Source organism: Streptomyces naganishii JCM 4654, assembly GCF_014650575.1.
GTDB lineage: Bacteria > Actinomycetota > Actinomycetes > Streptomycetales > Streptomycetaceae > Streptomyces > Streptomyces naganishii.
This window is the reverse complement of record NZ_BMVF01000001.1, coordinates 1-55983: the sequence shown is the minus strand read 5'-3', so window position 1 is coordinate 55983 and position 55983 is coordinate 1. Positions and strand designations below refer to the sequence as shown.

The 55983-nt window shown below is 74.0% G+C and carries 51 protein-coding genes, 1 pseudogene and 1 riboswitch (1 of these 53 only partly in view); of the genes and pseudogenes, 30 read left to right on the top strand and 22 right to left on the bottom strand.

The window, feature by feature from the left end; translation table 11 throughout:
• The 3 genes in view from IE217_RS00260 to IE217_RS00250 are tightly spaced (at most 12 nt apart) and all read right to left on the bottom strand, a layout consistent with a single transcriptional unit that may run on beyond the window.
• A protein-coding gene (locus tag IE217_RS00260) for a bifunctional RNase H/acid phosphatase (RefSeq protein WP_190175599.1) crosses the window boundary here: on the bottom strand, positions 1 to 1307 show its 5' portion. 190 nt of this gene lie to the left of the window's left edge; the window shows 1307 of its 1497 coding nt (coding positions 1-1307); the start codon lies at positions 1305 to 1307; its stop codon lies off the left edge, out of view.
• A 12-nt stretch (positions 1308 to 1319) separates the two neighbouring features.
• Entirely contained in the window at positions 1320 to 2063 is a 744-nt protein-coding gene (locus tag IE217_RS00255) for a zinc ribbon domain-containing protein (protein ID WP_190176069.1), read from the bottom strand.
• The gene (locus tag IE217_RS00250; protein WP_190175598.1) at positions 2060 to 2917 is read right to left on the bottom strand and encodes a Nif3-like dinuclear metal center hexameric protein; all 858 of its coding nucleotides are present in this window, start codon (positions 2915 to 2917) and stop codon (positions 2060 to 2062) included. Before IE217_RS00250 ends, IE217_RS00255 begins: the two co-directional genes overlap by 4 nt.
• A gap of 291 nt (positions 2918 to 3208) precedes the next feature.
• Between IE217_RS00250 and IE217_RS00245 the strand changes: the two genes are divergently transcribed.
• Both IE217_RS00245 and IE217_RS00240 read left to right on the top strand, forming a co-directional pair.
• Positions 3209 to 4666 (top strand): hypothetical protein, encoded by a 1458-nt coding sequence (locus IE217_RS00245; protein WP_190175597.1) that lies wholly within the window; start codon positions 3209 to 3211, stop codon positions 4664 to 4666.
• A 96-nt stretch (positions 4667 to 4762) separates the two neighbouring features.
• Positions 4763 to 4927 (top strand): hypothetical protein, encoded by a 165-nt coding sequence (locus tag IE217_RS00240; RefSeq protein WP_190175596.1) that lies wholly within the window; start codon positions 4763 to 4765, stop codon positions 4925 to 4927.
• A gap of 91 nt (positions 4928 to 5018) precedes the next feature.
• Here IE217_RS00240 and IE217_RS00235 read toward each other — a convergent pair whose 3' ends face one another.
• Genes IE217_RS00235 through chsH3 form a run of 3 tightly spaced genes read right to left on the bottom strand, consistent with a single transcriptional unit; the run spans position 5019 to position 7969 of the window.
• Positions 5019 to 5969 (bottom strand): 3-oxoacyl-ACP reductase, encoded by a 951-nt coding sequence (locus tag IE217_RS00235; protein WP_190175595.1) that lies wholly within the window; start codon positions 5967 to 5969, stop codon positions 5019 to 5021.
• 34 nt (positions 5970 to 6003) lie between these two features.
• Positions 6004 to 7080, bottom strand: coding sequence for a Zn-dependent alcohol dehydrogenase (locus tag IE217_RS00230; RefSeq protein ID WP_190175594.1), 1077 nt, complete (start codon positions 7078 to 7080; stop codon positions 6004 to 6006).
• Positions 7081 to 7111: 31 nt separating this feature from the next.
• Positions 7112 to 7969 carry an enoyl-CoA hydratase ChsH3 gene (chsH3, locus tag IE217_RS00225; RefSeq protein ID WP_190175593.1) on the bottom strand — a complete coding sequence of 286 codons (858 nt, stop codon included), beginning with the start codon at positions 7967 to 7969 and terminating at the stop codon, positions 7112 to 7114.
• Positions 7970 to 8347: 378 nt separating this feature from the next.
• Between chsH3 and IE217_RS00220 the strand changes: the two genes are divergently transcribed.
• Genes IE217_RS00220 through IE217_RS00210 form a run of 3 tightly spaced genes read left to right on the top strand, consistent with a single transcriptional unit; the run spans position 8348 to position 11313 of the window.
• The gene (locus IE217_RS00220) at positions 8348 to 9361 is read left to right on the top strand and encodes an ABC transporter ATP-binding protein (protein WP_190175592.1); all 1014 of its coding nucleotides are present in this window, start codon (positions 8348 to 8350) and stop codon (positions 9359 to 9361) included.
• A gap of 8 nt (positions 9362 to 9369) precedes the next feature.
• The gene (locus tag IE217_RS00215) at positions 9370 to 10086 is read left to right on the top strand and encodes an ABC transporter permease (RefSeq protein WP_190176068.1); all 717 of its coding nucleotides are present in this window, start codon (positions 9370 to 9372) and stop codon (positions 10084 to 10086) included.
• A gap of 15 nt (positions 10087 to 10101) precedes the next feature.
• The gene (locus IE217_RS00210; protein ID WP_190175591.1) at positions 10102 to 11313 is read left to right on the top strand and encodes a sensor histidine kinase; all 1212 of its coding nucleotides are present in this window, start codon (positions 10102 to 10104) and stop codon (positions 11311 to 11313) included.
• Here IE217_RS00210 and IE217_RS00205 read toward each other — a convergent pair.
• On the bottom strand, positions 11291 to 12865 hold the full coding sequence (locus IE217_RS00205) for an alpha-L-arabinofuranosidase B (RefSeq protein WP_190175590.1): 1575 nt from the start codon (positions 12863 to 12865) through the stop codon (positions 11291 to 11293). The genes IE217_RS00210 and IE217_RS00205 overlap by 23 nt on opposite strands.
• 270 nt (positions 12866 to 13135) lie before the next feature.
• Between IE217_RS00205 and IE217_RS00200 the strand changes: the two genes are divergently transcribed.
• Positions 13136 to 13768 (top strand): response regulator transcription factor, encoded by a 633-nt coding sequence (locus tag IE217_RS00200; RefSeq protein ID WP_190176067.1) that lies wholly within the window; start codon positions 13136 to 13138, stop codon positions 13766 to 13768.
• 80 nt (positions 13769 to 13848) lie between these two features.
• Here IE217_RS00200 and IE217_RS00195 read toward each other — a convergent pair whose 3' ends face one another.
• Positions 13849 to 15285, bottom strand: coding sequence for an MFS transporter (locus tag IE217_RS00195; RefSeq protein WP_190175589.1), 1437 nt, complete (start codon positions 15283 to 15285; stop codon positions 13849 to 13851).
• A 238-nt stretch (positions 15286 to 15523) separates the two neighbouring features.
• Here IE217_RS00195 and IE217_RS00190 point away from each other — a divergent pair, with 238 nt between their 5' ends.
• From IE217_RS00190 to IE217_RS00170, 5 genes are all read left to right on the top strand, one after another.
• Positions 15524 to 17263 (top strand): MFS transporter, encoded by a 1740-nt coding sequence (locus IE217_RS00190; protein WP_190175588.1) that lies wholly within the window; start codon positions 15524 to 15526, stop codon positions 17261 to 17263.
• 116 nt (positions 17264 to 17379) lie between these two features.
• Entirely contained in the window at positions 17380 to 18042 is a 663-nt protein-coding gene (locus tag IE217_RS00185; RefSeq protein ID WP_190175587.1) for a class I SAM-dependent methyltransferase, read from the top strand.
• A gap of 10 nt (positions 18043 to 18052) precedes the next feature.
• Positions 18053 to 19048, top strand: a complete 996-nt coding sequence (locus IE217_RS00180; protein WP_190175586.1) for an N-acetylmuramoyl-L-alanine amidase — start codon at positions 18053 to 18055, stop codon at positions 19046 to 19048.
• Positions 19049 to 19203: 155 nt separating this feature from the next.
• The gene (locus IE217_RS00175; RefSeq protein WP_190175585.1) at positions 19204 to 19980 is read left to right on the top strand and encodes a DUF5336 domain-containing protein; all 777 of its coding nucleotides are present in this window, start codon (positions 19204 to 19206) and stop codon (positions 19978 to 19980) included.
• A gap of 146 nt (positions 19981 to 20126) precedes the next feature.
• A complete protein-coding gene (locus tag IE217_RS00170) occupies positions 20127 to 21137 on the top strand; it encodes an LLM class F420-dependent oxidoreductase (protein ID WP_190175584.1) in 1011 nt (336 codons plus the stop codon).
• A gap of 12 nt (positions 21138 to 21149) precedes the next feature.
• On the opposite strand, the gene IE217_RS00165 is transcribed toward IE217_RS00170, so the two are convergent.
• Complete coding sequence (locus tag IE217_RS00165; RefSeq protein WP_190175583.1) at positions 21150 to 21713, bottom strand: hypothetical protein; 564 nt, start codon at positions 21711 to 21713, stop codon at positions 21150 to 21152.
• Positions 21714 to 21879: 166 nt separating this feature from the next.
• Here IE217_RS00165 and IE217_RS00160 point away from each other — a divergent pair, with 166 nt between their 5' ends.
• Positions 21880 to 22173 (top strand): hypothetical protein, encoded by a 294-nt coding sequence (locus tag IE217_RS00160; RefSeq protein ID WP_189702859.1) that lies wholly within the window; start codon positions 21880 to 21882, stop codon positions 22171 to 22173.
• 82 nt (positions 22174 to 22255) lie between these two features.
• Here the strand turns inward: IE217_RS00160 and IE217_RS00155 are convergent, their stop codons facing one another.
• Genes IE217_RS00155 through IE217_RS00145 form a run of 3 tightly spaced genes read right to left on the bottom strand, consistent with a single transcriptional unit; the run spans position 22256 to position 25568 of the window.
• Positions 22256 to 23326, bottom strand: a complete 1071-nt coding sequence (locus IE217_RS00155) for a prenyltransferase/squalene oxidase repeat-containing protein (RefSeq protein WP_190175582.1) — start codon at positions 23324 to 23326, stop codon at positions 22256 to 22258.
• Positions 23323 to 24135 (bottom strand): class I SAM-dependent methyltransferase, encoded by an 813-nt coding sequence (locus tag IE217_RS00150; protein ID WP_229864954.1) that lies wholly within the window; start codon positions 24133 to 24135, stop codon positions 23323 to 23325. Before IE217_RS00150 ends, IE217_RS00155 begins: the two co-directional genes overlap by 4 nt.
• On the bottom strand, positions 24129 to 25568 hold the full coding sequence (locus IE217_RS00145; RefSeq protein WP_190175581.1) for a glycosyltransferase family 4 protein: 1440 nt from the start codon (positions 25566 to 25568) through the stop codon (positions 24129 to 24131). The genes IE217_RS00150 and IE217_RS00145 overlap by 7 nt, the downstream gene beginning before the upstream one ends.
• Before the next feature lie 209 nt (positions 25569 to 25777).
• Here IE217_RS00145 and IE217_RS00140 point away from each other — a divergent pair, with 209 nt between their 5' ends.
• On the top strand, positions 25778 to 26482 hold the full coding sequence (locus IE217_RS00140) for a TetR family transcriptional regulator (protein ID WP_229864952.1): 705 nt from the start codon (positions 25778 to 25780) through the stop codon (positions 26480 to 26482).
• A 179-nt stretch (positions 26483 to 26661) separates the two neighbouring features.
• On the opposite strand, the gene IE217_RS00135 is transcribed toward IE217_RS00140, so the two are convergent.
• Both IE217_RS00135 and IE217_RS00130 read right to left on the bottom strand, forming a co-directional pair.
• Positions 26662 to 26895 (bottom strand): ferredoxin, encoded by a 234-nt coding sequence (locus IE217_RS00135; protein ID WP_190176065.1) that lies wholly within the window; start codon positions 26893 to 26895, stop codon positions 26662 to 26664.
• A 5-nt stretch (positions 26896 to 26900) separates the two neighbouring features.
• Complete coding sequence (locus tag IE217_RS00130; RefSeq protein WP_190175580.1) at positions 26901 to 28358, bottom strand: aldehyde dehydrogenase; 1458 nt, start codon at positions 28356 to 28358, stop codon at positions 26901 to 26903.
• A 141-nt stretch (positions 28359 to 28499) separates the two neighbouring features.
• On the opposite strand from IE217_RS00130, the gene IE217_RS00125 reads away from it, so the two are divergent.
• The 8 genes from IE217_RS00125 (at position 28500) to IE217_RS00090 (ending at position 37033) form a co-directional block, all read left to right on the top strand.
• Complete coding sequence (locus tag IE217_RS00125) at positions 28500 to 29528, top strand: Strvi_7410 family MBL fold metallo-hydrolase (RefSeq protein ID WP_190175579.1); 1029 nt, start codon at positions 28500 to 28502, stop codon at positions 29526 to 29528.
• A 175-nt stretch (positions 29529 to 29703) separates the two neighbouring features.
• Positions 29704 to 29761, top strand: a riboswitch (cobalamin riboswitch).
• Positions 29762 to 29894: 133 nt separating this feature from the next.
• Positions 29895 to 31142 (top strand): SCO2321 family membrane protein, encoded by a 1248-nt coding sequence (locus tag IE217_RS00120; protein ID WP_190175578.1) that lies wholly within the window; start codon positions 29895 to 29897, stop codon positions 31140 to 31142.
• Positions 31139 to 31813 (top strand): SCO2322 family protein, encoded by a 675-nt coding sequence (locus IE217_RS00115; RefSeq protein WP_190175577.1) that lies wholly within the window; start codon positions 31139 to 31141, stop codon positions 31811 to 31813. Before IE217_RS00120 ends, IE217_RS00115 begins: the two co-directional genes overlap by 4 nt.
• Positions 31806 to 32888: a CbiQ family ECF transporter T component gene (locus tag IE217_RS00110; protein WP_190175576.1), complete on the top strand. Its 1083-nt coding sequence runs from the start codon at positions 31806 to 31808 to the stop codon at positions 32886 to 32888. Before IE217_RS00115 ends, IE217_RS00110 begins: the two co-directional genes overlap by 8 nt.
• Positions 32885 to 34639, top strand: a complete 1755-nt coding sequence (locus IE217_RS00105; RefSeq protein ID WP_190175575.1) for an ABC transporter ATP-binding protein — start codon at positions 32885 to 32887, stop codon at positions 34637 to 34639. Before IE217_RS00110 ends, IE217_RS00105 begins: the two co-directional genes overlap by 4 nt.
• A complete protein-coding gene (locus IE217_RS00100; protein WP_190175574.1) occupies positions 34636 to 35472 on the top strand; it encodes an ECF transporter S component in 837 nt (278 codons plus the stop codon). The genes IE217_RS00105 and IE217_RS00100 overlap by 4 nt, the downstream gene beginning before the upstream one ends.
• Before the next feature lie 310 nt (positions 35473 to 35782).
• Positions 35783 to 36199: an aggregation-promoting factor C-terminal-like domain-containing protein gene (locus IE217_RS00095; protein ID WP_190175573.1), complete on the top strand. Its 417-nt coding sequence runs from the start codon at positions 35783 to 35785 to the stop codon at positions 36197 to 36199.
• Positions 36200 to 36334: 135 nt separating this feature from the next.
• The gene (locus tag IE217_RS00090) at positions 36335 to 37033 is read left to right on the top strand and encodes a YoaK family protein (protein ID WP_190175572.1); all 699 of its coding nucleotides are present in this window, start codon (positions 36335 to 36337) and stop codon (positions 37031 to 37033) included.
• 33 nt (positions 37034 to 37066) lie between these two features.
• Here the strand turns inward: IE217_RS00090 and IE217_RS00085 are convergent, their stop codons facing one another.
• Positions 37067 to 38302 carry a cytochrome P450 gene (locus IE217_RS00085; RefSeq protein ID WP_190175571.1) on the bottom strand — a complete coding sequence of 412 codons (1236 nt, stop codon included), beginning with the start codon at positions 38300 to 38302 and terminating at the stop codon, positions 37067 to 37069.
• A 298-nt stretch (positions 38303 to 38600) separates the two neighbouring features.
• Between IE217_RS00085 and IE217_RS00080 the strand changes: the two genes are divergently transcribed.
• Entirely contained in the window at positions 38601 to 39770 is a 1170-nt protein-coding gene (locus IE217_RS00080) for a steroid 3-ketoacyl-CoA thiolase (RefSeq protein ID WP_190175570.1), read from the top strand.
• On the opposite strand, the gene IE217_RS00075 is transcribed toward IE217_RS00080, so the two are convergent.
• On the bottom strand, positions 39754 to 41814 hold the full coding sequence (locus IE217_RS00075; RefSeq protein ID WP_190175569.1) for a bifunctional glycosyltransferase 87/phosphatase PAP2 family protein: 2061 nt from the start codon (positions 41812 to 41814) through the stop codon (positions 39754 to 39756). The two genes, IE217_RS00080 and IE217_RS00075, sit on opposite strands and share 17 nt — an antisense overlap.
• A 465-nt stretch (positions 41815 to 42279) precedes the next feature.
• Here IE217_RS00075 and proP point away from each other — a divergent pair, with 465 nt between their 5' ends.
• A complete protein-coding gene (proP, locus tag IE217_RS00070; protein ID WP_190175568.1) occupies positions 42280 to 43674 on the top strand; it encodes a glycine betaine/L-proline transporter ProP in 1395 nt (464 codons plus the stop codon).
• Between the two features lie 84 nt (positions 43675 to 43758).
• A complete protein-coding gene (locus tag IE217_RS00065) occupies positions 43759 to 44433 on the top strand; it encodes an O-methyltransferase (protein ID WP_190175567.1) in 675 nt (224 codons plus the stop codon).
• Positions 44434 to 44514: 81 nt separating this feature from the next.
• On the opposite strand, the gene IE217_RS00060 is transcribed toward IE217_RS00065, so the two are convergent.
• The gene (locus IE217_RS00060; RefSeq protein ID WP_190175566.1) at positions 44515 to 44907 is read right to left on the bottom strand and encodes an FHA domain-containing protein; all 393 of its coding nucleotides are present in this window, start codon (positions 44905 to 44907) and stop codon (positions 44515 to 44517) included.
• A 103-nt stretch (positions 44908 to 45010) separates the two neighbouring features.
• Between IE217_RS00060 and IE217_RS00055 the strand changes: the two genes are divergently transcribed.
• The gene (locus tag IE217_RS00055; protein WP_190175565.1) at positions 45011 to 45460 is read left to right on the top strand and encodes a DnaJ family domain-containing protein; all 450 of its coding nucleotides are present in this window, start codon (positions 45011 to 45013) and stop codon (positions 45458 to 45460) included.
• Here the strand turns inward: IE217_RS00055 and IE217_RS00050 are convergent.
• Both IE217_RS00050 and IE217_RS00045 read right to left on the bottom strand, forming a co-directional pair.
• The gene (locus tag IE217_RS00050; RefSeq protein ID WP_229864951.1) at positions 45457 to 46254 is read right to left on the bottom strand and encodes a hypothetical protein; all 798 of its coding nucleotides are present in this window, start codon (positions 46252 to 46254) and stop codon (positions 45457 to 45459) included. The two genes, IE217_RS00055 and IE217_RS00050, sit on opposite strands and share 4 nt — an antisense overlap.
• Positions 46255 to 46258: 4 nt before the next feature.
• Entirely contained in the window at positions 46259 to 46930 is a 672-nt protein-coding gene (locus IE217_RS00045) for a hypothetical protein (protein WP_190175564.1), read from the bottom strand.
• A gap of 111 nt (positions 46931 to 47041) precedes the next feature.
• Between IE217_RS00045 and IE217_RS00040 the strand changes: the two genes are divergently transcribed.
• Entirely contained in the window at positions 47042 to 47554 is a 513-nt protein-coding gene (locus IE217_RS00040) for a GNAT family N-acetyltransferase (protein WP_190175563.1), read from the top strand.
• 12 nt (positions 47555 to 47566) lie between these two features.
• Here IE217_RS00040 and IE217_RS00035 read toward each other — a convergent pair whose 3' ends face one another.
• Positions 47567 to 49690, bottom strand: coding sequence for an MDR family MFS transporter (locus IE217_RS00035; RefSeq protein WP_190176063.1), 2124 nt, complete (start codon positions 49688 to 49690; stop codon positions 47567 to 47569).
• A gap of 218 nt (positions 49691 to 49908) precedes the next feature.
• Between IE217_RS00035 and IE217_RS00030 the strand changes: the two genes are divergently transcribed.
• A complete protein-coding gene (locus tag IE217_RS00030; protein ID WP_229864947.1) occupies positions 49909 to 51066 on the top strand; it encodes a peptidoglycan-binding domain-containing protein in 1158 nt (385 codons plus the stop codon).
• A gap of 155 nt (positions 51067 to 51221) precedes the next feature.
• On the opposite strand, the gene IE217_RS00025 is transcribed toward IE217_RS00030, so the two are convergent.
• Complete coding sequence (locus IE217_RS00025; RefSeq protein WP_190175562.1) at positions 51222 to 51884, bottom strand: HAD-IA family hydrolase; 663 nt, start codon at positions 51882 to 51884, stop codon at positions 51222 to 51224.
• A 170-nt stretch (positions 51885 to 52054) separates the two neighbouring features.
• A complete protein-coding gene (locus tag IE217_RS00020; RefSeq protein ID WP_190175561.1) occupies positions 52055 to 52636 on the bottom strand; it encodes a TMEM165/GDT1 family protein in 582 nt (193 codons plus the stop codon).
• Between the two features lie 443 nt (positions 52637 to 53079).
• Here IE217_RS00020 and IE217_RS00015 point away from each other — a divergent pair, with 443 nt between their 5' ends.
• The 3 genes and pseudogenes from IE217_RS00015 to IE217_RS00005 form a co-directional block, all read left to right on the top strand.
• A complete protein-coding gene (locus IE217_RS00015; RefSeq protein ID WP_190175560.1) occupies positions 53080 to 53724 on the top strand; it encodes an HNH endonuclease family protein in 645 nt (214 codons plus the stop codon).
• A gap of 68 nt (positions 53725 to 53792) precedes the next feature.
• Positions 53793 to 55469 (top strand): alkaline phosphatase D family protein, encoded by a 1677-nt coding sequence (locus tag IE217_RS00010; RefSeq protein ID WP_190175559.1) that lies wholly within the window; start codon positions 53793 to 53795, stop codon positions 55467 to 55469.
• A 140-nt stretch (positions 55470 to 55609) separates the two neighbouring features.
• Positions 55610 to 55933, top strand: a pseudogene (locus IE217_RS00005) (DoxX family protein); the annotation flags it as partial.
• Between the last annotated feature and the right edge of the window lie 50 nt (positions 55934 to 55983).

The window sequence follows — 55983 nt, the reverse complement described above, 5'->3', positions numbered from 1 at the left end:
TGCGCCGCGACCAGCCTGTCGCGCGTGGCGGCGATACGGGTGGCGGTGGCCGCGAAGCTCTCGCCGCCGCCGGTGGGTTCGGCGTCCGGCGAGGCCAGCCAGGCGTTGAGGTCGTCCGGGTAACGCTCGCGCACCTCGCCGAAGGTGAGGCCCTCCCAGGCCCCGAAGTCGGTCTCGCGCAGGCCGTCCTCGACCGTCACGTCGAGTCCCAGGCGGGCGGCGACGATGCCGGCGGTCTCGCGGGTGCGGGCGAGGGGCGAGGAGACGACCGCCCGGATCGTGCCGCGCCGGGCGAGCGCCGCGGCGGCCCGCTCGGCCTGCTCCCGGCCGACGTCCGACAGCGACGGGTCGCTCCCCCCGCTCCCCGAGAACCGCTTCTGCGGGGTCAACGGGGTCTCACCGTGGCGCAGCAGTACGAGGGTCGCGGGCGCCCCGAGATCGGCGGGCGCCCACCCGGGAGCGACGGTGACCCGCGTGGTGGCGGTGGGCCCGGTGGTGGCGGTGACCTCGGTGGCACCGGTCGCGCCGGTGGTGGCAGTCGCGCCCGCAGCGCCGGCCGCGGCCGTGGAGCCAGTGGCGCCCGCGGGGCCGGCCGCGCCGGTCATGCCCGAGGCGGCCGTCGCGCCGGCAGCTCCCGAGGTGGCCGTCGAGTCGGTAGCGCCGGTCGCGCCCGTGGCACCGGTGCCACCCCTGGCCACGCCCCGCGCGGCGCGCACGTCCGCCTCCACCTTCGCGAGGCGCACATCCGCCCCGGGGTTCGCACCGCGCGCATCCGCCTCCGGCGCCGCGCCGCGCGCAGCCCCCTCGGCGTTCACGCCCGGCGCGCCCGCGGCGCGCGTTGCGGGTGGCCGCCGCGCGTCCAGTTCCGCCGTCGATGCCGACGGCGTCCACTGTTCGCCGCGGCTTCCCGCGTCCATCGCCTCGTTGGCCAGGCGGTCGGCGTGTTTGTTGCGGGCGCGGGGGATCCACTCGTAGGTCACCCGGTCGGGCGGGAAGACGCGGGACGCCTCGGTCGCCAGGGGGCGCAGGTCGGGGTGTTTGATCTTCCAGCGGCCCGACATCTGCTCGACGACGAGCTTGGAGTCCATCCGGACGTGGACCGCGGCCCCGGGGTCGAGGGCGTGCGCGGCGCGCAGGCCGGCCAGCAGGCCCCGGTACTCGGCCACGTTGTTCGTGACCACGCCCAGGTACTCCGCGGCCTCGGCCAGCGGCTCGCCCGTGGCCGCGTCGAGCACGACCGCGCCGTAGCCCGCGGGCCCCGGGTTGCCCCGGGAGCCGCCGTCCGCCTCGACGATGAACTCCCGCACGCCGTAAGCCCCTTACAGGCCGGACTCGGCCGTGCGCACCAGGATGCGCCGGCAGTTCTCGCAGCGTACGACCGTGTCGGGGGCGGCCGCTCGGATCTCGTTCAGCTCGGTGATGGCGAGCTCCTGGCGGCAGCCCTGGCAGGTGCGCTGGTACAGCTTGGCCGCGCCGATGCCGCCCTGCTGCTCGCGCAGCTTGTCGTAGAGCTTGAGCAGGTCGGCCGGTACGGAACCGGCGATGACCTCGCGCTCCTTGGTCACCGAGGACGCCTCGCCGTCGAGCTCCTCCAGGGAGGCGTCACGGCGCGCGGTCGCGTCGTCGATCTTCGACTGGACCGAGGCTACGCGCCCGGTCAGCTCGGCGACCCGCTCCTGCGCGGACTCGCGGCGCTCCATGACCTCCAGGACGACGTCCTCGAGGTCGGCCTGCCGCTTGGCGAGGGAGGCGATCTCGTGCTGGAGGTTGGAGAGGTCCTTGGGCGAGGTGACCGCGCCGGAGTCCAGGCGCTGCTGGTCGCGGGCGGCGCGCTGGCGCACCTGGTCCACGTCCTGCTCGGCCTTGGTCTGCTCGCGGGCGGTGTCGCTCTCCTCGGTCTGCGCGGCCACCAGCAGGTCGCGCAGCTGCGTGAGGTCCTTGGTCAGCGACTCGATCTCGGCGTGCTCGGGCAGCGACCGCCGCTTGTGCGCGAGCTGCTGGAGGCGGACGTCGAGGGCCTGAACGTCGAGGAGTCGGATCTGGTCGGCGGGCGCGGCGTTCAGTTGGGGGCTCCCGAGGGGCTAGTGGTGGCGGTGGACGCCGCATGGGCGGTCCAGGGGTCGGTGACCGTCTTGGAGACGTGGACCCTGAGGTCCCATCCGTGCCGGTCGGAGATCTCGTCGAGCTGGGCGGCCGCCAGCTCGCACCAGGGCCACTCGGTGGCCCAGTGCGCCGCGTCGAGCAGCGCGAGAGGACTGTGGGCGCGGGCCTCGGAGGCCGGGTGGTGGCGCAGGTCCGCGGTCAGGAAGGCGTCGACGCCGGCGGCCCGTACGTCGTCGAAGAGGCTGTCGCCGCTGCCGCCGCTGACCGCGACGGTGCGTACGACCGCGTCCGGGTCGCCGGCCACCCGGATGCCCTGCGCGGTGGCGGGCAGGCACCGCGCGGCGCGCTCGGCGAGCTCGCGCACGGTCAGCGGGTGGTCCAGGGCGCAGACCCGGCCGAGGCCCCGGCGGCCCTCCGGGTCGGTGGCGTCCGGTACGAGGGGCCGTACGACCCTGAGGTCGAGGGCGCCGGCCAGGGCGTCGGAGACTCCCGGGTCGGCGGTGTCGGCGTTGGTGTGCGCCACGTGCAGCGCGATGTCGTTCTTGATCAGGGTGTGCACCACGCGGCCCTTGAAGGTGGAGGCCGCGACCGTGGTCGTACCGCGCAGGTAGAGCGGGTGGTGGGTGACCAGCAGGCCGGCGCCCAGCTTCACCGCCTCGTCGGCGATCTCCTGCACCGGGTCGACGGCGAACAGGACCCTGCCGACCTCCTGGTCGGGATCGCCCACGACGGTGCCGACCGCGTCCCAGGACTCGGCCCGTTGGGCGGGCCAGAGGTTCTCCAGCGCGGCGATGACTTCAGACAGACGGGGCACGGGTGCAAGGCTACCTGTGTGGTCGGCCCGCCTGAACCGGTGCCGTCCCGCCTCCTGGACCGGCGCCGTCCCACCGTCCGGGGCAGGTACCGTCCCGTCCTCCCGGACCGGTGCCGTCCCGCCGCCCCGGTCCGGTGCCGTCCGGCCGGTCCGCGTCCGGCCGTCCAGCACAACCGTCCCGGTTTCCTCAGGCGAATCGTTCCTGGGCCACCCGTATGTGTGAAGTCGCCGCCCGCCGGTCCGCCGTCTGTGCGTACGAAAACTACCGTCCTCACCGGAGGTGACCGAACGATGACAGTCTGTGTTGTCGAACCTTCGGCGGCCGACGAGGGCGACGGCCCGCCGCGGGCGGGCTGCGCGATCACGGCGGACGGCTCCTACGCCGCCCGGCTCGCGCGCAGGGGTGACTCCTGGTTTCCGGAGCGCTGGACGCTGGACGGGCCCGAGCCGTACGCGGTGCCGCTGCCCGGCGACCAGCCCGAGGAGCCGGGCACGGAGGTGCAGCCGATGGGCGACGGCCGGGTCCTGATCCACCGGCCGGTGGCCGGGCGGCACACCTTCTCGCTGCTGTACCCGACCGGCCCGGGCACCGGCGAGCTGCCGCTCGGCGCCATCGAGTGCCCCGAGGACACCCGGCTGCGGCTGCTGCCCCCGGCGCCCGGCGGCGAGCGGGCGTACGCGCTCGCGGTGGGCGCGCGCTCCTCGGTGGTGTGGCTGGTGGCCGGCGGCGGCCGCGGTCCCGAACACGCTCCCGAGTACGTGGCCGAGGTGCCGGGCCGCTGCTCGGGCGGGGTCTGGCTGGACCGTGCCGGGCGGCTGCTGGCGCTGGACCGGGAGACCGGCGGGCGCACCAAGACGGTCGTACTGGACCTCGGGCGCGGCGGGGAGATGTCGCCGCTGCTGCAGATCGCGGACGGCAGCGACGACCGGCTGCTGTGCGCCGACCCCGACAGCGGGCTGCTGCTGATCCGCTCGGACGCGCCCTCGCCCGGGCAGCAGCGGCTGGGCTGGGGGGTGCTGGGCAGCACGCTGCCGGTGCGTTTCCCGGAGTGCCTGCGGCTGCCGGAGTGCGTGGCGACGCCGTTCGCGATCCAGCCGGGGCAGGTGCTGACGCCGGAGCAGTGCGCGGTGGCGCTGCGCTGCGACGGGGCGTTCGGCAGCTGGGTCGGCGTGTGGCGTCCGGCCGAGCGGGTGGTGCGTCATCTGCCCGCGCCCGAGGGGTGGCTGACCGGTGCCGGGACCTGGACGGAGGAGGGTGTGCTGCGGCTGCCGTACGCCACCGCTGCGGTGCCGTGCGGGGTGGCCCGCTGGACCGCGCCGGGCCGGGAGCCGGACCCGGGGAGGCACCCGGCGCCACCGCGGGATCCGGCACCCGCGTCGCGCACCGCGCCCGCCCCGCGCAGGGCGCCCGCCCCGGGCACGGCGCCCGCCCCGGGCACGACGCCCGTCCCGGGCGTGACGCCCGTCCCGGGCGTGACGCCCGTCCCGGGCGTGACGCCGGTGCGGCGGACGGCGGTCGTGCTGGCGAGGGCGTTCACCCCGGAGACGGCCGCGGTACTGCGTACGGCGGCGGGCCTGGAGACAGCGGCCGGCGAACCGGCGACGGCGGCCCTGGACAGGGCGGCGGCATCGGCCCCGGTGACGGCCGGGGCGCCCCCGCAGCAGCCGGAACCGGACCGCGGCGAAGCCCCCGTACCGCGTCCCGTTCCGCTCCAGAAGGCGCCGCTGGGACGACTTGTAACGAAGTAGTGCCGGTTGGCGTGGCCGCCTGGATTCGACCCGAGGTGTGCCGGTTAAACTCGCCCGGCTGTACGAAAGATCATGTTGACGGGGTGAATTCTTCCGATGAGCGACGCCAGGACGACCCAGCCGCTTGAGGCGCTTGAGACCGAGGCCCAGCAGGGCACGGGCCACGGCAGGCACCGCGGTCCGGTCTCGTCCCACGAGGACGGGGCGGTCCCGAACGGCCGGCACCGCAAGCCCGCCGAGGAGGCCGAAGCAGCGGCCTGACGGCACGGCGGGAAACCGCGACGGCCCCGCCCCTTTCACGGGGGGCGGGGCCGTTCCGCGTCCAGGCCCCGACGAGGCTCAAGTCACCCCGCTACCCCCGCCGCAGCCCCAGCACCTCCGCCGCCGCGAACGTCTCCCCCTGTGGACGCCCGGCGTAGTGCGGGGTGAGCAGGGCGTCGAGTTCGTCGTACGTGAAAGTGTCCTGTTTGCTGTCGAACCTGGCCGCCACGCGCGGCCGTTCGACCACCGCGACCATGCCGCCGTGCACGACGAGCAGTTGTCCGTTGATCCGTGCGGCGGCGGGCGAGGCGAGGTAGCCGACGAGGGGTGCGACGTGTTCGGGGGCGAGCGGGTCGAGGCCGTCCTCGGGGCGGGCGAAGCCGGCGAAGACGTCCTCGGTCATCCGGGTGCGGGCGCGCGGGCAGATCACGTTGGACGTCACGCCGTACTTGGCCAGGGCCAGCGCGGTGGAGGTGGTCAGCCCGACGATTCCGCCCTTGGCCGCCGCGTAGTTGGGCTGTCCGGCGGAGCCGGCGAGGAATGCCTCCGAGGAGGTGTTCACGATGCGCCCGTAGACCGGGCCGCCCGCCGCCTTGGAGCGCTCGCGCCAGTGCGCGGCGGCGAAGCGGACGGTGTTGAAGTGGCCCTTGAGGTGGACCCGGATCACCGAGTCCCACTCCTCCTCCGACATGGAGAAGACCATACGGTCGCGCAGGATGCCCGCGTTGTTGACCAGGATGTCGAGCGCGCCGAACTCCTGGACGGCCGCCGCCACCAGGGCGCGGGCCTGCTCGAAGTCGGCGACGTCGCCGGTGTGGGCGACGGCCCGGCCGCCCGCGGCCCGGATCTCGGCGGCGACCTCCTCGGCCGGACCGGAGGAGGCCGCTCCTGAGCCGTCCCGGCCCGGCTGCCCGTAGTCGTTGACGACCACGGCGGCGCCGAGCCGGGCGAGTTCGAGCGCCTCGGCGCGGCCGAGTCCCCGGCCCGCGCCCGTGACGACGGCGGCCCGGCCCTCCAGGGGCAGTGGCGGTGGCAGTGACATCGGTGTCCTTCCCTCTCCGGGTGCCCGGGACGTGTCAGATCTCGATGCAGGTGCGCAGCGCCGTGCCCGAACGCATCTGGTCCAGCGCCTCGTTGACGCCGGCCAGCGGCACCCGGTGGGTGATCAGGCCCTCCAGGTCGATACGGCCGGCCCGCCACAGCGCGATAGTCCGCTCGTAGGAGCGCACCACGTCCCCGCCGCCGTACAGCGAGGGCAGGATGCGCTTCTCGTCGAAGAACAGCTCGAACATGTTGAGCTGGAGGAAGTCGTCCATGGCGCCCGCGCCGACCACGACGAGGGTGCCGCCGCGCCGGGTGTTGTCGTAGGCGGTGCGTGCGGTGGCGGACCTGCCGACGACCTCGAAGACGTAGTCGAAGCCCTCGCCGCCGGTCACCTCCTGCTTGGCGCCGGGCAGTTCGCCGGGTGCCACGGCCCTGGTGGCGCCGAAGCGCAGTGCGGCCTCGCGCCGTCCGGCGACCGGGTCGACGGCGACGATCTCGGCGGCGCCCTTCAGCCGCGCGCCCTGGATCGCGGAGATGCCCACTCCCCCGCAGCCGATGACGGCGACCGACGAACCGGTCGCCACGTCGGCGGTGTTGAGGGCGGCGCCGAGGCCGGTGGTGACCCCGCAGCCGATGAGGGCGGCGATGTCGAAGGGCACGTCGTCCGGGACCGGCACCGCGCACCCGGCGTCGACGACGACCTCCTCGGCGAAGGTGCCGGTGCCGGCGAAGCCGAACACGTCCCCGCCGGGCCGCCGGAAGTTGGGGGTGCCCGCGTTCATGAAGCCCGCCAGGCACAGTTCGGTCTGCCCGCGCCGGCAGGCGGGACAGGCGCCGCAGGCCGGCAGCCAGCACACCACCACCCGGTCACCGGCCCGGAGGTGGCCGACGCCCTCCCCCACCTCGACGATCTCGCCCGCGCCCTCGTGTCCCGGCACGAACGGCGCCGGCTGCGGCAGCACCCCGCTCATCGCGGACAGGTCCGAGTGGCACAGGCCGGTGGCGCGCACCCGGATCCTCACCTTGCCGGGGCCGGTGCCCACCGCCTCGACGTCGTCGAGGACCTCCAGTTTGTCCTGGCCGGTCTCGTGCAGTACGGCTGCGCGCATGGTGCGGCTCCCCTCGGGCGGGTGGATGGGCTCAGGAGTGCTGGACGACGGTGTCGGTGAGGACCGGCGCGGCGTCGCGCTCGACGGCGCTCACCTCCACGCGTACGGCGCCGTCCTGGCGCCACATGCGGATGCGCAGGGTCTCGCCGGGGTACACCACGCCGGCGAAGCGGGTGGCGTAGGACCGTACGCGGGTCACGTCGCCGCCGAGCAGGGTGTCGACGACCGCCTTGAGGGCGATGCCGTAGGTGCACAGGCCGTGCAGGATCGGCCGGTCGAAGCCGGCGGTCCTGGCGAACTCCGGGTCGGCGTGCAGCGGGTTGTAGTCGCCGCTGAGGCGGTACAGCAGCGCCTGGTCCTCACGGGTCGCGTGTTCGAGGGTGCGGTCGGGATCGCCCGCGGGCGGCTCGAGCCGGGCGGAGGGGCCGCGGTCGCCGCCCCAGCCGCCCTCCCCGCGTACGAAGATCTGCGCGTCGTTGGTCCACAGCGGGCCGTCCGCGTCGACGGCCTCGGTGCGCATGACGAGCACGGCCGCGGTCCCCTTGTCGTACACGGCGGCGATGCGGGCGGTGGTGGCCGCCGTGCCCTGGACGGGGACGGGCCGGTGCACGGTCAGCGACTGGCCGCCGTGCAGCACGCGGGCGAGGTCGACCTCGACGCCGGGCATGGACAGGCCGCCGATCACTCCGGGCGAGCCGGCGCCCGCGACGGTGGCGAAGCTCGGCAGGACGTGCAGCCGGGTCTCCAGGGTGTAGCGCAGCTCGTCGGGGTCGGTGGCGGGGACGCCCGCGCCGATGCCGAGGTGGTAGAGCATGACGTCCCTCGCGGTCCACGAGATCTCGCCGGTCCGGGGGCCGGCCGCGAGGGCCTTGGCTGCGTCGATGGGCATGGGTCTCCTGAGGTCTGCCGGCGGGCCAAGACCTCGGTGGGGCCGTCCGCACCGTCGGCCGCACCGAGGTCGCCATGGGCAGGACCGGGCCGCGAAGCCCGTCGGGGTAGAACGCGTTCCAGTCCGGCGCCCTCTGTATAGCCCAGCGCTCGCGGGTTGGGAAGCCTCCTGACGGCATGTCAGATGGAGTGGCGGTGCGCGGGCGGACGGTGACGGGGGCGCCAGGACGGGCGGTCGCCGAGGCGCCCGGGCGGGCGGTCGCCGAGGCGCCCGGGCCGACGGTGACATTTGTACTGCCCGGGTCGCGTACGGCTGTCCCGCCCAAGTCCGTACACGCGCATCTGCCGGGCGGGCCGCCCGGACCGTAGCGTCGTGTTCATGACGGAGACACAGACGCGGACGGGATGTGCCGTGTCCTTCACGGGGGCGGTCAAGGCATTCGGCGCGGTGCGCGCCGTGGACGGGGTCGACCTGCGGATCGGGCGGGGCGAGACGGTGGCCCTGCTCGGGCGCAACGGCGCGGGCAAGTCGACGGCGATCTCGCTGCTGCTCGGGCTGTACGCGCCGGACGCGGGCACGGTGGAGCTGTTCGGCGGTGAGCCGGAGCGCGCGGTGCGCGCCGGGCTGGTCGGGGCGATGCTCCAGGAGGCGCGGGCGGTGCCCCGCGTCACCGTGCGCGAGCTGGTCCGCTTCGTGGCGGGGCGCTACCCCGATCCGCTGCCGCTGCAGCGGGTGCTGGAGCTGGCCGGGATCACGGAACTCGCGGCGCGGCGCGTGGACCGGCTGTCCGGCGGCCAGCAGCAGCGGGTGCGCTTCGCGGTCGCGCTCGCCGGGAATCCCTCGCTGCTGGTGCTGGACGAGCCGACGGCCGCGCTGGACGTGGAGGCGCGGCGGGCGTTCTGGGAGTCGATGCGGGCCTATGCGCGCGCCGGCCGCACGGTGCTGTTCTCCACGCACTACCTGGAGGAGGCGGACGCGTACGCCGACCGGATCCTCGTCCTCGACCGGGGGCGGATCGTCGCCGACGGCACCGGTGAGCAGTTGCGGCAGGCGGCCGGCGGGAGCCTGGTCGCCTTCGACCTGGCCGGGCGCGGCCGCGAGGGCCTTCAACTGCTGCCCGGGGTGCGCGCGGTGGAGGTGCGCGGGGACCGGGCGCGGCTGCGCACCGACGACTCCGACGCGACCGTGGTGGCGCTGGCCGGCATGGGCGCGATACGGAACCTGGAGGTGGCCCCGGCCTCCCTGGACGACGCGTTCCTGGCCCTGACGGCGGACGGCACGGAGCGCCCGGACAGCACGGAGCGCCCGGAGGGCACGGGACGCCCGGACGGCACGGACGGGTCCGGCGGGGCCCGCGGGACGGATGAGACCGACGAGATGGAGACGGTGTGATGTCCGGCGTGTTCGACTACCTGCGCCTCGAGGTGCGCCGCACCCTGCGCGACGTGGGCTTCGTGATCGGCGGCATCGCGATGCCGGTGATGATGTACCTGCTGTTCACCAACCTCGGGGAGAACGACCCCACTTGGCGGACGGCGTCCATGGTCGGCATGGCCGCGTACGGCGCGGTCGGCTCGGCGCTGAACACCGGCGGCGGGGTCGCCGAGGACCGCACGGTGGGCTGGCTGCGGCAGCTGAGGGTGACCCCGATGACGCCGCGTCAGGTGGTCGCCGGCCGGGCGCTGACCGGTTCGGTGACGGTGCTGCCCGCGATCTGCGCGGTGCTGCTGGCGGGCGGGCTGGTCAACGGCGTACGGCTCCAGGCGTGGCAGTGGGCGGTGACCGCGCTGCTGCTGTGGCTGGGCTCGCTGCCCTTCACGCTGCTCGGGCTGGGCAACGGCTACGGGCTGACCGCGCAGACCACGGGCGTGGTGAACATGGTGTGCAACCTGGGGCTCGCGGTCCTCGGCGGCCTGTGGTTCCCGGTGTCGCTGTTCCCGCACTGGCTGCGCGCGGTGTCCGCGTACACGCCGACGCACCGCTTCGCCGACCTGGGCCTTGCGGTGACCGAGGGGCACGCGCCGGCGGCGGGCGCGGTCCTGGTGCTGACGGCCTGGCTGCTGGCGTTCGGCTCGTACGCTGTGCTGTCCTACCGCCGCAACGCGGGCGCGGTCTGAACGGGGGTGCGGAAGATGAGCGGGTGTGAGGGGACGCGGGCGGACCGCAGGGCGTGGCGGGCCGGGAAGCGGGACGAGCACGCGGGGCCGCCCCCCACCGGTTTCACGCTGCTGCCGTGGCTGCTGATGGGGCTGGGCTCGCTGTCCAACGTCCTCCAGGGCAAGACCCCGAACCCCTGGGTCGGCGTCATCGGCCTGCTCACCTTCAACTCGCTCTACATCTACGTCGTCTTCCGCGCCTTCGACAAGCAGCGGCGCGAGGCCGTGTCCACGCGGCTGGCGCTGCTGCTGATGGGCGCGGTGACCACCGGTCTCGCCCTGGGCTACGGCGGCAACTGGCTGCTGTTCTTCCCGCTGCTGGGCCTCGCGGCGGGCGCGGCGCTGCGCGGGCCGTGGCTGGGCAGGACGGGGCTGCTGCTCACCGCGCTCGCGGGTGCGGTCTCCGCGTACCGCGAGGGCTGGAACGGCATCAACATCGCCTACGGCACCTTCCTGTCCAGCATGGTGACCGCCGCGATCCTGGGCCTGAGCGAGGCCGTGCGGGAGTTGCGGGCGGCGCGGGAGGAACTGGCGCGGCGGGCGGTGGAGGAGGAACGGCTGCGCTTCTCGCGTGATCTGCACGACCTGCTGGGCCACACCCTGTCGGTGATCGTGGTGAAGTCGGAGGCGGCCCGGCGGCTGGCGCCCCGGGACCTGGACGCGGCGCTGAGCCAGGTCAACGACATCGAGTCGGTGGGCAGGCAGGCGCTGACCGAGATCCGCGAGGCGGTCACCGGCTACCGCGAGGGCAGCCTGAGCACGGAGCTGGACCGGGCCCGCTCGGCGCTGACCGCGGCCGGCATCGAGCCGGTGGTCCGCCGCTCGGGTCCCCCGCTGACGCCGCGCACCGAGGCCCTGCTGGGCTGGGTGGTCCGCGAGTCGGTCACCAACGCCGTGCGCCACAGCGGCGCGACCCGCTGCGAGATCGCCGTGCACAGCACGGCGGACCACGCCCGCCTCACCGTCTCCGACAACGGCGGGGGCCGCGACGGCGGTGCGCCGGAGGCGGGCTCCGCGGGCGCCGGCGGCACCGGTCTGAAGGGGCTGACCGAACGCCTCGCGGCGGCGGGCGGCTCGCTGCGGGCCGGCCCGTCGCCGCGCGGCGGCTTCACGGTCACCGCCGAACTACCCGCCGATCAGGCGGAGTCGGCGGAGACCGAATCGGTCACGGCGACCAGGGCGACGTGATCCGCCAGCTGACGTCGTCGGCCCAGGAGGTGGCGCTGTCGAAGGCGTTGGAGCCGCCGTCGCTCGCGATGTAGAGGCCGTAGTCGTAGTGGCGCAGGTACCGGGCCGGGTAGTTGTACGAGGCGAAGGACGTCGTCCCCGATCCGCTCCGGCCGGTCGTCGGGCAGAAGGTGGCGTCGGACCGGAACTGCGCGGTGCCGTCCATGGGGGCGCGGCGGAGCCGGTAGTCGAAGTGGCGCAGGAAGTCGCCCGGGTAGTTGCGGGACTCGAGGGAGACGCAGGAGGCGGCGGCGGCGCTCGCCAGGGCCCGGCGGACGATCCAGGTGGCGTCGCTCTTGTCCAGGGCCGAACTGCCCGAGGTGATCGCGGAGATGACGGCCGCGTCGTTCTGGTGGCGGACGTAGTCGGCGGTGCAGCAGGCGGTCGTCGCGCGCAGCGAGATCTCCGAGCCCGGGGTGAGCGTGCCGGTGCTGCCGGTGGGGCCGCCGTATCCGGCCGACACGATGTTCGCCTGTACGGCGTCGTCGGCGGCGTCGGTGGGGATGCCGGAGGTCATCACGCCCTCGAAGAAGGACCCGACGGAGCCGTTGCTGTTGTCGCCGCCGGTGCCGAGGACGATGGCGCCCTCCTGGTGCATGGGCGAGTAGCCGGACGCTGTGGGTTCACCGCCGGAATAGGTGGTGGTGAGTGCGCCGGACTGGGCATTCCCCCATTTGAGCGCGAAATGGTTCTGGCCGTTGTTCTTCAGCAGCGCGGTGACGAAGGGCAGGGGCCCGGTCCCGGTGTTGGAGGTGTTCCTGCTGTAGCCGGCGTCGGACTGGAAGAGGCCGTTCTCCAGATCGGCCTGCACCCAGGGACCCTGGCCGTGACAGGGCGAGAACCAGCACTCGGTGCCGAAGTTGATCGCGTCCATGTGGCCGTTGCCGGTGTCCGTGTTGTTGGTCTCGGCGTTGCCGTAGTCGAAGCAGCAGCGGTTGTTGACGTGGGTGCCGGAGGTGACCATGTACATCCCCTCGGCCTGGCCGTTCACGGCGACGCCGGAGGTGGAGTCGTCCCGGTAGCCCATGCCGGCGGAGATCTCCAGGCCGTACACCTGGTGGCCGCCCACGGTGACCGGCAGGGCGTCGGCGGGCGCGGCCACGTCCGCCGCGCCGGCGCCGCCCGCGCCCTCGACGGTGAGGTCGTTGTGGCGGGGCGACTGGTCGTAGATCTCGGTGATGACGCAGGTCGTGCCGGTGCAGAAGGAGTCCTGGGCGGCCGCGTTCGCATAGCCGCCGGCCGTCAGCGGGCCGACGTCCGCGGTGGCGCCGTCCGAGGCCCGCCGCACCTGGTAGAGCGGGCCGTGGTACGAGGCGTACAGCGCGCGCACCAGGCTGTGCGCGGCGACGCAGGGGGTGCCGGCGGCGCCGTAGACGTCGCAGGGCAGCGAGCCCGCGGCGGCGGCGGGCGGGGCGGCGGCGCCCACGACGAGCGCGGCGACGGTGGCGAGCGTGGCGAGGACGCCGAGGACGGCTCTTCTCAGCCGCCGGTGACACGAGCGCGGAATGGACAAGGGTGCACCTCTTCGCTTCCTGGTGGGGCAGTGCTGCGGGACACCGAATGTCCGGAATACCGGGTGTTCGGAATACCAATCGTTCGGAATACCGGCCGTTCGAGATCCCGGACGCCGTTCGATCGAAATACCGAACCTATTCGGCGACGGAATTCCGGAATTTCAGAGGCGATTGTTTTGGCGCGGCCGTGAACCGTCAACCCCTGCGGCGGCGAAGAACGAGAAGTCTTCGACCGGCCGGCGCTGCCCTACGCTTGGGCCGTGACCGAGATGCCGCGGGACCACCGGCCCGCCAAGTCGATTCGCGTCCTGCTCGCGGAGGACCAGCAGATGATGCGGGGCGCGCTCGCGCTGCTGCTCGGCATGGAGGACGACATGGAGGTCGTCGCGCAGGTGCCCACCGGCGACGCGATCGTCGGCGCGGCACTCACCCACTGCCCCGACGTGGCCCTGCTCGACATCGAACTGCCGGGCCTGAGCGGCCTGGACGCGGCCGCGCGGCTGCGCGAGGAGGCGCCCGGCTGCCGGGTGCTGATACTGACCACGTTCGGCCGCCCCGGCTATCTGCGCCGGGCCATGGAGGCGGGCGCGGCCGGCTTCCTCGTCAAGGACGGCCCGGTGGAGGAACTGGCCGCCGCGATCCGCCGGGTGCTGGCCGGTGAGACGGTGGTCGACCCGGCCCTCGCGGCCGCCGCGCTCAGCGCGGGCCCCAGTCCGCTCACCGCCCGCGAGTGCGACGTGCTGAAGGCCTCCGCGGACGGCGCGACGGTCGCCGACATCGCGGCCGCGCTGCACCTGTCGGAGTCCACCGTGCGCAACTACCTCTCCTCCGCGATCGGCAAGACCAGCACCCGCAACCGCGCCGAGGCCGTCCGCGAGGCCCGCCACCAGGGCTGGCTGTAACCCGCCGGGCCCAGGCCCCCATGCCCGCAGGCCCCCGGACGCCCCCGGCCGCCCCCGGCCGCCCCCGGCCGTACGCGCCTCTACGCGGCCTTGCGCGCGGTGCGCGGCAGCCAGGCCCACATCAGCAGCGCGCCGGCCGCCAGTGTCACGGCCGCCGTGCGGAAGGCCAGCGCGTAGCCGTCCGTCAGGGCCTCGGGAGTGGCCCGGCCCGCCGTACGGGCCGCGGCGATGGTCGACATGACGGCCAGTCCGAGCGAACCCCCCATCGTCCGCGAGGTGTTGACCAGTCCCGAGACCACTCCCGCGTCGCCGGGCGCCGCCCCGGAGGTGGCCAGGGCGGCCAGCGGGGTCGCGGCCAGGCCCGCGCCCAGCATCATCAGTACGCCGGGGAGCATGATGGCGGTCAGGTACGCGCCGTCCGCGCGCATCGTGGACTGCCAGGCGAACCCGGCGGCCGCCACCAGCGTCCCGCCCACCGCCACCCCGCGCGCCCCGGCCGCCGGCATCAGGCGCGGGGCCAGCTTGGAGCCGAGGACGACGGCCAGCGAGCTGGGGACCAGGGCGAGTCCGGCGTCCAGCGGGGAGTAGCCGAGCACGTTCTGGGCGTAGAGGGTCATGAAGAACCACATGCAGAACATGGCCGAACCGCACACGAACATGGCCGCGTTGGCCGACGCCACCGAGCGCAGGCGCAGCAGTGCGAGCGGCATCAGCGGGGCGGCCGTGCGGGCCTCGACGGCGAGGAACAGCGCGACGAGCGCGAGGCCGGCGAGCAGCGGCCCGAGGGTGGCGGCGGCCGTCCAGCCCTCGGCCCCGGTCCGCGAGATGCCGTAGGCGAGGCTCGCCAGGCCGGCGGTCACCAGCAGCGCGCCGGGCAGGTCGAGCCGGCGTCCGCCGGGCGCCCTGCTCTCGGTCAGCCACCGCAGCGAGCCGGCCAGGACGACCGCGCCGACCGGCACGTTGATCAGCAGCACCCACCGCCACGACAGCCCCTGCACCAGCAGTCCGCCGACCAGTCCGCCCGCCGCTCCGCCGCCCGCGCCGACCGCGGTCCAGGTGGCGATGGCCCGCGCCCGGGCCGGGCCCTCGGGCACGGCGGCGGTCAGCAGCGTCAGTGTGGAGGGCGCGAGCACCGCCGCGCCGAGTCCCTGCGCGGCCCGCGCCAGCAGCAACTGCCAGCCGTCCTGGGCCAGTCCGCCGCCCAGTGAGGCCAGCGTGAACATGCCGAGCCCGACGAGGAACATCCGCTTGCGCCCGTACAGGTCGCCGGCCCGGCCGCCGAGCAGCATGAACCCGGCGAAGGCGATCGCGTAGGCGTTGACGACCCACTGCAGGCCCGGTGCGCTGAGCCCGAGGTCGGACCGCATGGACGGCAGCGCCACGTTGACGACGGAGACGTCGAGGACGACCAGGAACTGCCCGGCGCAGGCGAGGGCCACCACGAGCCAGGTGGGCGGCGGCCCGGGGCGGCGGGGGCGGGATATCGGGGTGACGGCGGCTTCGAGCATGGGTGTCATGCTCTCAACCCGCTCGCGCCCCTTGCATCGGGATTTCGCACCGGCCCGCCCGGGTCCCTGGTCCTAGGACCCCGGCCCCCCTTCCCTCTCCCCGCGACCGCTTCCTCACGGAATGGTCAAGAAATCGTTAGTACGCCAAAGCATCGGAATAGTTGCCCGTGCATACAAGGTTCCCCCAGCACCCGTCCCGTACGGACGGCCGCACACTGACCACCTCAAGGCCCGGAGGCCTCACTCCATGACGCTCACACCGACCGAACGGCCCGCACGGAGCGCGAGCGGGGCCGTCGTCCCGGTACTCGCCTTCGCGGGCATCGTTGTCGCGGTGATGCAGACCCTGCTGGTCCCGGTCATCAAGGATCTGCCGCGACTGCTGGACACCTCGCCCAGCAACGCCACCTGGGTCCTGACCTCCACCCTCCTCTCGGGCGCCGTGGCCACACCCATCATGGGCCGCCTCGGCGACCTGTACGGCAAGCGCCGCATGCTGATCGCCAGCCTCGCCGTGATGGTGGCCGGGGCACTGCTCAGCGCGCTCACCAGCGCCCTGCTGCCCATGATCCTGGGCCGTACCCTCCAGGGCTTCGCGATGGGCGCGATCCCGCTGGGCATCGGCCTGATGCGCGACATGCTGCCCCGCGAGCGGCTCGGCTCGGCGATGGCCCTGATGAGTTCCTCGATCGGCGTCGGCGGCGGTCTCGCGCTGCCCGCCGCCGCCCTGGTCGCCCAGCACACCGACTGGCACACCCTGTTCTACGGGGCCGCCGGACTCGGTGTCCTGTGCATCGTCCTCACCCTGCTCACCGTGCCCGAGTCGCCGATGCGCGCCGAGGGCTCCTTCGACCTGCTGGGCGCGCTCGGCCTGTCCGCCGGGCTGGTCCTGTTCCTGCTGCCCATCACCAAGGGCAGCGACTGGGGCTGGTCGTCGGCCACCACGCTCGGCCTGTTCGCCGCCGCCGTCGCCGTCCTGCTGCTGTGGGGCCTGCTGGAGCTGCGGATCGCCGCCCCGCTGGTCGACCTGCGCACCACCGCCCGCCGCGAGGTGCTGCTCACCAACCTCGCCTCGATCATGGTCGGCGTCAGCTTCTACGTCGTCTCGCTGGTCCTGCCCCAGCTGCTCCAGCTGCCCGCCGCGACCGGCTACGGCCTCGGCCAGTCGATGGTCGTCGCGGGGCTGTGCGTGGCCCCGCTGGGCCTGACGATGATGTTCACCGCGCCGGTCTACGCGCGCCTGTCCGCCCGCTACGGCCCCAAGGTCACCCTGATCACCGGCCTGCTCGTCATCGCCGTCGGCTACGGCGGCGGCCTCGGCCTGATGAACGCGGCCTGGCAGACGGTCGTCACCTCCGTCGTCCTGGGCGCCGGCATCGGCCTCGCCTACTCCTCGCTGCCCGCGCTGATCGTCGGCGCGGTCCCCGCCTCCGAGACCGGCGCGGCCAACGGCCTCAACACCCTGATGCGGTCCATCGGCACCTCGGTCTCCAGCGCGGTCATCGGCATGGTGCTGGCCAACACCGCGCACCACGCGGGCGGCCTGGAGATCCCCACCATGCACGGCTTCCGCGTCTCCTTCCTGATCGCCACCGCCGCGGTCGCCCTCGGCCTGGTGCTCGCGCTGTGCCTGCCGAACCCGGCCCGCGCCGCCCGCCTCCAGCTGCGCGCCAGCAGCGAGGAGGACGCCAACCTGGCCCGGGCCGCCGAGGTCCTGCGCGGCTTCCGCGGCCGCGTCCTGGACGCCGAGGGCGCTCCGGTCGCCCGCGCCAAGGTCACGCTGATCGACCGCCGGGGGCGGCAGGCCGGGGCGACCCTGACCGGCGCCGACGGCAGCTACGCCCTCGCGGTGCCCGCCGAGGGCCCGTACGTCCTGGCCGCCCGCGCCGCCGGGCACGGCCCGCGCGCCTCGGCCGCCACCCACGCGGGCGACGACCGTGCGGTCGACCTGGACCTGTCCCTGCCGGGCGAGACGGTCACCGCCTGAGCCGTGAGCGCCGGAGGCTGAGACCCGTCCCACCCGCACCCCCTGTCGCCCGCCCGGCAGGGGGTGCGGCAGCATGGGGCGCCGAAGCCAAGCCCGTACGACCGGAGAGGACCCGCATGCCCGCGGCGCCCAAGCCCGACATCCTGGCCGCCTTCGAGGCCGCCAAGGGGTTCATGCCCACCGACGAGGGGCTCGCGCTGTACGGGGCGGCCGTGGAGGCGGGGCGGCTCGGGCTGCCGCTGCTGGAGGTCGGCACCTACTGCGGACGCTCGACGGTCCTGCTCGCGGACGCGGCCCGCCAGGCGGGCGTGACCGCCCTGACCGTCGACCACCACCGGGGCAGCGAGGAGCAGCAGCCCGGCTGGGACTACCACGACCCGGAGACGGTCGACCCCGAGATCGGCCTGATGGACACCCTGCCCGCCTTCCGCCGCACCCTGCACCGGGCCGGCCTGGAGGAGCACGTGGTGGCGCTCGTCGGCCGCTCGCCGCAGATCGCCGCGCTGTGGAACTCACCCCTCGGACTGGTCTTCGTCGACGGCGGCCACACCGACGAGCACGCCGGCGCCGACTACGAGGGCTGGGCGCCCCACGTCGCCGAGGGCGGGCTGCTGGTCATCCACGACGTGTTCCCCGAGCCGCTGGACGAGTTCACCGGCCAGGCGCCGTACCGCGTGTACCTCAGGGCCCTGGAGTCCGGCGACTTCACCGAAACCTCGGTAACCGGCTCCCTGCGCGTCCTGAGGCGAACCCGGGCGACCGCGGCGGGCCGCCGTTAGAGTCGCTGACGTGTCGTATCTGGGACCCGAGTTCGATCAACCGCAGTCCGGCGGCCCCCGCCGTCCGCGCCGCGGGCCGCTGACCGTCGCCCTGGCCGCCCTGGTGCCCGGCGCGCTCCTCGGCTGGCTGGTGTACGAGACGGTGGGCTCCTCGGGCGCCTCCGGCGGCGGCCCGGACCGGGCGGCCGCGCGGTCGGCGACGGCCTCCCCGCACTCCTCCGCGCCCCTGCTGCCCTCCTACCCGGGCGAGGACGACAAGCAGCCCGGCACGTCCGCCGCCCCCGGCCCGGGCGGCCGGGGCGACTCCTCCGCGCCCGCCGCCTCCGGCTCCCTCAAGGGCAAGGTCGTCGTCATCGACCCCGGCCACAACCCGGGCAACTTCCAGCACGCCTCGGAGATCAACCGCAAGGTGGACATCGGCACCAACCGCAAGGAGTGCGACACCACGGGCACCTCCACCAACGCCGGTTACACCGAGGCCCGTTTCACCCTGGACGTGGCGCACCGGCTGCGCACGCTGCTCGAACAGCAGGGCGCCACGGTGAAGTTGACCCACGACGACGGCTCGCCGTCCTGGGGCCCGTGCGTGGACGAGCGGGCCCGGATCGGCAACGCGGCGCACGCGGACGCCGCCGTCTCCATCCACGCGGACGGCGCGGCGCCCGGCGACCGCGGATTCCACGTCATCCTGCCGGGGTCCGTGCACGCGGGCGCCGCCGACACCCGCCCGATCGTCTCGGCGTCCAAGGACCTCGGCGAGCGCATCGCGGGCAACTTCGTGCGCGTCACGGGCGAGCCGCCCTCCAACTACCTGGGCGACGGCACCGGGCTCGTCACACGTGAGGACCTGGGCGGTCTCAATCTGTCAACGGTTCCCAAGGTGTTCATCGAGTGCGGCAACATGCGCGATAGCAAGGACGCGGCATCGCTGACCAGCGGAACCTGGCGGCAGGAGGCGGCCGAGGGGATCTCTGCGGGAATCGTGAGTTTCCTGCGCGGGTCCTGACCGGCGGCCGAAGCCCGGCGGACAGCCCGCTCGTACGGACGATAAGGTCACCGTACGATGAGGGGCCACCCCCCGCGCTTCGCACCAACGCCTGCCGGCGACACGGTGACAGCGACGCCTCTACCTACGACGAGACGACCTGCGAAGGACCTGAAGTGAATATCCGCTCCCTCACTCGGGGCGACGGCGTGGTGATCGGAGCAGCGGTGTTGCTCTTCATCGCGTCGTTCCTCAAGTTCTACTCCGTCAACGGGTTCAACCTGGACCAGAACGCGTGGGACGACCTCGGCACCGGCCTCGGCCTCTACATGGGCGGGGTCATCGGCGCCGCCCTCGTCGTCGTCAACCGCTGCCTGCCGCAGCCCCGCAAGGTCGCAGGTCTCGACCTCGGGACGGTCGGCGCGGCGTTCACGGTGCTCGTCGCGTGGAGCCTGTTCTGGACCCTGGTGGACGTCCCCACCGGCGGGTCCGCCGCCGCCGGCCTGATCCTCGGCTTCATCGCGGCCCTCGTCCTCGCGGGCGCCGCGATCGCCACCCCTCTGGTGCCCGCGCTCCAGGGCGCGCTGCTGCCTGCCCCGGGCCCGGCCGCGCCGCAGCCCTACGGCGCGCAGCCGCAGGGCGGTTACGGCTACCCGGGCGCCCCGCAGCCGCAGTTCGGCGGGCAGGCGCAGCAGACGCAGCCCTTCCCGGGCGGCGCGCAGCCGCAAGCGGCCCCGCAGCAGGCCGGGCCCGGGGCCTTCTCGCCGTTCTGGTTCGCCGTGCCGGCGCCGCGTCCGCTGTTCGCGGAGGACGGTTCCGCCACGCCGATCGCCGAACTCGCCCCCGGCGTCTGGTACCTGGCGGTGGAGCAGCGCGGCCAGGGCCTGCTGGCGGAGATGCAGGACGGCCGCCGCGGTGTCCTCCAGGACGCGTCCAACATCCAGCGCGGCTGACCCCGCACGGCTGTCCCGCACGGTCGGCCCCGCACGGCCCGAGTGCCTCACGGCCCCTCGCCCTTCCGGGCGGGGGGCCGTTGCCGTACAGTCGCAGCACTTCGGCTGACGTACCGTCAGAAGGTGGCGGGCAGAGGGGCGGTGGCATGCGGCTCGGTCTGGCACTCGGCTACTGGGGGCGCGGGCCCGCCGCGGACCACCTGTCCCTGGCCCAGGAGGCGGAGCGGCTCGGCTACCACTCCGTGTGGACGGCCGAGTCCTGGGGTTCGGACGCGTTCACCCCGCTGACCTGGATCGCGGCGGGCACGTCGACGATCCGGCTGGGCACCGCGGTCGCGCAGATGGCCGCCCGGCCGCCCACCACCACCGCGATGCACGCGCTCACCCTGGACCACCTCTCCGGCGGGCGGATGATGCTCGGCCTCGGGCTGTCCGGACCGCAGGTCGTCGAGGGCTGGTACGGGCGCCCGTTCCCTCACTCGCCGCTGACCGCGACCAGGGAGTACGTCGACGTCGTACGGCAGGTGCTGCGCCGCGAGGCGCCGGTGGAACTGGACGGCCGCTACCACGCGCACCCCTACCGGGGTCCGGACGCCACCGGCCTGGGCCGGCCGCTCCGGCCGATCACGCACCCCCTGCGCCCGGACCTGCCGGTGCTGCTCGGCGCCGAGGGGCCGAAGAACGTGGCCCAGACGGTCCGCATCGCCGACGGCTGGCTGCCGCTGTACTGGGCGCCCACCCGGCCCGAGGTCTACGGCCCCGCGCTCGCCGCCCTGCCCGGGGACTTCCTCGTCGCCCCCATGGCGCAGGTGCGGGTGTGCGAGGACGTGGCCGAGGGGCTGCTGCCCGTCAAGGCGATGCTGGGCTTCTACATCGGCGGCATGGGCCACGCGGCCCGCAACTTCCACGCCGATCTCATGGCCCGCATGGGCTACGAGGCCGAGGCCCGCCGGATCCAGGAGCTGTTCCTCGCCGGCCGCCGCGAGGAGGCCGTACGGGCCGTGCCGGACGCCTTCGCCGACGAGATCTCCCTGGTGGGCCCGCGCGAGCGCGTCGCCGAGCGGCTGGCGGCATGGCGCGAGGGCCCGGTGACGGACCTGCTGGCCCTGGCCCCGGACCCCCGCACCCTGCGGGTGCTGGCCGAGCTGAACGGCTGAACCCGCCTTCTCCTAGGAGCCGCTGTTGAGCTGCGACGTGGACGGCACCTTGTCCTTGACGTTCGCGCCCGCGCTCTTGCCGGCTTCCTTCACCTTGTTGATGGTGTCGTTGAAGCTGTTCGCCGCCGAGCCGTCGCCCTTGCGCAGCTTGGCCGGCAGGTCCTTCAGATTGGCGATCGCCGCCTGGAGCGGGGCGAGGGCCTTGGACAGCGCCGGGTCGCCCTTGGCGTTGCGCACGGCCGCCTTGAGCCGGTTGTACGTGAAGGCGCCCGCGAGACCCGCCTTGACGAGGGTGGCCTTGCGCCCGTGGGCGCCCTTCTTGAACTTGCCCTCCTTGTACGGCTTCCAGATCCACTCGTAGGTGGCCCCGGCCGCCAGGGCCGCGTTCGCGACGAAGCGCGTCTTGGCGAACTTCTGCTTCTCCGCCGAGGTGCTGGGGCTCGGAGTGGCCGCCGCGACGGCGACGGTGGGACTGCGCGGCGCGGTCTCCTGACCCGCGGCCCAGGCGGTGGACCCGGCGAGCAGGGCGCAGCAGACGGTGAGTGCCACCGCGAGGCGGCGTATGGGTACGGGCACGGTGTCCTCCCGTGTAGAGGTGTCGCTCGTGTGCTCCGCAGGTCCGTGTGATCCCGCCGGTGACCTGTGAAACGGGGGTGGCCGGAGTGCTTCGCCGGGTGCTCCGGCCGTCACTCCCCGTACGCGTTACAGGTTTCAATCAGGATTCCGGGGCCAGACGCAAAGCATGTCCCCTCGATATCGCACGGGTTCCAACTCCGCCGGTACGGTCATCGCGGTGGTCGCGGACATCATGGCCGTCATCCTCGGACTGTGGATCCTCATGTATCTGCTGGACGCCAACCGGGCCAACCAGTTGGTCCAGTTCGTCCATGACGCGGCCAACTGGCTCGCCGGCTGGTCGCGTGACCTGTTCACCTTCGACAAGGCATGGGCGCGCGTGGTGGCCGGCTACGGCCTGGCGGCCGTGGTCTACCTGTTCGTCGGCCACGCCATCGCCAACCGCATGCACCGCCACTGACGGCGCCGGGCCGCCGACGGCCGTGTGCCGTCGGCGCCCGCGGTGCGGTCGGCGGCGGTACGGTCGGCGGCGGCGCGTGCCGTCAGTCGCAGCAGTCCGTCTCCAGGCCCCTGGGCAGCCGGTCCCCCGCGAAGACCGTGCAGGTGGCCTCGTGGCCGCCGAGCGCGGCCACGGCGAGCAGCAGGGAGCCGGCCGTCCACGTGGTCAGCTCCTTCGGCCATATGGCCTCGTCCTCGAAGACGTAGCCGGTCCAGTACAGGCCGGTCTCCGCATCGCGCAGGTGCTGGATGGACTGCAGGACGTTCAGCGCGCGGTCGGACTCGCCCACCGCCCACAGGGTCAGGGCGAGTTCGGCCGACTCACCGCCCGTCACCCACGGGTTGGGCACCACGCAGCGCACGCCGAGACCGGGCACGACGAAGCGGTCCCAGTCCGCGTCGATACGGGCCTTGGCCTCCGCGCCGGTCAGCGCGCCACCGAGCACCGGGTAGTACCAGTCCATGGAGTAGCGGTCCTTGTCCAGGAACCGCTCCGGGTGCCGCCGGATCGCGTGCCGTAGCGCGCCGACCGCCAACTCCCAGTCGGGCTGCGGCTCCTCGCGCTGCTCGGCGACGGCGAGCGCGCAGCACAGCGCGTGGTGGATGGAGGAGCAGCCGGTCAGCAGCGCGTCCGCGGTGGCCGTGCCGTCGTCCTCGCGCTTCCAGCCGATCTGGCCGCCCGGCTGCTGGAGTCCCAGCACGAACTCGATCGCCGCGTACACCACGGGCCACATGCGGTCCAGGAAGGTGTCGTCGCCGGTCGACAGGTAGTGGTGCCACACCCCTACGGCTATGTAGGCGACGAAGTTGGTCTCCCGGCCCCGGTCGGTGACGTCGTCGTGCGCCCCGTCGGCGTAGGCCGCGTACCAGGAGCCGTCCTCGCGCTGGTGCCGGGCCAGCCACTCGTAGGCCCGCTCGGCCGCCTCGTGCTCACCCGCCGCGTCCAGCGCCATCGCTGCCTCGACGTGGTCCCACGGGTCGAGGTGGTGGCCGCGGAACCAGGGGATCGCCCCGTCCTCCCGCTGCACGGCGAGGATGCCGCGCACGGTCGCGGCGGCCTGCCCGGCGGTGAGGACCCCGGGCAGGACGAGGTGTTCTGTCCGGGGAGTGGTCACTTGGCGGCCGCCCCGGTCTTCGCGTCGCCGCTCTTCGCGTCGCCGGTCTTCTCGTCACCGGTCCGCTCGTCACCGGTCCGCTCGTCGAGGCCCGGCAGGTGTGGCTTGGTCGCGTACGCCACGAAGCTCTTGCCGATCAGCGGGTTCAGCGCCTGCTCGGCGACCCGGGTGGCCAGCGGCTTCTTCATGATGTCCCACACCAGCAGCTTGTGGTACGCCCGCACCGGCAGCGCCTTGTCGTTGTCCACGCCGAAGGCGCACTTGAGCCACCAGTACGGCGAGTGCAGCGCGTGCGCGTGGTGCGTGCCGTACGGCTTGAGGCCCGCCTCGCGGATCTTGCCGAGCAGTTCGTCGGCGCGGTAGATGCGGATGTGGCCGCCCTCGACCTCGTGGTAGGCGTCGGACAGCGCCCAGCACACCTTCTCGGGGCCGTAGCGCGGCACGGTGATCGCGATGCGGCCGCCCGGCTTGAGCACGCGCACCATCTCGGCGAGGACGCCCTTGTCGTCGGGGATGTGCTCCATCACCTCGGAGATGATGACGACGTCGAAGGACTCGTCGGGGAAGGGCAGCGCGAGGGCGTCGCCCTCCATGGCGGTGGCGGTGGCCCCGGCGGGCGCCTCGCCGGCCTCCTTCATCGCCGCGAACCACTTGGCGACCTCGCGGATCTCCTCGCCGTTCTGGTCCAGCGCCACGACCTGCGCGCCGCGCCGGTAGCACTCGAACGCGTGCCGGCCGGCACCGCAGCCGAGGTCCAGGACGCGGTCGCCCGGGGCGAGCGGGAACCGGGAGAAGTCGACGGTCAGCACGTGGCCCTGCTTTCGGAGTAGACAGCCTCTGAGGCCGCGGTGCGGCCGGGATCCTGGACCGCGGTGGGGGTCCCCCCGCTCGGGGAGCGGGGAGGGCGAGTGCCCGTGACCGCGGAGCGGGCGATGGCCTCCCGGTAGTGGGCCACCGTGCCCTCGGCGGCGCGGGCCCAGGTGAACCGCGACAGCACCCGCTCCCGCCCGGCCGCCCCCAGCCGCGTACGCAGCTCCGCGTCCCCCAGCAGCCGGTTCAGCCCGGCGGCCAGCGCGCCCGCGTCGCCCGGCGGCACCGCGAGACAGGTCTCGCCGTCCCGCCCGGCGACCTCGGGGATGGCCCCGCCGGTGGTGGCGACCAGGGGCGTGCCCGTGGCCATCGCCTCGGCCGCGGGCAGCGAGAAGCCCTCGTACAGCGACGGCACGCACGCGACCTCGGCCGAGCGCACCAGGGCGACCAGTTCGGCGTCCGAGACGCCCTTGACGAACTCGACGGCGTCCTTGAGGCCGTACCGCTCGATGGCCTGCGCGACCGGTCCGTCCTCGGCCCGCTTGCCGACGACGACGAGGTGCGCCCCGGGGTGCTCGGCGCGCACCTTCGCCAGCGCCTCGACGAGGAAGACCAGCCCCTTGAGCGGCACGTCGGCGCTGGAGGTGGTCACGATCCGCCCGGGCACCTGCGGCACGGACGGGTCGGGCGAGAACAGGTCGGTGTCGGCGCCGATGTGCACGACGTGGACACGGTCCTCGCGGACCCCGAGGTGGTCGACGATCTCCTGGCGGGAGGTGCCGGAGACGGTGAGCACGGACGGCAGCCGGCGCGCGACGCGCTTCTGCATCCGGGTGAAGGCGTACCAGCGGCGCACCGACAGCCGCCGCAGCCGGCCCTCGGCGGCGTCCAGCTCCAGCCGCCGGTCCACGGTGATGGGGTGGTGGATGGTGGTCACCAGGGGGGCGCCGACGTCGCCGAGCAGTCCGTAGCCGAGGGTCTGGTTGTCGTGCACGACGTCGAACGCGCCGCGGCGGGCGCGCAGATGGCGGCGGGCGCGCAGCGAGAAGGTCAGCGGCTCGGGGAAGCCGCCGGTCCACATGGTGGCGACTTCGAGGGCGTCGACCCAGTCGCGGTACTCCCCGCGCCCCGGCGTGCGGAAGGGGTCCGGCTGGCGGTAGAGGTCGAGGCTCGGCAGTTCGGTCAGGCTCAGGCTGCCCCGGTGGCCCTCGCCCTCGTGTCCGACCTCGTCGAGCACGGGGTAGGGCTGGGCGCCGATCACCTCGACCCGGTGACCGAGGCGGGCCAGCTCGCGCGAGAGGTGGCGTACGTAGACGCCCTGGCCGCCGCAGAACGGGTTTCCCTTGTAGGTGAGGAGCGCGATGTCGAGCGGTCGCCCGCCGTCCGCGGCGAGGTCCGTCGGGGACCCCGTCCGACTGGCCTCAGCGGTCACTCTGGGCCCCCTTCTGACTGCACTGTCCCGCGAGATTACGCCGGGACGCTAATCTAGAACAAGTTTCAGACTTGATCGTTCAGGAGGCTCCGAATCTACCGGCAGGTAGCCGCGGTGTGAGCAGTGGATCAGGTGATTCGCGCCACGGCCGGGGCGCCGCACCGCCGTCCGGATCGAGCGGCCTGACCTACTGCCACGGAGCGGGACCCATGCCTGCGGAAGCCACACCGGGAGCCAGAGCCGCGCGCCCGTCCCCGGCGCCCGCGCCCTCGCGCGCGCAGGGCGGGCAGGGCGGAACGCCCGCCTCGCCATCCGCCTCGCCGCTGACCGAGCGGCAGGAGGCGCGCCGCCGCCGCATCCTGCACGCGAGCGCCCAGCTGGCCGGCCGGGGCGGCTTCGACGCGGTGCAGATGCGGGAGGTCGCGGAGTCCTCGCAGGTCGCGCTCGGCACGCTGTACCGGTACTTCCCGTCCAAGGTCCATCTGCTGGTCGCCACGATGCAGGACCAGCTGGAGCGCATGCACGGCACCCTGCGCAAGAAGCCGCCGGCCGGGGACAGTGCGGCCGAACGGGTGACGGAGACCCTGATGCGGGCCTTCCGCGCGCTTCAGCGCGAGCCGCACCTGGCCGACGCGATGGTCCGGGCGCTGACCTTCGCCGACCGCAGCGTGAGCCCGGAGGTGGACCAGGTCTCCCGGCAGACCACCGCGATCATCCTGGACGCCATGGGCCTGGACGGCGACCCCACCCCGGAGCAGCTGTCCGCGGTGCGCGTCATCGAGCACACCTGGCACTCGGCGCTGATCACCTGGCTGTCGGGACGCGCCTCGATCGCGCAGGTGCGGATAGACATAGAGACGGTGTGCCGCCTGATCGACCTGACGACGGAGCCGGACCGCGGGCCGGGGGCATGAGAAAGACCTACGAGACGGGTTCGTCGCCCGACCGTCGACGTCGGCCCCGGCGGATGCTTGCGCGTCACGCTGAAGTCGGCTACTCCGCTCGAGTTTCCTCGCTCGCCTCGTAGGCTGAATTCAGGATAACTCCGGTGGAATCGGACGCAAGACCCTCGCCGGAACATTCGGCGTATTTTTCACTCTTCCGGCGGAAAGACCGGCTCCCCGCTGCCCAGCAGGGTGATCGCGATGGCCTCCACCGGGCAGTTCTCCGCCGCCAGCAGGACGTCCTCGTCGGCGTCCGTCTCCGCCTGGACCGGCCGGGACTGACGCCCCTCGTCGAGCCGGAAGCCGCCGGGGGCGCGGTGCACGCACTGCGCGGAGCCGATGCACAGCGACCGGTCGACCTCCACGTGCCAGCGGTCCCCCATCCCGCTCACGCCTCCCAGCCGGCGGGCAGGTGGATCATCTTGTGCTCCAGGTACTCCCCGTACCCCTCGGGCCCGAACTCCCGCCCCAGCCCGGAGTCCTTGTAGCCGCCGAAGGGTCCGAGCATGTCGAGGCTGAAGGTGTTCACGGAGTACGTGCCGGTGCGCACCCTGCGCGCGACGTCGATGCCGTGCTCCACGTCGGCCGTCCACACGCTGCCGCTGAGCCCGTAGTCGGAGTCGTCGGCGATGCGCACGGCCTCGGACTCGTCGCCGTAGGGCAGCAGGCAGATCACCGGGCCGAAGATCTCCTCGCGGGCGATGCGCATGGAGTTGTCGACGTCGCCGAAGAGGGTCGGCTCCACGTACCAGCCGCGCTCCATGCCCGGCGGACGGCCGCCGCCGGTGAGGATCTTGGCGCCCTCCTCCTGGCCGATGCGGATGTAGTCGAGGCTGCGCCGCTGCTGGCGCCGCGCCACCAGCGGGCCGACCTGGGTGGCCGGGTCGAGCGGGTCGCCGACCTTGAGCGCGCCGGCCGCCTGGGCCAGGGCGTCGGCGAACTCGTCGTAGCGCGAGCGCGGGAGCAGGACGCGGGTCTGGGCGACGCACGCCTGACCGTTGTTCATCCAGGCCGCGGGGACGATCCCGGCGACGGCGGTCTCCAGGTCGGCGTCCGGCAGCACCACGGCCGCCGACTTGCCGCCGAGTTCCAGCGTCACCCGGGTGAGGTTGCGCGCGGCGACCTCCATGACGCGCTTCCCGGCGGCCACGGAACCGGTGAAGGCCACCTTGTCGACGCCGGGGTGCCCGACGAGGTACTCGCTGACCTCGCGGTCGGCCGGCAGGATCGACAGCACGCCCTCGGGCAGCCCGGCCTCGCGGGCGATCTCGCCGAGCACGTAGGCGTCGAGCGGCGACTCGGGCGAGGGCTTGAGCACGACGGTGCAGCCGGCGAGCAGGGCGGGGGCGAGTTTGGCGGCCGCCACGAACTGGGGCACGTTCCAGGGCACCACGGCCGCGACGACCCCGACCGGCTCGCGCCGCACGAGGATCCGCCCGAGCACGCCGTCACGGGCCTCCTCGTGGACGAAGCCCCGCGCCACGGTGACGGCCGCGTCCCACACCATCATCGCGCCGAGCGCCTGGGCGAGGACGCTCCAGGAGTAAGGGGAGCCGTTCTGCGCGGAGATGAGCCGGGCGATCTCCTCGTGACGGGCGCCGATCGCGTCCTTGATCCTCGTCACGACCTCGATCCGCTCCTCCGGACCGAGGCGCGGCCAGGGCCCCTCGTCGAAGGCGCGGCGCGCGGCGGCGACGGCACGGTCGACGTCCGCACGCGAGGCGTGCGGCACCCGCCCGAAGACCTCCTCGGTGTGCGGCGAGACCACCTCGATGACGTCCTCGCCCAGGGGGTCGGTCAACTCCCCGCCGATGAAAAGCTGTCCGTGTTCCACGAGCTCGGTCATGGCCGACTGCCTCCTGCGGCACGGGTGTCCGGCACTTCGCCCGACGTTTTCTGACGCCCTTTCAGAACTGATATCAGTTCTAGTTATAGTGGGCAATGGCCGTGTGAGGTGTGGCGCCGGAGGGGGACGGAGGGCGGACCGATGGCTCTGACGTTCGATCACGGTGGTGGCGTGCGGTCCGTCGCGGTGCCGATCCCGGACAACCCGCTGGGCCACACGCTGGTGTACGTGGTGGACACCGGCCGGGGCCCCGTGCTGGTCGACACCGGGTGGGACGACCCGGCCTCCTGGGAGGCGCTCGCCGAGGGGCTGGCGGCGTTCGGCACCTCGCCGGGGGACGTCCACGGCGTGCTGATCACGCACCACCACCCGGACCACCACGGCCTGTCCGGGCGCGTACGGGAGGCGTCCGGCGCGTGGGTCGCGATGCACGCGGCGGACATCGCGATCGTACGGCGCACGCGCGAGGCGAGGCCGGAGCGCTGGTTCGCCTACATGGCGGCCAAGCTGGAGGCGGCCGGCGCCCCCGAGGAGCACGTGGCGCCCCTGCGCGCCGCGCGCGGCCGTACGCTGCCGGGTCTGGCGCCCGCCCTCCCGGACCGCGAGATCGTCCCCGGCGAGCTGCTCGACCTGCCCGGCCGCCGGCTGCGCGCCGTCTGGACCCCGGGGCACACCCCCGGCCACGTCTGCCTGCACCTGGAGGAGGACCACCCGGCCGGATCCCCGGGCCGCGGCCGCCTGTTCTCCGGCGACCACCTGCTCCCGGGGATCACCCCGCACATCGGCCTGTACGAGGACCCCGACGACGCCACGGTCACCGACCCGCTGGGCGACTACCTCGCCTCCCTGGAGCGCGTCGGCCGCCTCACCCCCGCCGAGGTCCTCCCCGCCCACCAGCACCCCTTCGGCGACGCCGGCGCGCGCGTCCAGGACCTCCTGGCCCACCACGAACACCGGCTCGCCTCCCTCCTCTCCCTCCTCTCCGAACCCCTCACCCCCTGGCAGCTCGCCACCCGCATGCGCTGGAACCGCCCCTGGCCCGAGATCCCCCGCGCCTCCCGCGACATCGCGGTCTCCGAAGCCGAGTCCCACCTCCGCCACCTGGTCAAGCAGGGCCGGGCAGAACCGGTCCCGGGCACCGACCCGGTGACGTACGTACGGACCGCGTGAGCGCCACCCCCGCGCTCGGCGTGACCGCCACCCCGCGCACCGCGTGACCGCCACCCCGCGCTCGGCGTGACCGCGGTCCCACCCCCCGCGTGACCGTCGTCCCACCCGGCCACCCCCCGGGTGCCCGGCTACGGGCCGGTACAGTGGCCGGGTCGTCATCACACCCGTTCGGGGGGAAGCCGGTGGGAATCCGGCGCTGACCCGCAACCGTGAGCCGTCCGTGAGGGCGGCGAGCCGGACTGCCCCGGGCGGAGCGTGACCGGCTCATGTGCGTCGGCGGCCCGCCGTCGCACCGCACCGTCGAGGTTTACGGAGCCGAGCCGCCGGGGTGTCCCGTGCTGCCCGGCTCCGCAGGGAGAGGCACCCATGAACGTCCGCCGCAGCGCCGCGGCCCTGGCCGCCGTCGCCGTGATCGGCACCGCAGCACCCGCCGTCGCCGCAGACTCGTCCCCCTCCCCGTCCCCGGTGCTGCCCTCCGGGCTCTACGGCCACACCGACCCCAAGTACGACGGCGTCTGGCGCCAGTCCCTCGCCCTGCTGGCGCAGCACACCGCGGGTGTGCGTCCCGCCGCGAAGGCGGTCGACTGGCTGGCGGGGCAGCAGTGCGCGGACGGCGCGTTCGCCGCGTTCCGCGCCGAACCGGCCCGTGCCTGCGACGCCAAGGTGATGGTCGACACCAACAGCACGGCCGCCGCCGTGCAGGCCCTCGCCGCGCTCGGCGGCCACGACTCGGCGACCGCCAAGGCCGTCACCTGGCTGAAGTCGGTGCAGAACAAGGACGGCGGCTGGGGCTACACGCCGGGCGGCCCCAGCGACACCAACTCGACCTCGGTCGTCGCCGGCGCCCTCGCCGCCACCGGCCTCAAGCCCGCCGACGTGCGCAAGGACGGCAGGCCCGGCGGCAAGTCCCCCTACGACGCCCTGCTCAAGCTCGCCCTGCCCTGCACCGGCGGCGACGCGGGCGCCGGTGCCTTCGCCTACCAGCCCGACAAGAAGGGCAAGCTCGCCGCCAACGCCGACGCGACCGCCGCCGGAGTCGTCGGCCTGCTCGGCCAGGGCCTGGCCGCCAAGCCCGCGCCCAAGGCCGGCGCCGCCGCGCACTGCACCGACTCCGGCAAGGCGACCCCCGAGCGTGCCGCCGCCAACGGCGCCTCCTACCTCGCGGGGGCCGTCGCCAAGAACGGCTACCTCACCTCCGTGCTGCCCGGCTCCACCGACCAGCCCGACTACGGCAACACCGCCGACGCGGTCGTCGCCCTCGCCGCGCAGGGCGGCGCCGCCCAGGCGCAAAAGCCCCTGAAGTGGCTGGAGAAGCACTCCGAGTCCTGGGCCAAGCAGAGCGGCCCCGCCGCCTACGCCCAGCTGATCTTCGCGGCGAACGCCACCGGCACCGACCCCCGCGACTTCGGCGGCACCGACCTCGTCGCCAGGCTCTCCGCCACCGGCCCGGCCCCGCAGTCCGCCACGAGCGAGAGCGCCAAGGCCAAGGCCGAGGACAGCGCGAAGGACGGCTCCTCCGGCTTCCACGGCTGGTGGTTCGTCGCGGCCTGCCTGGTCGCCGGCATCGGCATCGGGTTCCTGTTCAGCGGCCGGAAGAGCAGGCGGCAGCCGTGATACGCAGGCTCCGCACGCCCGCCGCGCTCCCGGCCCTGTGCACCCTGCTCGCCGCCGCCCTGCTGCTGGCGGCGGGCGCGGGCCGGGCGCAGGCCACCGGCTACCGGTACTGGTCCTTCTGGGAGCGCCAGGGCGACCACTGGACGTACGCCACCGAGGGCCCCTCCACGGCCCGTCCCGCCGACGGCGACGTCCAGGGCTTCCGCTTCGCGGTCAGCGCGGACTCCCAGGACGCGAGCAAGCCCCGCGGCACCGCCGGCTTCGCCGCGATCTGCGCCCACACCCCGGCCCGGCACGGCAGCAAACGCGTCGCGCTGGTGCTGGACTTCGGCGTCCGCGCCGACGCGCCCTCCGGCGAGACGCCCCCGGCGCCGCGCACCGTCTGCGCGCGCGTCCCGTCCGACGCGACCACGGCCGAGGCCCTCGCCGCCGTGGCGAAGCCCCTGCGCTACGACACCAACGCGCTGCTCTGCGCCATCTCCGGCTACCCGGCCAAGGGCTGCGGCGAGCAGGTCACCACCGGCGGGGACGACAAGAGCGGCGCCACGAAGAGCGCCGCGAAGAACGACGACGGCGGCGGGCCCTCCGCCGGCCTGCTGACCGGCGGTGCCGTGATCGCCGTACTGGCCGGCGCGGCCGTGTGGCAGGCCCGGCGGCGCAGGCATGGCTGAGGCGCCCGGCGTCCACCCGGGCGCCTGGTGGCTGTGGGCGCTCGCCCTGGGCACCGCCGCCACCCGCACCACCAACCCGCTCCTGCTCGCCCTGCTCCTCACCGTCTCCGCCCACGTCGTCGTGACCTGCCGCCCCGACACCCCCTCCGCCCGCTCCTACAGCGCCTTCCTCCGGCTCGCCCTGGCCGTCCTCGTCATCCGCCTCGGCTTCGCGGTCCTGCTCGGTTCGCCCATCCCCGGTACGCACGTGCTGCTCACGCTCCCCGAAGTACCGCTCCCGCACTGGGCGCAGGGCATCCGCCTCGGCGGCCGGGTGACGGCGGAGTCCGTGCTGTTCGCCCTGTACGACGGGCTGCGGCTGGCCACCCTGCTGGTCTGCGTGGGCGCCGCGAACGCCCTGGCGGCCCCCGCCCGGCTGCTCAAGTCCCTGCCCGGCGCCCTGTACGAGGCGGGCGTGGCCGTGGTCGTCGCCCTCACCTTCGCCCCGCACCTGGTCGCCGACGGCCGCAGGCTGCGCGCCGCCCGCAGGCTGCGCGGCCGCCCCGACCGCGGTGTCCGCGGCCTGCTGCACGTCGGACTGCCCGTCCTGGAGGGCGCGCTGGAGCGCTCGGTGGCGCTCGCCGCCGCGATGGACGCCCGCGGTTACGGCCGTACCGCCGAGGTCGCGCCCGCCGTCCGCCGCACCACCGCCGCCCTCACCCTCGGCGGGCTGCTCGGCGTGTGCGCCGGCACGTACGGGCTGCTCACCGCCGAGGGCGGGACCTACGGCCTGCCCGTCCTGCTCGCCGGGGCCGCCGCCGCGCTCGCCGGGCTGTGGCTCGGCGGCCGCCGCTCCGCGCGCACCCGCTACCGCCCCGACACCTGGAACCCGCGCTCCTGCCTGGTCGCGGGCTCCGGCGCGGCGGTCGCCGCGCTGCTGGTCCTCGCCGCCTCCCGGGCCCCGCAGGCCCTGCACCCCGGTGTGGTCCCGCTCGTCGCCCCCGCCCTTCCCCTGTGGCCAGCCGCGGCCGTACTGCTCGGCCTGCTCCCGGCCTTCGCCGCGCCCGTGCGCCGCCTGCCGGAGGAGCCGTCGTGATCCGCTTCGAGGACGTCTCCGTGACCTACGACGGAGCCGCCGAACCCACCGTCCAGGGCGTCGACTTCGAGGTGCCCGAGGGCGAACTCGTGCTGCTCGTCGGGCCGTCCGGCGTCGGCAAGTCCACCGTGCTCGGCGCGGTGAGCGGGCTGGTGCCGCACTTCACCGGCGGCACCCTGCGCGGCCGGGTCACCGTCGCCGGCCGCGACACCCGCACCCACAAGCCGCGCGAACTCGCCGACGTGGTCGGCACGGTGGGCCAGGACCCGCTGTCCCACTTCGTCACGGACACCGTGGAGGACGAACTCGCCTACGGCATGGAGTCGCTGGGCCTCGCCCCGGACGTCATGCGGCGCCGCGTGGAGGAGACCCTGGACCTGCTGGGCCTCGCCGACCTGCGCGGCCGGTCCATCGCCACGCTCTCCGGCGGCCAGCAGCAGCGGGTCGCGATCGGCTCGGTCCTCACCCCGCACCCGCAGGTCCTGGTCCTGGACGAGCCGACCTCCGCCCTCGACCCGGCCGCCGCCGAGGAGGTCCTGGCCGTGCTCCAGCGGCTGGTGCACGACCTCGGTACGACGGTCCTGATGGCCGAGCACCGCCTGGAGCGGGTCGTGCAGTACGCCGACCAGGTCGTCCTGCTGCCCTCCCCGGGCGCGGCCCCCGTCCTGGGCGGCCCCGCCGAGATCATGGCGACCTCGCCGGTGTTCCCGCCGGTGGTGGACCTCGGCCGCCTGGCGGGCTGGTCACCGCTCCCGCTCACCGTCCGCGACGCCCGCCGCCGGGCGACGGACCTGCGCACCCGCCTGGCCGGCCACGAAGGCGCCCCCACCCGGCCCGCGTCCGCCGCCGCGCCCCCCGCACGCCCCGCCGTCCCCGCACCGCGCACCCCCCGTCCGGGCCCCCGCCTGCGGCTCCGCCCGCGCAAGCGGCCCGACGCCGGCACCCCCGCCACCACGCCCGCCACCGCCACGCCCGCCGCGGACGTCCCGCCCGTCGCCGAAGTCCGCTCGCTCGCCGTGCGCCGGGGCGCGGTACGAGCGCTGCGCCGCGTGGACCTCACCGTCGCCCCCGGCGAGACCGTCGCCCTGATGGGCCGCAACGGCGCCGGCAAGTCCACCCTGCTCGGCTCGCTCGTCGGCCTCGTCGAGCCCTCGGCAGGGCAGGTCCGCGTGGGCGGGGCCGTCCCGCACCGCACCCCGCCGCGCGAGCTGGTGCGCCGCGTGGGCCTGGTCCCGCAGGAGCCGCGCGACCTGCTGTACGCCGACACGGTCGCCGCCGAGTGCGCGGCGGCCGACCGGGACGCGCAGGCCGCGCCCGGCACCTGCCGCGCCCTGGTCAGCGAGCTGCTGCCGGGCGTGGGCGACGGCACGCACCCCCGGGACCTGTCCGAGGGGCAGCGCCTGGCGCTCGCGCTCGCCGTCGTGCTGACCGCCCGGCCCCCGCTGCTGCTCCTGGACGAGCCGACCCGCGGGCTGGACTACGGCGCGAAGGCCCGCCTGGTCGCGGTGCTGCGCGCGCTCGCCGCCGAGGGCCACGCGATCGTGCTGGCCACGCACGACGTGGAACTGGCCGCCGAGCTCGCCCACCGGGTGGTCCTGCTCGCCGAGGGCGAGGTGATCGCCGACGGCCCCACCGCCGAGGTGGTCGTCTCCTCCCCCTCCTACGCCCCCCAGGTGACGAAGATCCTCGCCCCGCAGCGGTGGCTCACGGTCGCCCAGGTCCGTGAGGCGCTGGGAGGAGTACGCACGTGAAGCCGCCCGCCGGCAGCGACGCGCAGGCGCGGGCCGTGCGCCTGGGTCCCCGCTCCACCGCCACTCTCCTGCTCGTGAGCGCGGTCGGGGTGGCCGCCTTCACCTGGCCGTTCCTCGCGCCGCCCGCCTCGCAGCTCAGCGCCCACGCCCAGGACGCGCCCTGGCTCTTCGCGGGTCTGCTGGTGCTGCTGGTCGCGGTCGTCACGGCGACGATCTCCGAGTCGGGCCTCGGCCCGAAGGCGGTGGCGATGCTCGGCGTGCTGGCCGCGGCCGGGGCCGCCCTGCGCCCGATCGGGGCGGGCACCGCGGGCCTGGAACCCATGTTCTTCCTGATGGTGCTGAGCGGCCGCGTGCTCGGGCCGGGCTTCGGCTACGTGCTCGGCTCGGTGACGATGTTCGCCTCCGCGCTGCTCACCGGGGGCGTGGGCCCCTGGATGCCGTTCCAGATGGTGGCCATGGGGTGGTTCACGATGGGCGCGGGCCTGCTGCCGGGCCCCGACCGCCTGCGCGAGCGCGCGGAACTGGCGCTGCTCGCGGTCTACGGCTTCCTCGCCGCGTTCGCGTACGGCACCGTCATGAACCTCGCGGGCTGGCCCTTCATGGGCGCCCTCGCCTCCTCCATCGCCTTCGACCCGCACGCGGGCGTGCCCGCCAACCTGGCCCGCTTCGTCGCGTACTGCCTGGCCACCTCGCTGGGCTGGGACCTCGGCCGGGCCGTCGTCACCGTCGTGCTGACCCTGGTCGTGGGCCCGGCGGTGCTCAGGGCGCTGCGCCGGGCCACCCGGCGGGCCGCGTTCGAGGCGCCGGTCGCCTTCGACGGCCCCGGCGCGTGACGTCCGCACCACCACAGCGTCATCGGGCGGGGACGGTCGGTGAGGGCGCCGGTGAAGCGGCCCACATGACGTGGGTCACCTACGAAGGCGGGTCGTAGCCGGACGGCCGTGGCATGGACCCGACATTGCCCGTGCCCACCTGGGGTTTGAGAGCCGGCTCACACGCACGACCACCGCCGCGTATGCGAACACAACTAGTAAAAGGGGTGTTTGCGGACGGATTTCGCGGCTGCTTCTCTGGACGACGTCGCCGGGCACCGCCGATCACGGCAGGCCCGCGACTCCCCGTCCCCGAGGCAAGAGGTTCTCCGTGTCCGTCTCCTTCATCCGCCGCATCGCCGCCCCGAAGAAGGCCCTCACCACCGCCGCCGTGGCCGCCGCCACCGTCGGCATGGCCCTCACGTCGGCCCCCGCCCACGCGGCCCCGGCCCACTCGGCCGCCGACGCCAAGACGGTCGCGCACAAGATGATCCCGGACGCCGCGCAGTTCAACGCCTTCAGCCACATCGTCGAGCGCGAGAGCGGCTGGAACGTCAACGCCACCAACGCCTCCTCCGGCGCCTACGGCCTGGTCCAGGCCCTGCCGGGCTCGAAGATGGCCTCGGCCGGCGCCGACTGGAAGACCAACGCCCAGACCCAGATCAAGTGGGGCCTGGACTACATGAAGTCCCGCTACGGCAGCCCGGTCGGCGCCTGGAACTTCTGGCAGGCCAACGGCTGGTACTGATCGCCGTACCGGCCGGAGAACCCGGCTTGAGCCACCTCACGGCACTCGTGGAGGCGGCGGCCCCCGATCCCCTGGGCCGCCGCCTTCGCCGTGTCCGCGCCCGGCGCCCTCGGCCGGGTCTGCTTTTCTGGTGCGATGACGACGCAGCCCCCGCCGGACGGCGCGCGCGCACCTGACCCCGAGGCCCGCGGACTGCCCCTGGTCATCGTGCTGCTGGGGCTGACCGTGGTCAGCGGGATCATCGACGCGGTCAGCTATCTGGGCCTCGGGCACGTCTTCACCGCCAACATGACCGGCAACGTGGTCGTCCTCGGCTTCGCCGCCGCCGGGGCGCCCGGCTTCACCGTGACGCACACCGCCGCCTCCCTCGCCGCGTTCCTGCTGGGCGCGGTGGCCGGCGGGCGGGTCGCGGCACGCTTCGGCGGCGGCTCGCGCCGCGCCTGGGCCCGCGGCACGCTGGCCGCCGAGGCGGTCCTGGTCGGCGCGTCGGCCGCCATCGCCCACGCCGCTCCGGGCGCCCGCGGCACGGCGTACGCCCTGATCGTGCTGACGGCCTTCGCGATGGGCCTGCGCAACGCCACGGTGCGCAAACTGGGCGTGCCCGACCTCACCACCACCGTGCTCACCATGACCCTGACCGGGCTCGCCTCCGACTCCCGCGCGGGCGGCGGCTCCGGCCGCCGCTCCCCGCGCCGCACCGCGGCCGTGGTCGCGATGCTCGCGGGCGCCGTGCTCGGCGCCTGGCTGGTGGTCCGCGGGCACCTGGCCACCGCGCTGCTGATCGCGGCCGCGGCGACCGGAGTCCTGGCGGTGGCGACTTCAGGCCGTGAGTGACCCACCGTCCGGAGGTCACGGCGAGCGCGCCGGTCAGGTACGGGTGACCCGCAGTTCCTTCACGCCGTTGATCCACGCCGACCGCAGTCTGCGCGGGTCGCCCGCCAGGCGCAGGCCGGGCATGGCGTCGGCGACGGCGTTGAAGATGAGGTCGATCTCCAGGACGGCCAGGGACTTGCCGAGGCAGTAGTGCGGGCCCCCGCCGCCGAAGCCGAGGTGCGGGTTGGGGTCGCGGGTGATGTCGAAGGCGTCCGGGTCCTCGAAGACGTCCGGGTCGTGGTTGGCGGAGGCGTAGAACAGGCCGACCCGCTCGCCCTGGCGGATCCGTGCGCCGCCGAGTTCGGTGTCCCGCGTGGCGGTGCGCTGGAAGGCGTTGACCGGTGTCGCCCAGCGGACGATCTCCTCGGCGGTGGTGGCCGGGCGCTCCCGTTTGAACAGGTCCCACTGGCCGGGGTGGGTGAGGAAGGCGTGCATGCCGTGGGTGATGGCGTTGCGGGTCGTCTCGTTGCCGGCCACCGCGAGCATCAGCACGAAGAAGCCGAACTCGTCGGAGTTCAGGTTGCCTTCGTCCTCGGCCGCCACCAGCGTGGTCACGATGTCGTGGGCAGGGCACCGCTTGCGCTCCGCGGCCATGTTCATGGCGTAAGCGATGATCTCGGCGGCGGACTGCGCGCCGGCCTCCTCGGTGATCGCGTACTCGGGGTCGTCGTAGGCGATCATGCGGTTGGACCAGTCGAATATCTTCGCCCGGTCCTCCTGGGGCACTCCGATCAGCTCGGCGATGGCCTGGAGGGGCAGTTCGCAGGCGACCTGGGTGACGAAGTCGAACGGCCCGGACCGCGCGCGGGCGCCGGCGACGATGGCGTGGGCGCGGTCGCGCAGCCGTTCCTCCAGCGCCCGTATGGCGCGCGGGGTGAAGCCGCGCTGCACGATCTGGCGCACCCGGGTGTGTTCCGGCGGGTCCATGTTGAGCAGGATCAGCCGCTGTGCGTCGATCGCGTCGCGCTGGATGTGCTCGTTGAAGCGGATGATGGCGGTGTTGCGGGTGGAGGAGAAGATCTCGGGGTGCGTGGAGACGTACTTGACGTCCGCGTGCCGGGTGACGGCCCAGTAGCCGTCGTCCGCGAAGCCGGCCAGCCCGTGCGGCTGGGCGATCCAGCGCACCGGCTCGGTGCGGCGCAGCCCGGCGAACTCCGGGAGGGGCACGCGCTGGTGCAGCAGGTCGGGGTCGGTGAGGTCGAACCCGTCGGGCAGCGCGGGATCGGGCATGGCGACTCACTCCCACCACTATGCGGCCGCCACGGCGACACCGTTGCCTGACGGCCCATCAGGAATTGCGGTGAAGGTAGTAACGGGTTCCAGAAGTCGCAAGAGCCGCGACGGCGTCAATCGCGTGCGGAACTCGTGCGGATGCGCAGATCAAGTCTTCTGGCGCTGCACGCCCCTTGCGGCAGTGGACACGGTGTCAGCAGACTGCACAGAGAACTAGAACGCGTACTAGTTCTGCGTGGCGGGTGGCCGGGACGCCCGCGCCGCGCGGGTCGACCGAGGAGAGGACGCACCCCCCATGGCCGCGGAACCCGTGATCGTCGAAGCCGTACGCACCCCGATCGGCAGGCGCGGCGGCGCGCTCGCCAACCTGCACCCCGCCTACCTTCTGGGCGAGACCTACCGGGAGATCCTCGGCCGCACCGGCATCCCCGCCGACTGCGTCGAGCAGGTCGTCGGCGGCACGGTGACCCACGCCGGCGAACAGTCCATGAACCCCGCGCGCACCGCCTGGCTGGCCATGGGACTCCCCTACGAGACGGCGGCCACCACCGTCGACTGCCAGTGCGGCTCCTCCCAGCAGGCGAGCCACCTGGCCGCCAACATGATCGCGGCGGGCGTCATCGACGTCGGGATCAGCTGCGGCGTGGAGTCCATGTCCCGCGTCCCGCTCGGCTCCGGCTCCAAGCACGGCCCCGGCAAGCCCTTCCCCGACGAGTGGAACGTCGACCTGCCCAACCAGTTCGAGGCCGCCGAGCGCATCGCCCGCCACCGCGGCCTGACCCGCGAGGACGTCGACTCACTCGGCCTGCTCTCCCAGGAGCGCGCCGCCGTCGCCTGGTCCGAGGAGCGCTTCAAGCGGGAGACCTTCGCCGTGCAGGTCCCCACCACCGAGGACGAGCAGCGGGCCGGGCAGGGCATGTGGCGCCTGGTCGACCGCGACGAGGGCCTGCGCGACACCTCGATGCAGGCCCTGGCAGGCCTGAAGCCCGTCATGCCCCGTGCCATCCACACGGCGGGGAACTCCTCGCAGATCTCCGACGGCGCGGCGGCCATCCTGTGGGCGTCCAAGAGGATGGCGCGCGCCCTGAAACTGCGGCCCAGGGCGCGGATCGTCGCGCAGGCCCTGGTCGGCGCCGACCCCCACTTCCACCTCGACGGCCCGATCGACGCGACCAGGGCGGTGCTCGGCAAGGCGGGCATGTCCCTGAATGACATCGACCTCGTCGAGATCAACGAGGCCTTCGCCTCGGTGGTGCTGAGCTGGGCCCGCGTCTTCGGGCAGGACCTGGGGAAGGTCAACGTCAACGGCGGCGCGATCGCGCTCGGCCACCCGGTCGGGGCGACGGGCGCCCGCCTCATCACCACGGCCCTGCACGAACTGGAGCGCACCGACAAGGAGTTCGCGCTCATCACGATGTGCGCGGGCGGCGGCCTGGCCACCGGGACGATCATCCAGCGGCTCTGACGTCGGACAGCCGCACCGGGACGCCGCTGTCCTCGTTCCCGGGCGGCGGTGCGGGGCGGTGGGCGTGCGGGCCCTGGAGGACGTACGTCAGCGCGAAGCCGGCGCCCACGACCAGTGCGCCGCCGACCGCGTCCAGGACCCAGTGGTTGCCGGTGGCCACGATGGCGGAGACCGTGAAGAGGGGGTGGAGCAGGCCGAGGGCCTTCATCCACCACCTCGGCGCGGCGACCGCGACGACCACACCGCACCACAGGGACCAGCCGAAGTGCAGGGACGGCATCGCGGCGTACTGGTTGGTGAGCGCGGTCAGCGCTCCGTAGTCCGGCTTGGAGAAGTCCTGGACGCCGTGGACGGTGTCGACGACGCCGAAGCCGGGCAGCAGGCGGGGCGGGGCGAGCGGGAAGAGCCAGAAGCCGGTCAGGGCGAGCAGTGTGGCGAAGCCGAGGGCCGAGCGGGCCCAGCGGTAGTCGACCGGGCGGCGCCGGTACAGCACCGCGAGGACCGCCATCGGGACCACGAAGTGGAAGGACTCGTAGTAGAAGTCGAAGAAGTGGCGCAGCCAGCCGGTCCGGGCCACGGCGTGGTTGACGGCATGCTCGATGTCGATGCGCAGGAAGCGCTCGAGCGAGAGGATCTCGTGCCCGTGCCGCTCGGCCCGGGCCCGGCCGCCCGCGCCGGAGCCGCCGGTGGCGGCGAGGCGCACCTGCTGGTAGGCGGCGTAGGTGACGCGGATCAGCAGCAGCTCGAGGAGCAGGTTCGGGCGGGTTAAGGCGCGGCGCGGGAAGGGCGGCAGCGGCACGTGCCGGAAGCGGGCCGGGGCGGGGGGCGCGTACGCCGTCGGGACCGGTGACCGGTAGAGCTGCGAGGTGCGGGACAGGAAGGGCACGGCCGTGGCGGCGGCGAGGGCGGCCAGCAGCACGACGTTGTCCCGCAGGGGGTCCATGGCGGCGACGTTGGGCAGCAGCATCTTCGCGGGCAGCGTCATGACCAGGACGACGGCGACCGGCCAGACGTACCGGTCCGAGGCGCGGCGGCCGACGCGGCCGACGACGGCGAGCAGCACCCACAGCAGCTGGTGCTGCCAGGCGGTGGGAGAGACGGCGATCGCGGCGCAGCCGGTGACGGCCACGGCGAGGAGGAGCTGCCCGTCGCGGGCGTAGCGCACGGCGCGGCGCAGGCCGAGGACGGCGACAGCGGTGCCGAGGGCCAGGAAGAGGCCGATCTCCAGCGGGCCGGTGAGGCCGAGGCGGAGCAGGGCGCCGTGCAGGGACTGGTTGGCGAGGCCGTCGGCGCGGCCGCCCAGGCCCACGCCCGCCAGGTGGTGGACCCAGTAGGTGTGGGAGTCGTGCGGCAGCGCGGCCCAGGCGAGCGCGGTGCAGGCGGCGAAGGTGACGCCGGTGGAGGCGGCGGCCTTCCTGCGGTCGGTGAGCCACAGCAGGGGCGCGAAGAGCAGCACCGTCGGCTGGAGGGCGGCCGCGAGGCCGATCAGGACGCCGCTGGTGCGCCGGCCGCGTACGGCGAAGCAGCCGAGGAGGACGAGCAGGACGGGGATGATGCTCGTCCGGCCGAGCCAGAAGGCGTCGCGCACGGGCAGCGACAGCACGAGCAGGCTGATCGCGACGGGCGTGGCGAGCAGCGCGGTGCGGCGGCCGACGGGCTGGGGCAGGGCGCGGACGGCGATCACGCCGAGCGCGACCACGAGCAGCAGGGTGCCGAAGATCCATCCCCAGCCGAGGGCCTGTTCGGCGGCCTTGGTGAGCGGTTTGAGGACGAGACCGGCGAAGGGGGTGCCGGTGAAGCGGGTGGAGTCGTAGAGCGAGCCCTTGACGTGCAGGACGCCGCTGGGCCCGACCCAGGTCTCCAGGTCGGTCAGCCGGTCGCCGCGCGGGGTGGCGAGGACGACGGCCACCTGCCGCAGGGCGAGGATCCCGGCGATCAGCCAGAGCCCGAGTCTGGCCGCGCGCAGCCGCCCTCCGGCCGGGCCCCTGACGGTCGCCGCGGCGAACGCCGCCGCCGGTGCTCCACTGTGATCCGCATCCGCCACGCCTCGCCGGCCTCCCGCCCCGTATGTCCCCGTGCGTCCCGTACGCCGGTGTTCTCCCGTGTTCTCCTGCGAACCCTATGGGGCTCGCACCTCCTGCGGACGAAGACGCGGGCAACCCCCGCCTCACCTGTCGTCCGCCCGTCTTTGTCCGGATGACGGCCCTGCGGGGACGGCGTCCGGGGCCGGGCGCGGGGCACACAGAGGCCGTGGTTGCGCCCCGGGGACGCGAGAAGGATCACAGCGGCTGCCCGGGAATCGCGTCCGGGAACGGCCGGACGTACCTGCGTATCCGGCATTTAGGTGCAGTACGCATCGACTTGCGTACGCCACGTAAGCGCACCTTGCACTCGTATGGTCGATTTTCGGCCTGCCCCGGTGCCGCCGTGCGCGGGCCACCCGGTCCGCCCGCCGGCGCCGTCGCGCGGACCGCGTCCCTGTCCCCGTCGAAAGGTAGGCGAGCGAGTCTTGTCGGCCGCCACAGTCACCGCTCCCCGATCCGTCTCCCTCACCAAGGACCGCCACCGACCCGGCGGCGCCACCGTCACCGACCCGGCGCTCGTCAGGCGGGCCGTCAAGGCCGCCGCGCTGGGCAACGCGATGGAGTGGTTCGACTTCGGTGTCTACAGCTACATCGCGGTGACCCTGGGCAAGGTCTTCTTCCCCTCCGGCAACCCGACGGCGCAGCTGCTGTCCACCTTCGGCGCCTTCGCCGCCGCCTTCCTGGTCCGCCCGCTGGGCGGCATGGTCTTCGGGCCGCTCGGCGACCGCGTCGGCCGCCAGAAGGTGCTGGCCGTCACCATGATCATGATGGCCGCGGGCACCTTCGCCATCGGCCTGATCCCGTCCTACGCCTCGATCGGCGTCGGCGCCCCGCTGCTCCTGCTCGCAGCCCGGCTGGTGCAGGGCTTCTCCACCGGCGGCGAGTACGCCGGCGCGTCCACGTTCATCGCCGAGTACGCGCCCGACCGGCGGCGCGGCTTCCTCGGCAGCTGGCTGGAGTTCGGCACGCTGGCCGGCTACATCGGCGGCGCGGGCCTGGTGACCCTGATGACGGCGCTGCTCTCCGACGCCGACCTGCTCACCTGGGGCTGGCGCGTGCCGTTCCTGATCGCCGGCCCCATGGGCGTCATCGGCCTCTACCTGCGGCTGCGCCTGGAGGAGACCCCGGCGTTCGCGGCCGAGGTGGAGAAGGCCGAGGCGAGCCGCCCCAAGGTGCCGCTGCGCGAGATGGTCGCCGGCCAGTGGAAGGCGCTGCTGCTGTGCATGGGCCTGGTCCTGGTCTTCAACGTCACCGACTACATGCTGCTGTCGTACATGCCGAGCTACCTGACCAGTGAGCTGCACTACGACGAGACGCACGGCCTGCTGGTGGTGCTCGGCGTGATGGCGCTGATGATGGTCGTCCAGCCGTTCGCCGGCGCGCTGACCGACCGGGTCGGCCGCCGCCCGGTGATCGCGGCCGGCTGCGCGGGCTTCCTGTTCCTGTCCGTCCCGGCCCTGCTGCTGATCCGCCAGGGCAGCCTGGCCGCGGTGGGCCTCGGCATGGCCGCGCTGGGCCTGCTGCTGGTGTGCTTCACCGCGGCGATGCCGGCCGCCCTGCCCGCCCTGTTCCCGACCCGGGTGCGCTACGGCTCGCTGTCGATCGGCTTCAACGTCTCCGTGTCGCTGTTCGGCGGCACGACCCCGCTGGTGGTCACCGCCCTGATCGGCGTGACCGGCAACATGATGATGCCCGCCTACTACATGATGGCGGCGGCCGTGATCGGCGGCTTCGCGGTCTGGCGCATGGCCGAGTCGGCGGGCCGCCCGCTGCCGGGTTCCGCTCCCTCGCTGGAGCGGGCGCCGGGCGACCCGGCGTAATTCCCTGACAGCGCTCATGCGCCGGGCTATGTTCGTGGCGGATCCAGTTAGCGGAGCTAACTAGGCATACGAAAGGCTTGGTGCATGAGCGACTCGCAGCTCTGGGACGACGTCGACGCCTACTTCACCGCCCTGCTCGCCCCCGAGGACGAAGCGCTTCGGGCGGCGCTGCGCGACAGCGACGCCGAGGGCCTGCCGCACATCAACGTCGCGCCGACCCACGGCAAGCTCCTCCAGCTCCTCGCCGAGATCCAGGGCGCTCGCACCGTCCTGGAGATCGGCACCCTCGGCGGGTACAGCACCATCTGGCTGGCCCGCGCCCTCCCCGCCGACGGCGGCAGACTCGTCTCCCTGGAGTACGACGCCCACCACGCCGACGTGGCCCGCCGCAACCTCGCGCGGGCCGGCCTGGACCGGATCGCCGAGGTACGGGTGGGCCCGGCCCTGGAGTCGCTGCCCAAGCTCGCCGACGAGAACCCGCCCCCCTTCGACCTGGTCTTCATCGACGCCGACAAGGTCAACAACCCGCACTACGTGGAGTGGGCGCTCCGGCTGACCCGCACCGGCAGCCTGATCGTCGTGGACAACGTCGTACGCGGCGGCCACGTGACCGACGCGGGCGGCGCCGACCCGAGCGTGCGGGGCACCCGGGCGGCGCTGGAGCTCATCGCGGAACACCCGCGCCTGACGGGCACGGCGATCCAGACGGTGGGCGTCAAGGGCTACGACGGGTTCGCGCTGGCACGGGTACTGGCGTAGGACGCGGCGGCCGCCCTCACGCGCCTCGTCGCCGTCACGCCTCTCGGCGCTCCGCCTCGTCGCCCACGCGCCTCGTGGCCCTCACGTCTCGTGGTAGAAGCCCACGTTGATGCTGCGCGGGCTGGTGCGGTCGCGTACGACGATCTCGCCGGCGCCGCCGCGGGGCAGCGTGACGGTGCCGCCGTAGGCGAGGGGCTGGGCGTACTCGCCCACCGTGAGCAGGACCTCCGAGGACGGGTCCGGCTGGGAGCCGCGCAGCCAGGTGACCTGCCAGACACCGTCCTGTCCGCACACGAACTCCAGGTGCACCCGGGACACGAACAGCCAGTCGTCGGGCGTCACCAGCCGGCACACGGCCCGGTCCCGGCCAACCCGCAGCACGGAGCCCGGGGCGCTGGGCGCGTCGGCCATCAGCATGCCGGCCGTGGCGCCCGCGTCCGTCCCGGAGACGGAGGCCATGGTCAGTTCGAGCACGAGCGTTCCCCCTGTGGCTTGCCTGTGCGGCGAACGACCCGAGTGCCGTACCGCCGCCGCATGATAAAACGCCCGGCCGGGTCCCGTCCGGCACAATGGAGGCATGACCGAGCGAAAGCCACCCGGTGTTCCGTTCGAGTCCTGGGCCGACAAGCAGATCCGTGACGCCCAGGCGCGCGGCGAGTTCGACCGCCTGCCCGGCGCGGGCAGACCCCTGCCGGGCGACACGTCGTACGAGGAACTGTGGTGGGTCAAGCGGAAGATGGCCCGCGAGGGCCTCTCCGTCCTGCCCCCGACGCTCGCGCTGCGCAAGGAGGCCGAGGACGCGCTGGCAGCGGCCCGGGCCGCCCCCACGGAGCCGATGGTCCGCAAGATCATCGCGGACATCAACACCAAGATCCTCGACATGATGCTCAAGCCGCCCCCGGGGCCCCCGCTGGGCCTGAAGCGGTACGACGTCGAGGAGATCGTCCGCGACTGGCGCGAGCAGCGGGAGCGACGGGAACGGCGGGAGCAGGGGGAACGGCGCGAGCGGCGCCGGGCGGCGGGTTAGCCCATGGGCGCCAGGTGCTCGGCGAGTTCGCGGTAGTCCCGCAGGGCGAGCCGCAGGCGTTCGGTGTCCGTGCCGTCCTCCTGCCAGGCGCTGCGCAGGGTGCGCCGCCGCCGGGTGAGCGCCTCGGTGTACCGCGTGACCAGCTCGCCCACGGCCTGGTCCGCCTCCTCCACGGCCTCCCGCGGCGAGTCCACGAACCCGGCCAGGGCCCTGTGCAGCCGCGCTCCGTACTTCTCCCACTCGTCCTGGGAGAGCAGCGGGGCGGGGCCGTGGCTCGCCCCGCCGGTGTCCGCCGCCCGGTCCCCGGGGAGCTCGCGGCCTCCAGCGGCCTCGCGGCCCAGGGCGGTCTCGCGAGCCGGGGCGGCCTCGCCGCCCAGGGCAGTCTCGCGAGCCGGGGCGGCCTCGCGGGCCGGGGCGACTCCATGGCCGACGGCGGCTTCGCCGGTCGGGGCGGCCCCGCCGGTCGAGGTGCCCCTGCTGGTCGAGGCGGTCCCGCGGTCCGCGCGGGCCTCCCGGCCGGGCTCGGCCCCGAGCGGCGCGGGCGCGGCCCGCTCGCCGGTCGCGGGCCCGGCGCCCGCTCCGGCGTCCCCTGGCCTGCCGGCCACGTCGGCCACGCCCGTCCCGCCGGTCGAGTCCGTCCCACCGGCCACGCCCGTCCTGCCGGTCGGGTCCGTCGCGCCGGACACGCCCGTCCGGCCGGTCTCGCCGGTCTCCTTGCTCATGCCGGTCACGCCGGCCTCCCCGGGGTCGCCGGCGCCGTCCGGGGCGCCGGTGCTGTGCGTCCTGTCGGGCATGGCGTCAGCTCTCCTTGGCCTGGCGGCGGTTGAGGGCCCAGGGCAGGTGGGACGAGTGGCCGTTCCGTTCGGCGCGGTGCGTGGACGCGGTGCGCTCGGCCGGGGCGGCGCCGGCGTGGGCCGGGGTGAGCAGTTCCTCGAAGAGGGCGCGGGCCTCGACCAGCGCGGCGCGCAGTTCCTCGGTGCTCGCGCCGCTCTCGGGGGCGCCGTCCGCGGGCGCGTGCGCGGCGCGGTGGACGCGGCGGTAGCCGTGGACGTGGTGGCCGTGGTGCACGGACAGCGCGTCGAGTTGCTCCTCGTACTGCCCGTCGTGCGGGAACCCCCGCGCCCCGGCCAGCTCGGCGAGCAGCCGGTCCGCCTCGGCCACGGCCTCCCGCGGCGAGTCGACGAACCGCTCCTGCACGGCCGTCCAGCGCGCCTCGAACCGCTCGCGCTCGCCCGCCTCCAACTCGCGTTCACGCAGGTCCCCGTGGCGCTCGACGCGCGCCGACAGCTCCCGCTCGGCGGCCTTGGTGTCGCCGTCGTGGCGGGCCACGGTCCGGTCGTACTCCGGGCCGAAGCGCCGCTTCAGGCTCCGCCCGCCGCCGTGGCCGCGGGCACGAGAGGTGAGGACGGCCGCCACCACGACGACGGCCGCCACGATCACGATCAGAGCGATGATCCAACCTGTGGACATGAGTGCCTTCCGGATGTGATCGGCCCAACCGGCCGGTTCTCCGGTCGGGTTGCCCGGAAGGTGGTCGGTAAACGGTCCGTCAAGAAAGGCGGCCGCGCCGATAATGTCCGCATGCCGACGACCGCCGCCCCGTGGACCGTGGCCCCCGAGCCGTACGACTCCCCCGTCGCCGCCGCGCTCTGGCGGGCGTACTACACCGAGGTCAGCGACCGCTGGTACCTGCTGCACGAGGGCCGGCGCACCGACCCGGCCGAGCTGGAGCGGGAGATCGCCGCCCGCACCGGCGCCGAACTGGCCCCGCCGCGCGGCCGGTTGCTGGTCGCCCGGTACGGCGGGGAGCCGGCCGGGACGGCGGGCGTACGGCTGCTGGACCCGGCGACGGCCGAACTCACCCGTGTCTTCCTGCACCCCGGCGTGCGCGGCCGGGGCGGCGCCGCACTGCTGGTCGGCGCGGCCGAGGACGCGGCCCGCTCGCTCGGCGCCACGCGCGTCATCCTGGACACCCGCGGCGACCTGGTGGAGGCCCGCGCGCTGTACGCCCGGCTCGGCTACGCGGAGACCGCGCGGCACAACGACGACCCGTACGCCGAGCACTGGTTCACCAAGAGCCTGCGCCCGGCGTGAGGCCCGCGAGGTTCAGGGCAGGCGGGTCACCGCGCGCTCGTCGTGGGGGCGTTCGGCGTCGGAGCCGCACAGCTCGCCGGTCAGCTCCCGCACCAGCTGGACGAGGTCGGTCGGCCGGTCGGGCCCCCACCAGTCGCCGAGCAGTTCGGCCAGCGACTCCTCCCGGGCGTGCGCGAGCCGGTCGGCGACCTCGTGGCCCCGCTCGGTCAGCACCATGTCCAGGCCCCGCCGCTCGCCCAGGCGCCGCTCCTCGACCTGGCGGGCGGCCTCGATGATGACGTTCAGCGGTACCGAGCTGCGCTCGGTCAGCACGCCGGGCTCCACCCAGCCGTACTTCTTCATCCGCAGCAGCAGCCAGCTCGCCGCGGGCTTGAGGTCGTAGCCGGCCCGCTCGGTGATGCTGCGGTAGATCTCGCGCCGCCCCTCCCGGGTACCCAGCACGGACAGCGCGCGGCACACCTCGTCGTAGGAGGACCGCTCGACCGGGTTGGTGGCGTAGGTCTCGGAGACGTCGGGGGCCGTCACCGAGCCGCGCAGCCTGTCCTCCTTGAGGAACCAGGCCAGTACGAAGCCGAGCAGGGCGACCGGGGCGGCGTAGAGGAAGACGTCGGTGATGGATGAGGCGTAGGCGTGCAGGGCCGCGGGGCGCAGCGCGGCGGGCAGCGCGCCGATCCCGCGCGGGTCGGCCTTCAGGGCGTCCGCCGAGACCCCGGGCGGCAGCGGCACGCCCCTGAACGCGGCGGCGAGCTTGTCGCCGAGGCGGCTCGCGAAGACCGTACCGAAGATCGCCACGCCGAAGGAGGCGCCGATGGAGCGGAAGAAGGTGGCGCCGGAGGTGGCGACGCCCAGGTCCTCGTAGCTGACCGCGTTCTGCACGATGAGCACCAGGACCTGCATGACCAGGCCGAGGCCGAGGCCGAACACGAAGAAGTAGCCGCTCATCGCGGCGGTGGAGCTGTGCTCGTCGAGCCGGTGCAGCAGGAGCAGGCCGATCGTGGTGACGGCGGTGCCCGCGAGGGGGAACACCTTCCAGCGGCCGGTGCGGCTGACGATCTGCCCGGAGCCGGTGGAGGCGAGCAGCATGCCGAACACCATCGGCAGCATGTGCACACCGGACAGGGTCGGCGAGATGCCCCGGACGACCTGGAGGAACGTGGGCAGGTAGGTCATCGCGCCGAACATCGCGAAGCCGACGATGAAGCTGATCACCGCGGAGAGGGTGAAGGTGCGGACGCGGAACAGTTTGAGCGGCAGTACGGGTTCGGCCGCCCCGCGCTCCACGGCCACGAACGCCACCGCGAGCAGCACCCCCAGCACCGCCAGGGCGATGATCTGCGGAGAGGCCCAGGCCCAGGTGGTGCCGCCGAGCGAGGCGACCAGCACCAGGCAGGTGGCGACCGAGGCGATGAGCAGGGTGCCGAGGTAGTCGATGACGTGCCGCCGCGTCCTGACCGGGATCTTCAGGGCGGCGGCGATCACGGCGAGGGCGACGACGCCGACGGGCAGGTTGACGTAGAACACCCAGCGCCAGCTGAGGTGCTGGGTGAACAGTCCGCCCAGCAGCGGCCCGAGCACGCTGGTCGCGCCGAACACCGCGCCGAACAGCCCCTGGTAGCGGCCGCGTTCGCGGGGCGAGACGACATCGCCGACGATCGCCATCGACAGCACCATCAGCCCGCCGCCGCCCAGGCCCTGGAGCGCCCGGAAGGCGATCAGCTCGGGCATGTTCTGCGCCATGCCGCACAGTGCCGAGCCGATGAGGAAGATGACGATCGCCGTCTGGAACAGTTTCTTGCGCCCGTACTGGTCACCGAGCTTGCCCCACAGCGGGGTCGCGGCGGTCGAGGCCAGCAGGTAGGCGGTGACCACCCAGGACAGGTGATCCAGTCCGCCGAGGTCGCTGACGATGGTGGGCAGCGCGGTGGACACGATGGTCTGGTCGAGGGCGGCCAGCAGCATGCCGAGCAGCAGCGCGCCGATCGACACCAGGACGTTGCCGGAGACGTGCTCCGGCTCCCCGGCGGCGGCGCCGTGCGGGGGCGGCGGCGCGGACGCCGTCCCGGTGGCGCTCGCGGTGGCGCCCGCGGGCGTGCTCCCGGCGGTGCCCTCGGTGCTGCCGTGCGCATCCCCGGCCATATCCCCGGCCATGGAGACCTCCCGACCCTCTCGTGACATCTTCCATCGTCATTGGTGTGACCCGTTATGGCCTGTTGAGTCCCCTTGGACGCGGCCATTCCGGGGGCTTCGGGGAGATGGGGTGGAGAGGATCTGCATAATCCTTGGAGATCTCACAGGTCGCGCGGTGGCGCGGGGGGACCGGGGGGAACCGCGGAGGACCGGGAGGGGACTGAACCGTGAAGGAACCCGTGGACGAGGAGCCGAGGGGGCACGTCTGCCCGGAGTGCGGGGCGCCCCGGGACGCCGGCAGCACGCCGTCGTGCGCCTGCGGACAGCGCGCGGCGGACGCCCTGCGCGACACCCGCACCGCGGAGGCGGCCGCGGCGGAGGACTTCGACCCGCTGCGGATACGGCCGTACGTCGACATCGAGGGCGGCGGGGCGGGAGCCGGGGGTACGGAAGCTGTTCCGGGGGCCGAGGGCACCGGCGGTGCCGCTGGTGCCGGGCGGCCGGCTGCCGTATCCGAGTCCGCGGCCGAGACCACTATGCCGCTGTCTCCGTCCGCCGGACCCGCCAGCACGGCCCCGCCGAACGCCTCGGACCTCGGCCTCTTCGAGGCGGGCGGGTCGGGTGAGCCAGGTGGGTCCAGTGAGCCACGGGAGCCACAGCCGCATGGGTCAGATGAGCTGGGTGAACCGGGTGAGTCCAGTGAGCTGGTGGGCCCGGTACCCGGCGCGGACCGGCCGGAGGAGGCCTGGCGTCCCGCCGACGAGGAGCCCGCGGGCCGTGGACGCCGGCCCGCCGCCCTGCTCGCCGTGTCCGGCGGAGTGGTGGCGGTGGTGACGGCGGCGGGGTTCGCGACCGGGCTGTTCGCGTACAAGTCCCCGGCACGGGACGACGCGGCGCCCCAGGAGGTGCGGCAGAGCGTCCCGGACGGCCCCACGGCGGGTTCCGCGTCCGCCACGCCGACGACGACGGGGTCGCCCTCCGCGCCCTCGGCCCCGGCGAGCCGTACGGCGTCCGCGAGCGCGAGCCCCTCGCGGTCCGCGTCGGCCTCGGCGCCGGGCGCGTCACCGTCACCGTCGCGGTCGGCATCCGCGCCGGTTCCCGGGCCCACGGGGCCCACGCGCACGGCGCCGAGCGGCCGCGCCTCCGCGACGGCCACGCCCGCACCGGTCCTGCGCCTGGGCGACCGCGGCCCTGAGGTGACCGAACTCCAGGAACGCCTCGCCCAGTTGTACCTCTACACCGGCCAGGCCGACGGAGTCTTCGACTCGGACGTGCAGAACTCGGTCCGGACCTACCAGTGGGCCCGCGGCATCACCGCGGACGACCTGGGCGTGTACGGCCCGGCGACACGAGCCGCCCTCGAATCGGAAACCTCGAAGCCGTAAGCCGGCCACCTCGGCACCCTGCCGACGTGACGGCACCGCCCACGGGGACACGAGGACGGCGGCGGGGGCGCGCTACGGAGACGTGGGCGCTTAACAGAGGCGGGGCGCGTTACGGAGGCGGGGGCGCGCTACGGAGGCGAGCGGCACTCCCCGCCTCACGCCAAGTGAACCCGCAGCCCCGCGCCATCCCCCGCGTTCTCCACCCGCACGCCCGTCAGGTCCCGTACCACCGCGTCCGGGCGGTGGTACGCCGCGCGTGGGCCGACGCCGATGACGCGCATGCCCGCGGCGCGGCCCGCCGCTATCCCCGCGCCGGAGTCCTCGAAGACGAGGCAGTCGGCGGGGGCGACGCCCAGTTCGGCGGCGGCCTTGAGGAAGCCCTCGGGGTCGGGCTTGCTGGCGCCGACGGACTCGGCGGTGACGCGGACGTCGGGCAGCGCCAGCCCCGCGGCGGCCATCCGGGCCGTGGACAGGCCCACGTCGGCGGAGGTCACGAGCGCGTGGGGCAGCCCGCGCAGGGAGGCGAGGAACTCGGGCGCGCCGGGCACGGGCACCACGCCGTCCATGTCGGAGGTCTCGGCGGCGAGCATGCGCGCGTTGTCGGCGAGGTTCTGCTCCAGGGACCGGTCGGGCAGCAGCAACGCCATCGAGGCGTGCCCCTGGCGGCCGTGGACGACCTTCATCACCTCGTCGCCGTCGAGCCCGTGCAGGTCGGCCCAGCGCCGCCAGATCCGCTCGACGACGGCGTCGGAGTTGACGAGGGTGCCGTCCATGTCCAGCAGGAGGGCGCGGGCGGGGAACACGGCGGTGGCCGTCATCGGCAACTCCAAGACATGGCGGAGGGGGCACAGACGAGGGCCCCGGAGGGACAAGGCGGCCCCGCCCGCCGGTCAGGGAAAACGGGCGGGAGCCACTTTGTTTCTTCACGGTACAAAACTAGCCGGGCCTTCCGCCACCGCCCCGCCGAAGAGTTCACCCGCCGTTCGGCTCAGGCCGCGACGGCCTCGTAGAGGCTCCACACGCCGAGACCCACCATCAGCAGCGCCGCGATCTTGGTGATCAGCCCCAGCGGAACCCGCCTCATCAGGGCCTTTCCGCCGACGATGCCGAGCCCGGCCACCGCCCACAGCGCCAGCACCGCGCCGAGACCCACGGAGACCGGGTCGTCGTAGCGGGCCGCGAGGTTCGCCGTCATGATCTGGGTGAGGTCGCCGAACTCGGCGACCAGGATGAGCGTGAAACCCGTGCCCGCCACCTTCCAGAAGGACTGGTCGGCGGGCGGCCGGATCTCCCCCTCGTCGTCAGCCTTGTGCATCAGCAGCATCGCCGCGCCGCCGAGGAAGAGGACACCGGTCAGCGCGTGCACGATCCGCTGCGGGAGCAGGGTCAGCACACTGCCCGCCGCCACGGCGAGCACCACGTGCAGCAGGAAGGCGGCGGCGACACCGGCGAAGACGTACGAGGCGCGGTAGCGGGTGCCGAGCACGAGCCCGGCGAGCGCCGTCTTGTCCGGCAGCTCGGCGAGGAAGACGACGCCGAAGACGAGCGCCAGGACGCTGAAGGTGATCACTGTTCCTCAATCGGTCGGGGGCCACCCCGCCGAGAGTGCTGCGACTGTGCGTTCTGTCCGGCACGACGCCTCGGCAGGGCAGCGCACGGTCGGCCCGGTGCCGTACGGCACGGGCGTGCACTGCTTGCCGAAGGTCTCGCCGGCCGGTCCCCACGGGACCCGCCTCCGGGCGCCGGCTCAGGCTGGCTGAGCAGTATGTCGACGGTCCGGCAAAGGGCTACTCCCCTTCTGCGCCGTCCATGCTACGCGACAAGACCCGGGCCACCAATCCCGCCATGATCCCCACCAACCCCGCCACGGACCTCGCCGCAGACCTTGCCGCAGGCCTTGTCGTGTCATGCGCACGTCACTAACTTCTTACCGAACACTCACCTCCCCGCAACGCGGCGCCGCGAGCATTCCCTCGCCCGCGCCCAACGCCCCCACCCCACAAGGGAGTTCGCATGCCCAGGTTCTACGCGCGTCGACGGCTGAGCGTACTCGCGGCCCTCACCGGCCTGATAGCCTCCGCCGCCCTCTTCGACTCCCCCGCCGCCTCCGCCGCCCTGCCCACCCCGGTCAGCGCCGCCACCGCCCGCGGCTACCTCGCCTCCCTCACCGTGGCCGCGGAGAACCGCACCGGCTACAGCCGCGACCTCTTCCCGCACTGGATCACCATCAGCGGCGCCTGCAACACGCGGGAGACCGTCCTCAAGCGGGACGGCACGAACGTCGTCACCGACTCCTCCTGCGCCGCCACCAGCGGCAGCTGGTACTCCCCCTACGACGGCGCCTCCTGGACCGCCGCCTCCGACCTCGACATCGACCACCTCGTGCCGCTCGCCGAGGCCTGGGACTCCGGTGCCGGCAAGTGGACCACCGCCCAGCGCCAGGCGTTCGCCAACGACCTGACCCGCCCGCAGCTCATCGCCGTCACCGACAACGTCAACCAGGCCAAGGGCGACCAGGACCCGGCCACCTGGGTGCCGTCCCGCTCGGCGTACGTCTGCACCTACGTGCGCGCCTGGGTGCAGGTGAAGTACTACTACAACCTCTCGGTCGACTCCGCGGAGAAGAGCGCGCTCCAGAGCCGCCTCGCCAACTGCTGATCGCCGGAGTCTGTCCGGCCTCCTCCGTCGTTCAATACGGTACGAGTCGACGGAGGAGGGTGATCACCGTGGCGGGACTGCGCCTGGGACCACTGCTGAGGTACGCCGACGGGTCGTCCGCGACCGTCTGGCTCGAGGCGAGCCGGCCGTGTGCCGCCGAGGTCCGCTGTCCCGGCGGCGCCGGCGGCACCGCCCGGACCTTCCAGATCGAGGGCCACCACTACGCCCTCGTCGAGGTGACCGGGCTGACCCCCGGTACGGCCGTACCGTACGAGGTGCTGCTGGACGGCGCCCGCGTATGGCCACCGCCCGGCGACGGCTTCCCGCCGTCGGTCATCGCCACGCCCGCCCCGGAGGACGGCCTGCGGGTCGTCTTCGGCTCCTGCCGCTGGGCCGCGCCGCCCGCGAACGGCAGCGACCCGGTCGGCCCCGACGCGCTCGACACGCTCGCCACCCGCATCGCCGCCGACCCCGCCGCCGAGCGCCCCGACGTCCTGCTCCTCCTCGGCGACCAGGTGCACGCCGACGAGACCTCCGAGGCCACCCGCCGCTACCTCGCCGCCCGCAGCGGCCTCTCCAGCCCGCCGGGCGACCAGGTCGCCGACTACGAGGAGTACACCCACCTCTACTACGAGTCCTGGCTCGACCCCCAGGTGCGCTGGCTGCTGTCCACCGTGCCCAGTTTCATGATCTTCGACGACCACGACGTCGTCGACGACTGGAACACCTCCGCCGCCTGGCTCGCCGACATGCGCACCACCGACTGGTGGCAGGAACGCCTGCTGAGCGGCCTGATGTCGTACTGGGTGCACCAGCACCTGGGCAACCTCTCCCCCGCCGAACTGGCCGCCGACCCCGTCTACGCCGCCGTACGGTCCACCCCCGACGGCACCGACGTGCTGCGCGCCCTCGCCGCCGGAGCCGACGCCGACTCCGCGACCGTGCGCTGGAGCTACCGCCGCGACTTCGGCCGGGTCCGGCTGCTGATGGTGGACTCACGCGCGGCCCGGGTCCTGGACGAGGACAGCCGGTCCATGCTCGACGAGGGCGAGGCGGCCTGGCTGCGCGCCCAGGCCCTGGACGACTCCTCCCCCTGCGACCACCTGCTCGTCGGCACCTCGCTCCCGTGGCTGCTGCCCCCGCTCGTGCACGACACCGAGGCGTGGGACGCGGCCATGTGCCGGGGCGTGCGCGGGGCGCGCTGGGCGCGGCTGGGCGAGCGGCTGCGGCGGGGCGCCGACCTGGAGCACTGGGCGGCCTTCCCGAAGTCCTTCGCCGCGCTGGCGGAACTGCTCGCCGAGGCCGGCACCGGGCCGGGGGCACCCGCGACGATCGCCGTGCTGTCCGGTGACGTCCACCACGCCTACGCCGCCGAGCCGGACTGGCCCTCGCGCACCGTGGACGCCCGGGTCGTGCAGCTCACCTGCTCGCCGGTCCACAACTCCGTGCCGCTGTCCATCCGGCTGGCCTTCCGCTTCGGCTGGACCGCACCGGCGCGGGTGCTCGGCCGGTGGCTGGCCCGGCACGGGCGCTGCGCCGAACCGCCCGTCACCTGGCGCAGGACGGGCGGGCCGTGGTTCGGCAACCAGCTCATGACGCTGACGCTGCGCGGGCGTTCGGCGCGGCTGCGGCTGGAGCGGGCACGGACGGCCGGGGGCGGTGGCGGCGACGGGAACAGGGGCGGCGACGGGGGTGCGCGGGCGCGGCTGGAGACCGTGGCCGAGTACGAACTGGCCACGCGCTGACGGCGATTAATGGCCGGATGTTGAACTTGTAAGCACTATGGGGCACTTCTAGCGTGGTCGCCTGTTCGGATCCGTTCCCCCACCGGTCCCACCGGGACCGTACGACCCGAAGGAGACTCCCCATGACCGGCCACACCGGCCTGACCGGGCGCCTCGACTCCGCCCGCCCCCGCGCCCTCGGCCTCTTCCGCGTCGTCGTGGGCCTGCTGTTCGCCTGCCACGGCGCCGCCTCGCTCTTCGGCGTGCTCGGCGGTGCGATGGGCACCCACGGCGGCACCCTCCCGGCCGGCACCTGGCCCGGCTGGTACGCGGCCGTGATCCAGCTCGCCGCCGGAGCGCTCGTCCTGCTCGGCCTGGTCACCCGGCCTGCCGCGCTCGTCGCCTCGGGCTCCATGGCGTACGCCTACTTCGACGTCCACCAGCGGGCGGCGCTGTGGCCGATACAGAACGGCGGTGTCCTGTCTCTGTGATGTCCGGGCAGTCCCGGAGATCTCCGGGCATCTGAGCTGACGTC

Bases quoted from the DNA above. Each gene is read 5' to 3' on its own strand.
- IE217_RS00210 (WP_190175591.1), top strand. From the start codon at position 10,102: ATGAGCGGGTGTGAGGGGACGCGGGCGGACCGCAGGGCGTGGCGGGCC.
- IE217_RS00065 (WP_190175567.1), top strand. From the start codon at position 43,759: ATGAGCGACTCGCAGCTCTGGGACGACGTCGACGCCTACTTCACCGCC.
- chsH3 (WP_190175593.1), bottom strand. From the start codon at position 7,969: ATGCCCATCGACGCAGCCAAGGCCCTCGCGGCCGGCCCCCGGACCGGC.
- IE217_RS00160 (WP_189702859.1), top strand. From the start codon at position 21,880: ATGTCCCCTCGATATCGCACGGGTTCCAACTCCGCCGGTACGGTCATC.
- IE217_RS00230 (WP_190175594.1), bottom strand. From the start codon at position 7,080: ATGCGCGCAGCCGTACTGCACGAGACCGGCCAGGACAAACTGGAGGTC.
- IE217_RS00185 (WP_190175587.1), top strand. From the start codon at position 17,380: ATGCCCGCGGCGCCCAAGCCCGACATCCTGGCCGCCTTCGAGGCCGCC.
- IE217_RS00200 (WP_190176067.1), top strand. From the start codon at position 13,136: ATGCCGCGGGACCACCGGCCCGCCAAGTCGATTCGCGTCCTGCTCGCG.
- IE217_RS00245 (WP_190175597.1), top strand. From the start codon at position 3,209: ATGACAGTCTGTGTTGTCGAACCTTCGGCGGCCGACGAGGGCGACGGC.
- IE217_RS00130 (WP_190175580.1), bottom strand. From the start codon at position 28,358: ATGACCGAGCTCGTGGAACACGGACAGCTTTTCATCGGCGGGGAGTTG.
- IE217_RS00120 (WP_190175578.1), top strand. From the start codon at position 29,895: ATGAACGTCCGCCGCAGCGCCGCGGCCCTGGCCGCCGTCGCCGTGATC.
- IE217_RS00090 (WP_190175572.1), top strand. From the start codon at position 36,335: ATGACGACGCAGCCCCCGCCGGACGGCGCGCGCGCACCTGACCCCGAG.
- IE217_RS00050 (WP_229864951.1), bottom strand. From the start codon at position 46,254: ATGCCCGACAGGACGCACAGCACCGGCGCCCCGGACGGCGCCGGCGAC.
- IE217_RS00135 (WP_190176065.1), bottom strand. From the start codon at position 26,895: ATGGGGGACCGCTGGCACGTGGAGGTCGACCGGTCGCTGTGCATCGGC.
- IE217_RS00220 (WP_190175592.1), top strand. From the start codon at position 8,348: ATGACGGAGACACAGACGCGGACGGGATGTGCCGTGTCCTTCACGGGG.
- IE217_RS00190 (WP_190175588.1), top strand. From the start codon at position 15,524: ATGACGCTCACACCGACCGAACGGCCCGCACGGAGCGCGAGCGGGGCC.
- IE217_RS00110 (WP_190175576.1), top strand. From the start codon at position 31,806: ATGGCTGAGGCGCCCGGCGTCCACCCGGGCGCCTGGTGGCTGTGGGCG.
- IE217_RS00085 (WP_190175571.1), bottom strand. From the start codon at position 38,302: ATGCCCGATCCCGCGCTGCCCGACGGGTTCGACCTCACCGACCCCGAC.
- IE217_RS00195 (WP_190175589.1), bottom strand. From the start codon at position 15,285: ATGACACCCATGCTCGAAGCCGCCGTCACCCCGATATCCCGCCCCCGC.
- IE217_RS00015 (WP_190175560.1), top strand. From the start codon at position 53,080: ATGCCCAGGTTCTACGCGCGTCGACGGCTGAGCGTACTCGCGGCCCTC.
- IE217_RS00055 (WP_190175565.1), top strand. From the start codon at position 45,011: ATGACCGAGCGAAAGCCACCCGGTGTTCCGTTCGAGTCCTGGGCCGAC.
- IE217_RS00235 (WP_190175595.1), bottom strand. From the start codon at position 5,969: ATGTCACTGCCACCGCCACTGCCCCTGGAGGGCCGGGCCGCCGTCGTC.
- IE217_RS00040 (WP_190175563.1), top strand. From the start codon at position 47,042: ATGCCGACGACCGCCGCCCCGTGGACCGTGGCCCCCGAGCCGTACGAC.
- IE217_RS00025 (WP_190175562.1), bottom strand. From the start codon at position 51,884: ATGACGGCCACCGCCGTGTTCCCCGCCCGCGCCCTCCTGCTGGACATG.
- IE217_RS00125 (WP_190175579.1), top strand. From the start codon at position 28,500: ATGGCTCTGACGTTCGATCACGGTGGTGGCGTGCGGTCCGTCGCGGTG.
- IE217_RS00140 (WP_229864952.1), top strand. From the start codon at position 25,778: ATGCCTGCGGAAGCCACACCGGGAGCCAGAGCCGCGCGCCCGTCCCCG.
- IE217_RS00240 (WP_190175596.1), top strand. From the start codon at position 4,763: ATGAGCGACGCCAGGACGACCCAGCCGCTTGAGGCGCTTGAGACCGAG.
- IE217_RS00045 (WP_190175564.1), bottom strand. From the start codon at position 46,930: ATGTCCACAGGTTGGATCATCGCTCTGATCGTGATCGTGGCGGCCGTC.
- IE217_RS00035 (WP_190176063.1), bottom strand. From the start codon at position 49,690: ATGGCCGGGGATGCGCACGGCAGCACCGAGGGCACCGCCGGGAGCACG.
- IE217_RS00080 (WP_190175570.1), top strand. From the start codon at position 38,601: ATGGCCGCGGAACCCGTGATCGTCGAAGCCGTACGCACCCCGATCGGC.
- IE217_RS00170 (WP_190175584.1), top strand. From the start codon at position 20,127: ATGCGGCTCGGTCTGGCACTCGGCTACTGGGGGCGCGGGCCCGCCGCG.